Below are 56,544 nucleotides of genomic sequence, written 5' to 3'. Positions count from 1 at the left end.
CTGATGGTGGTGATCACGGACGCCGCGCTGACCGGCGAACAGATCGCCGCCATCGACCGGACCGCCCGCGCGCTGGCCGCCGAGATGTACGCCCAGCGCCTGGCCTCGGACCTCGACGAGGAGGAGAGCCGCCAGCTGGTGTCCCGGCTGGTCGGCCACGACTCCGAGCAGCGCTGCGCTGCCCACCGGCGGCTGGTCGAGGACGGCCTGCTCCCGGAGGGGCCGCACACGGTGGTGACCACCGTGGCCGTCTCCCGGCAGCGTGACGCCCCCGGCCGGGTCGAGGTGGCGCTGTGCGCCGCCCTCGACCCGTTCCGCCGGACCAGGGCGGCGCTCGGGCTGCTCGCCGTCGAAGGCGACCGGGCGGTGCTGGTGCAGGTCTTCGAGCGCGAGCCGACCGAGGACGACCTGGATTTCCAATGCCGCACCGTGGCACGCTCGTTGAAGACCTTCCTGGAACCGGGCACGGCCGTCGTGATCGGCGTCGGCGGCCGTCGCGGCGCGCTCGCCGAGGCGTGGATCTCCCACGACCAGGCCCGGGTGGCGCTCCGCGCGGCCCGCCGGCTGCCCCGGCTGGAAGGCATCGCCGACTGGGAACGGCTCGGCGAGTACACCGTGCTGCTCCAGCTGCCCGAGGACGCGCTGAACAGTTCGCTGCTGCCGAAACCGCTGCGGAAACTCCTGGACGGCGGCGCCAACGCCAAGCTGGAGGAGACGCTGCGCTGCTTCCTGGAGAACGCCGGCTCGGTGCCCCGGACCGCGGAGACCCTGGAGGTCCACCGCACCTCGCTGTACTACCGCCTGCGGCAGATCCAGGAGATCACCGGCCTGGACCTGGACAACGGTGCGCACCGCCTGGTGCTGCACACGGGCCTGCGGCTGCTGGAACTGATCGGCAGCCGGACCGACCCGGCCGCTGCTACAGACCGATGACATGCCGGCCCTACAGAGGGAGAAAGGTTCGGCAGGCAATCCCTACATCGGTCGGTGGTCAGCGCCCTGCCACCCCGACCAGAATCGACATCACGAGCTGCCACCGGGCCCACACCTTCGGACCTGGACGTTTCCCGCATCCACAGCAGACCCGAACGGACCGGACACCGACACCATGAACGAAATGATCACCAAGGACGGAGTGCGCCTGAGCTACCGCGACAGCGGCGGCGACGGCGTCCCGCTGGTCATGCTCCATGGCTGGGGGCAGACCCAGGAGATGTTCCGTCACCAGCTCGCCGGACTGGCCCCGGGCCGGCGGGTGGTGACGGTGGACCTCCGCGGCCACGGCCGCTCGGAGAAGCCCCACCACGGCTACCGGATCGCCCGGCTGGCAAACGACGTCCGCGAACTGGCCGACCACCTCGGCCTGGACGCGTTCGACGCGCTGGGCTGGTCGATGGGCGCCTCGGTGTGGTGGAGCTTCGCCGACCAGTACGGCACCGGGCGGATCCGCCGCCTGGTGCTGGTCGACCAGCCCGCCGCCGTCGCCGCCGTGCCCTGGACGACGCCCGCCGAACAGCGCGAGTCCGGCGCCGTCTTCGACGTGGCCGGGCTGCTGGAACTGTGCGCCGCGCTGGCCGGGCCGGACGGCGCGCAGGTCCGCGAGGGCTTCGTCCGTTCGATGTTCAGCGGCGACACCGACCCCGGTGTGCTGGCCTTCGTCCTGGACGAGATCCGCGCCACCCCCGCCTACGCGGGCGTCCCGCTGCTGTTCGACAACTGCGCCCAGGACTGGCGCGACGTGCTCGGCCGGATCGACGTACCGGCACTGGTGCTCGGCTGCGAGGGCAGCCACGTCGACCCCGCCTCGCAGCGCTACATCGCCGAACGGATCCCCGGAGCGCGGCTGCACGTGTTCCCGAAGTCCGTGGCGAGCTCGCACTTCCCGTTCCTGGAGAACCCCGACGCGTTCAACGCCGTCGTGGAGAAGTTCCTCTCCTAGATCTGGCTCCTGTCCCAAGTAATTCGCACCACCGCCCACAACCGGTCGGAGACTCCCGTGATCCCCTCGGGTTCCTCACCCATGCCCGAAAACGACTGCTCGCTGCTCGACCAGGCGCTCTACGCCGGCGTCATCGACGTCCTCTCGCCGCCGCCCGGCGCCGATCCCCTGGACTGCCTGTACGTCGCCCTGCACGTGCAGGGCGCGGCCTCGCTGCGGCAGGGCGAACACTGCACCGTGCTCGCCCCCGGCGACCTGCTGATCGGCGCCACCCCGCACCCGGTGGGCCTGCTGCGCGACGCCGAGTGCCGGATGCTGCGGTTCCGCGTGCCGTGCTTCTACCTGGGCGTCCGGCAGGCCGACGTGCGGCGCACCGGCGGACTGCTGGCGCGCGGCGACGCGGGCGTCGGCGCGCTCGCCTCGCAGTTCCTGCACACCCTGGCCGGCCAGTCCCAGGCCCACCGGGCCCGGCCCGGCAACCACCTGGCGCGCAGCGTGTCCGACATCGTCGCCATCCTGGTGACCGAGCTGCTGGAGCGCGAGAGCGCCGAACAGGCGTCCGGCGCGGGCGAGATGCTCGCGCGGCTGCGCGAGCACATCGAGGAGAACCTCGCCGACCCGGACCTCTCGCCCGAGTCGATCGCCCGCTCGCAGCACATATCGGTGCGCTACCTGCACAAGCTCTTCCAGCAGGACGGCACGACGGTCGGCCAGTGGGTGCGGCACCGGCGCCTGGACGCCTGCCGCCGCGAACTGGAGCGCCCCGCGCGCCGCCAGACCAGCGTCTCCGCCGTCGCGCACCGCTGGGGCTTCGTCAGCCACTCGCACTTCTCCCGCGCGTTCCGCGAGACCTACGGCGTCTCGCCCCGCCAGTGGCAGGCCTACGCCGCCGCCCGCGCCGACGGCGTCCACCCCGCCTGACCGACCCACCCCCCGCGCCCGCAGTCCCGCCCGGCTGCGGGCAGCCTCCCGAAAGGCCGTTATGTCCGCCACCCGGCCCACCGTCGTGCTCGTCCACGACGGCTGCTCCGACGCCGCCACCTGGGTCGGCGTCGTCGCCGAACTCCACCGCCGCGGCCTGACCGTGTTCGCCGTCGCCAACCCGCTGCGCGGACTCGCCCACGACGCCGCCTACTTGGGCTCGCTGCTCGCGGGCGTCGACGGCCCCGTGGTGCTGGTCGGCCACGCCTACGGCGGGGCGGTGATCACCGAGGCCGGGGCGGCGCCCAATGTGGCCGCGCTGGTCTACATCGCCGCGTACCTGCCCGACGTGGGGGAGAGCTACGACGGCCTGGTGGCCCGCCACGCCCCCGGGCAGGGCCGGGCCCACCTGCTGCGCACCGCCGTCCACACGCCCGGCGCGGGGCCGGCCACCGAACTGACCGTGCCCCGGGAGTGCTACCGGTCGCTGGTCGCCGCCGACCTCGACCCGGAGCTGGCGCAGGCTCTCGCCGCGCTCCAACGCCCGGTCGCCGAGCGGGTGTTCAGCGACGCGCCGACCGTCGCGGCGTGGCGCGAGCTGCCCTCGTGGGCGCTGGTGACGGGCGCCGACCAGGCGCTGCCGCCGGAGGTGCAGCGCTTCACCGCCGAACGCGCCGGCGCCCGGGTGACGGAACTCGCCGAGGCCTCGCACGCCGTGGCCGTCTCCAGGCCGAGCGCGGTCGCCGAGCTCATCCACGAAGCGGCGCGCGGGATTTGACGCCGCGCCGGAAATGGTTCGCGCCCGGCATCCGCGGAGAGCGGATGCCGGGCGCGAGGCTGTCACGTCCGGTGCGGACTTACTTGGCCAGGAAGGCCAGCAGCGCGGAGTTGACCTCGGCGGCGTGGGTCCAGAGCAGGCCGTGCGGCGCGCCCTCGATCTCCACGTAGTCGGCGGTGGGCACCGCGCGGTGGAACGGGCGGGCGGTGTTCTCGATCGGCAGGATGCGGTCGCCGGTGCCGTGCAGGATCAGCGTCGGGACGTCGATCTTCGGCAGGTCGGCGCGGAAGTCGGTGTACCAGGTGGCCGGCGCGGCCGAGGCCGCGAACGCGCCACCGGAGGCGGCGGCGTTCCAGCTGTTGCGGACGGCCTCCTCGCTGATCCGGGAGCCGAGGTTCTCGTCCAGGTTGTAGAAGTTCTCGAAGAAGTCGGTGTAGTAGGCGTAGCGGTCGGCCTTCACCGCGGCGATGATGCCGTCGAAGAACTCCTTCGGGGCCGCGCCCTCCGGGTTGTCCTCGGTCAGCAGCAGGCACGGCTCGAGCGAGGCCAGGAAGGCGACCTTGGCGATCCGCTCGGTGCCGTAGGTCGACACGTAGCGGGCGACCTCGCCGGTGCCCATCGAGAAGCCGACCAGGACGGCGTCGCGCACGTCCAGGGTCTCCAGGACGGTGTTCAGGTCGGCCGCGAAGGTGTCGTAGTCGAAGCCGGTGGTGGTCTGCGAGGACTGGCCGAAGCCGCGGCGGTCGTAGGTGATGACCCGGTAGCCGGCGTCGAGCAGCGCGGCCTCCTGGAGCTCCCAGGAGTGGCCGTTGAGCGGGAAGCCGTGGATCAGGACGACCGTCTGGCCGGTGCCGTGGTCCTCGTAGTAGACCTCGATCGGGGTGGTGTTCTCCTGGCCAACGGTGATGAACGGCATGGCACTTCACTTTCGTTACGGGGCGGTCGGCCCGGCTGGCGGGCTGTTGACGAGTCACACGGTAGGAGCGGTGGGAGGCGGTCGATCGTCTGGGAGAGCACACGCGGTCGTCCCAGAGCGCCTTCCTGCTGACCCGCCGTCAACTGGTACCGCCCGTGCGCTCACCGGCTGCGGATCGTGCGCGGTCAGGACAGGACGGGGGTCCGGCTGTTCCTACGCTGGTGCCGCCCGACCCCGAGATCACCAGGAGCACCATGTCCAGCCAGCCCCGCCTGCACCAGAGCGGCCCCGCCGTCCAGGAGTTCGGCACCGTCACGCAGCTGCCGATCGCGCTGTCGCACGACGCCCGCCTGTACTCGGCGCAGCGCCTCAACCGCATCCTCGCGGACAGCCAGTTCCTGTACGGGCTGTACAAGAAGTACCACTGGGGCATGCGTGGCCCGACGGCCTACCAGCTGCACCTGCTGTTCGACAAGCACGCCCAGGAGCAGCTGGAGCTGATCGACGCGCTCGCCGAGCGGGTGCAGACCCTCGGTGGCGTCGCGGTCGGCGACCTGCGGCACGCCGCCGAGTTCACCAGCGTGCCCCGCCCGCCGGACGGCCTCGAGGACGTCCGCTCGATGCTCTCGCGGCTGCTGGACGCCCACGAGCGCGTCATCACCGACGCCCGGGACGCCGCCAACCGCACCGCCGAGCTCGGCGACGACGGCACCCAGGACCTGCTGGTGTCGCAGATCATCCGCGGCGGCGAGACCCAGGTGTGGTTCCTCGCGGAGCACCTGGTCGCCACGCCGGAGCTGTAGGCCCGGAGCTGTAGGCCGGAGCTGTAGGCACACACCAAAAGGGGCCGTCCTCGGACGGCCCCCTTTTTTTGGTGGCCTGTGCGTTCGGTGAGCAAGAGGGGCCGTCCGAGGACGGCCCCTCTTTGTTGCCCGTGCGGTCGGTCAGAGCGTGCGGCGGATGCCGGCCTGGCGCTCCAAGCCGTGCAGCTGATCGGCGAGTTCGGCGGTCATGGCGTGCTTGACGGGGCCGCTGCGGCCGATCGGCAGGACGTCGCGGCCGCGCAGTTCCTCCACCATCAGGGCGTACGCGGCGTACACCGCGACCAGCGCGAGCAGGACGCCGAGCACGCCGGCGATGTGGGTCAGCCACTCGAAGCCGGTGACGCCGCCCAGGCCGGCCACGAAGTAGCGCGGGGTGGCGACCAGCAGGACCGCCCACAGGGCCTTCTTCGGCCGGGCCACCGAGGCCATCAGGGCGGCGAACACGGTGAACGTCAGGTTCAGCACGCCCATCACGTGCCGGGCGCCGGGCGCGTCGAACGCGGTGACCAGGCCGAAGGACAGCCAGGCCCCGGCGAAGACGCCCATCAGGGTCGCCGCGATCACGTCCCGGGCGCCGAACGCCAGGATGGCGACCACCAGTTGGAGCAGGAAGGCGGAGAACACGGTGAGCGCCACGGCCTGCCGGTACGCGCCGTCGATCAGGCCGAGCTGCAGGCTGCTGGTGACCGCCGAGGCGATCGCCACGGCGAAGAATCCGAGCGGCATCGGCGAGGCGATCGGCCGCAGGTGGATCCGGGTCATGGTGTGCAGCTCCGGCCGGGGCGCGGTGTCCGCCTGCCGGTGCTCTTCCATCGTCGCTGCCGTCATCTGTTCTGTTCCTTGCCTTGGGGATGTGAGGAGTTGATGGTGTGCAGAAGGGCTCGGGCCCCTGGAGCGAGTGCGTCCAGGGGCCCGAGCCCTTCTGCGGTGCTGCCCTACTTGCGGTGCAGGACGAACCGGGTGACCAGACCGCCACCGACACCGGCGACCAGCGCCGGCGCGAGGCACCACAGGGGCCAGTCGGCCAGGCCGAGCGCGCCGTCCACCGACCACTGGCCGGGGCCGGTGGCGGTGAGTGCGGCGGCCGTGACGATCAGTACGAGCGGGAACTCGTACCCGTCGTGCTGGACCCACAGGCCGTGCGGCCACTTGACCGTCAGGGCGACGGTCATGACGCCCATGACGCCCGCGCCCGCGAGCGGAGTGAGAAGACCGACCGCGAGCATCAGCCCGGCGCCGATCTGGGTACCGCCGGCAGCCAGGGCGGTGAGCATCCCGCCCCGGAAGCCATCACCCCGGAATTCGGCGGTACCGCCCGCCAGTCCGCTGCCGCCCAGGTGGTAGCTGACCTTCTGGACGCCGTGCCCGGCGATCAGCAGGCCGACGACCAGGCGGAGCAGGAGGAGACCGGTGTTCATGGCGGTCAGCCCGCGGCGTGCGGGTTGATCATCGACTGGGCGTAGAAGACGCCGAGGCCGTAGGTGCCGCCGTGCTCCTTGACCAGGTCGGTGACGGCGACGTAGGTCTCCGAGCGGGCCCAGTCGCGCTGGAGCTCGAGCAGGACCTGCACCCAGGTGACGGGCACGGCGCCGGCGGCGGTCATCCGCTGCAGGGCGTGCTCGTGGGCCAGCGGGCTGACGCCACCGGAGGCGTCCGCCACGACGTAGACCTCGTAGCCCTGGCCCAGCGCGGAGAGCGCCGGCAGGACCAGGCAGACCTCGGTCCACAGACCCGACAGGATGATCTTCTTACGGCCGGTGGCCTTGACGGCCTCGACCAGGGCCTCGTCCTCCCACGCGTTCATCGTGGTGCGGTCGATGACTTCCTGGTCCGGGAAGACCGCCTTGAGCTGCGGCAGGATCGGGCCGGAGAAGGACTCGGCGGCGACGGTCGACAGGACCACCGGCACGTCGAAGATCTTCGCGGCCTTGGCCAGACCCACGGTCGAGTTGATGATCGAGGTGCGGTCGCCGGAACCGGTGCCGAAGAACATCTGCGGCTGGTGGTCGACGAACAGCATCATCGAGTTCTCGGGGGTGAGCAGGTCCGGGCTGGGGGCAGCCTTGACGTTGGCGAAGTCGACCATGATGGTTCCTTCTTCTTTGAAAATCGAGAGAATTGACGGAGCGTCAGACGCTCAGCCGGCACTCAACCGGTTTTGCCGGGGTGCCACGTCAACCAAGCTAATCCCCGGTCGGCGCCGGGTTCTGCCCGCTGCGCGCCCGGCGCTGTTCCGACAACGCACACCGTTCGTGGGCTGCAACTTCAGTGCACTTTGGGGCAATTGGTCATGCGCTGGAAAGGCGATCGGCCGCCCGTTCGGTGCCTACGGTCGAGGCGCGGCCCGATCCGGCCGTGCACAGCTTGTGAAAGGCGGTACCACCCCGTGCAGTTCGGGATATTCAGCGTCGGCGATGTGACGGTCGATCCGACCAACGGGCGGATGCCCACCGAAGGGGAGCGGATCAAGGCGATCCTGGCGATCGCGCTCAAGGCCGAAGAGGTCGGCCTCGACGTCTTCGCCACCGGCGAGCACCACAACCCGCCGTTCGTGCCGTCCTCGCCGACCACCATGCTCGGCTGGATCGCCGCGAAGACCGAGAAGCTGATCCTCTCCACCGCGACCACGCTGATCACCACCAACGACCCGGTGAAGATCGCCGAGGACTACGCGATGCTCCAGCACGTCGCGGACGGCCGCGTCGACCTGATGCTCGGCCGCGGCAACACCGGCCCGGTCTACCCGTGGTTCGGCCAGGACATCCGCCAGGGCATCGCGCTCGCCACCGAGAACTACGCGCTGCTGCGCCGCCTCTGGCGCGAGGACGTGGTCGACTGGGAGGGCCGCTTCCGCACCCCGCTGCAGGGCTTCACCGCCACCCCGCGCCCGCTCGACGGCACCGCGCCGTTCGTCTGGCACGGCTCGATCCGCAGCCCCGAGATTGCCGAGCAGGCGGCCTACTACGGCGACGGCTTCTTCCACAACAACATCTTCTGGCCGCAGGAACACACCCGCCGGATGATCCAGCTGTACCGCACCCGCTTCGCCCACCACGGCCACGGCACCCCCGAGCAGGCCATCGTCGGCCTCGGCGGCCAGGTCTTCATGCGGAAGAACTCGCAGGACGCGGTGCGCGAGTTCCGCCCCTACTTCGACAACGCCCCCGTCTACGGCCACGGCCCGTCGCTGGAGGAGTTCACCGAGGCCACCCCGCTGACCGTCGGCAGCCCGCAGCAGGTCATCGAGCGCACCCTCTCCTTCCGCGACGCGGTCGGCGACTACCAGCGCCAGCTGTTCCTGATGGACCACGCCGGCCTGCCGCTGAAGACCGTCCTCGAGCAGCTCGACATCCTCGGCGAAGAGGTCGTCCCCGTGCTGCGCAAGGAGTTCGCGAAGAACCGCCCCGCCGGCGTGCCGGACGCCCCCACCCACGCCTCGCTGGTCGCGGCCGGACAGCAGACCGAGGCCGCCAAGTGAGCACCGTGAACCTGGCCGTGGTCTCCGGCGGACTCAGCGTCCCCTCCTCCACCCGCCTGCTCGCCGACCGCCTCGCCGAGGCCACCACCGCCGCGCTCGCCGCGAGCGGACGCGAAGTCAACGTCCAGCTGCACGAGCTGCGACCGCTGGCCGGCCCGATCTCCAACCACCTGGTCACCGGCTGGCCGGCGCCCGCGCTCGGCACCGCGCTGGAGGAGGTGAGCAACGCCGACGCGCTGATCGCCGTCTCGCCGGTCTTCTCGGCGTCCTTCAGCGGCCTGTTCAAGTCCTTCTTCGACCTGCTCGACCCCGGCGCGCTGGCCGGAAAGCCGGTCCTGGTCGGCGCGACCGGCGGCACCGCCCGGCACTCGCTGGCCCTCGACCACGCGCTGCGCCCGCTGTTCGCCTACCAGCGCGCCCTGGTCGCCCCGACCGCCGTCTTCGCGGCCTCCGAGGACTGGGGCGGCACCGGCGACTCGCACACCGACACCCTGCCCAGCCGGATCGACCGCGCCGGGCAGGAACTCGCCGCACTGGTGACTCTCGGCGGCATTCGCCCCGCCGACGGCTCGAGCCCGACCGCCCCCGTCCTCGGCTTCCACTGACCGTCACCCGCGCCACCACGCGCACCGCCCCCCGCACCGCCCGGAAGGGACCCGCCATGTCCACCATGCCCGTCGCCGGAATACGCCCCGGCACCCCCGCCCCCGAACAGCCCGCCGACCTGGTCGTCCGCAACGCCAAGGTGTTCACCAACGACCCGCGCCGCCCGCAGGCCACCGCGGTCGCGATCCGCGACGGCGTGATCCGGGCGGTCGGCGAGGACGCCGACATCGTCCCGCTGGTCGGCCCCGGCACCCGGGTGGTCGACGCGCTCGGCCGCCGGGTCGTCCCCGGCCTCAACGACGCGCACCTGCACGTCATCCGCGGCGGCCTCAACTACGTGATGGAACTGCGCTGGGACGGCGTCCGCTCGCTCCGCCAGGCCCTCGCCATGCTGCGCGAGCAGGCCGAGCGCACCCCCGCCGGCCAGTGGGTGCGGGTGGTCGGCGGCTGGTCCGCCGACCAGTTCGTCGAGCGCCGGCTGCCCACCCTGGCGGAGCTGAACGCCGCAGCCCCCGACACCCCCGTCTTCGTGCTGCACCTCTACCAGTCGGCGCTGCTCAACAAGGCCGCGCTGCGCGCCGCCGGCTTCACCCGGGACACCCCCGACCCGGCCGGCGGCCAGATCGTCCGCGGCCACGACGGCGAGCCCACCGGCCTGCTGATCGCCGCGCCCGGCGCCCTGCTGCTCTACTCCACCCTCGCCAAGGCGCCGATGCTCGACGAGGCCGACAAGCTCGACTCCACCAAGCACTTCCTGCGCGAGCTCAACCGCTTCGGCCTGACCTCCGCGATCGACGCCGCCGGCGGCTTCCAGGCGTTCCCCGAGAACTACGGCACCGTCATGGAACTCGCCCGCCGCGGCGAGCTCACCCTGCGCATCGCCTACCACCTGTTCCCGCAGACCGCCGGACAGGAACTCGACGACCTCAAGCGCTGGATCGACACCGTCCGCCCCGGCGAGGGCGACGAGTGGCTGCGCCTCAACGGCGCCGGCGAGAACCTCACCTGGGCCGCCGCCGACTTCGAGAACTTCACCGAACCGCGACCGCAACTCGGCGCGTACGAGAGCGAGTTCGAGAAGGCCGTCCGGATGCTGATGGAGAACGGCTGGGGCTTCCGGCTGCACGCCACCTACGACGAGACGATCCGCCGCGACCTCGCCGTCTTCGAGAAGCTCGCCGCCGAAGGCCTGTTCCCGCAGGGCAACCGCTGGCTGTTCGACCACGCCGAAACCGTCAGCGGCGAGAGCCTGGACCGGATCGCCAAGCTCGGCGGCTCGATCTCCGTGCAGAACCGGCTGTCCTTCCAGGGCGAGGCCTTCGTCAACCGCTACGGCGCCGCCAAGGCCGCCGAGGCCCCGCCGCTGCGCGCCATCCTGGACCGCGGCCTGACCGTGGCCGGCGGCACCGACGCCACCCGGGTCTCCTCCTACAACCCGTGGGTCGCGCTGCACTGGCTGGTCTCCGGCCGCGCCCTCTCCGGCCGCCGCCTCGCCGCCGAGCACAACCGCCTCGACCGCGCCCAGGCCCTGGAGCTGTTCACCCTCGGCGGCGCCCGCCTCACCGGCGAGCAGGACGTCAAGGGCCGCCTCGCCGTCGGCAGCTACGCCGACCTGGCGGTGCTCAGCGCCGACTACTTCACGGTCGAAGAGGCCGACATCGCGCACATCGAGTCCGTGCTCACCGTCGTCGGCGGCAAGATCGTGCACGCCGTCGCCGAGCACGAGGGCCTGATCGCCGAGCTGCCCGCCATCAGCCCCGAGTGGAGCCCCGTCGCCCGCTTCGGCGGCTACCAGGCCAGCCCCGCGCCCGGCCTGGCCGGCGCCCAGCAGGCCGACCGGGTGCTGGAGGCCGCCGCGTCCTCCGACGAGCAGTACGCCTGGCGGGTGGCCCGCGGCCGCGCCCTCCCTGCCTCCGGGCAGCCGGTGCTGCCGCAGGACCCCTGCTTCTTCTGACGCCCACTTCCCTCCGGGGGCATCGCCGCGCATGCTGCGGCGGTGCCCCCGCCCGCATCCCGCCCGCGTCCCGCCCGCATCCCGCCTGCATCCCGCCCGCATCCCGCCCCAGGAGGCGCCGCCGTGTCCACCCCCACACCGTCCGCACCGTCCGCACCGTCCGCACTGTCCGCACCGCCCACACCGCAGATCACCGACCGCCACCCGCTGGCGCTGGCCCTGTTCGGGCTCACCATGGCCAGCGGACTGATCGACGCCGTCAGCTACCTCGGCCTCGGCCACGTCTTCACCGCCAACATGACCGGCAACGTGGTCGTCATCGCGTTCGCCCTTGCCGGCGCACCCGGCTTCTCCGTCGCCGCCTCGGTGACCTCGCTCGGCGCGTTCCTGCTCGGCGCCGTCCTGGCCGGCCGGTTCACCACCGGCCGGCGCACCGGACGGCTGCGCACCGCACTGGCCCTGGAGGTCGCGCTGCACGGGGTGGCCGCCGCCGTGGCGTTCGCCTGGACCGTCGAGGGCTCCGTCGCCCGGTACGCGGTGATCACGCTCGGCGCGGTGGCGATGGGCATCCGCAACGGCACCGTCCGCGCCCTCGGCGTGCCCGACCTCACCACCACCGTGCTCACCCTCACCCTGACCGGCCTGGCCGCCGACTCCCGCCTCGCCGGCGGCACCGCCCCGCGCCAGCGCCGCCGCATCCTGTCCGTCGCCACCATGCTGGCCGGCGCGATCCCCGGCGCCGTCCTGGTCCTGCACGGCCAGCTCGCCTGGGCCCTGGTGGCCGGCGCGGCCCTGGCGGGCGTCACCGCGCTGCTCTACCGGGAGTGAGCCGCATCAGGGGTGATCGCCGCAGGTCAGGGGTGCCGTTCCGAGGCCGGGAGGGGTGGGGATAGCCTGGGGCGCGGGGCGACTGGCGATGGAATGAGGAACGGTGGACGGCGGGCGGCTTCCCGGCCTGATCGGCCGGCAGCGGGAGACCGAACTGCTGACGGCGGCACTGGTCCAGGCCGAGGACGGCGGGAGCGGCTCCACCGTGCTGCTGCGCGGCGTCGCCGGGGTCGGCAAGAGCACCCTGCTGGCCTGGGTGGAGCGCAAGGCCCGCGAACGCGGCTTCACCGTGCTGCGCGCCGTCGGCACCGAGGCCGAGACCGACTACGCGTTCGGCGCCCTGCACCAGGTGTTCTGGTCGCTGCTCCAGGACTCGGAGGCCCTCACCGGCCACCAGCGGGAATCCCTGGAGAGCGCGTTCGGCGTCCGCTCCGGCACCCCGAGCGGCTTCGCCGTCGGCGCCGCCGCCCTGACCCTGCTGGACGAGGCGGCCCGCACCGCCCCCGTGCTGCTGGTCCTCGACGACCTGCACTGGCTCGACTCCTCCAGTGCCGCCGTCTTCGCCTTCCTGCAGCGCCGCGCCGCCCGGCTGCCGGTGGTGATCGCGACCGGCAGCCGCCCCGGCGGCCGCTCCACGCGGATCTGGTCCGCCGAGGCCGTCGACCTCGGCGCGCTCCCGCCCGCCGACGCCGCCGCACTGCTGGACAGCTGCCGGCCCGAACTCGCCACCACCACCCGCGAGCGGGTGCTCGCCGAGGCGGCCGGCAACCCGCTCGCCCTGGTCGAGCTGCCCGCGCAGCTGGCCGCCGCCCAGCAGCGCGGCGTCGCCCCGCTGCCCGAGCTGCTGCCGCTCGGCGGCAGACTGGAACGGATCTTCGCCGAACGGCTCGGCGAACTGCCGCCCGAGGCCACCCGCCTGCTGCTGCTCGCGGCGCTCGCCAGCGGCCCCGGATCCGGCCCTCTCGTCCGCGGCGGCTGGCTGCGGGCCGACGACGGCCGGACCCTCGACGAGGCGCTGGCCCGGCTCGACGCGGCCGGCATCGCCCGGCTCGCCGAGAGCGGGGAGCTGGTGTTCCGGCACCCACTGGCCCGCACCGCCGTGGTCTCCGCCGCCTCCGACGCCGCCCGCCGCCAGGCCCACCGCGACCTCGCCGAGGCGCTCGCCCCCGACGACCCGCGCCGCCTCGCCCACGAGTCCGCCGCCGCACTGCTGCCCGACGACGCCCTCGCACGCCGCCTGGAGACGGCCGGTCACGACCTCGCCGCGCGCGGCGGCGACGCGGAGGGCGCGCTGCTGCTGGAACGCGCCGCCGTGCTCAGCACCGACTCCCACGACCGCGCCCGCCGCACCGGCTGGGCCGCCGTGATGGCCGCCCGCGGCGGGCAGCTGCGGCACACCGCCGCGCTGGTACGGGAGTTGACCGTCAGCACGGTGCCCGCCGACATCGCCCCGCTGCTCGCGTACGCGGTGGTCTACGCCGACCAGAGCCACCACGTCGACTTCGAGTCCTCCGCCGCGCTGCTGCCCGCCGCCCTCGACGCGCTGACCGCGCCCGGCGCCGACACCTTCGGCGGCCTGCTCGAACAGATCTGGTTCAAGCTGCTGCTGGCCGCCGCCTACACCGACGACCCGTGGGCCTGGCGGGCACTGCGACGGCACCGCGCACAGGTCTCCGAGGCTGGCCGGCTCTGCCTGAAGGCCTGGACCGACCCCGGCCCGGGCACCGCCGACTCCCTGCTCGCGTTGGCCCGCGACCTGCCCGCCGAGAGGGAGGCCGGCGTCGCCTGGCTGCTGCTGTGGACGGCCTGCGCGCTCGACTCCGCCGAGGGCGAGGTGTGGCAGCGCTTCGCCGGGCAGCACGGGTACGCCACCCACGGCTCGGTCGCCAAGGCCAAGGCCCACCAGGACTTCCTGCTCGGCCGCTGGGACCAGGCATCGCTGTGCCGGCGCGAGGCCGAGATCGCCGACGAACTCGGCTACCACACCAACGCGTTGATGTTCCGCCAGTTCCTCGCGCACTTCCTGGCCGGACGCGGCGACGAGGCCGGCCTGCGGGAGATCGACGACGCGATCCGGCCGATCGCCACCCGGGCCCGGATGCGGTACGTGCTGGACCGGCTGACCCACCTGCGGGCCCTGGTCGCGTTCGCCCACCGCCGCCCCCACGAGGCGTACCTGCACCTGCGCGAACTCGCCCCGCCCGGGCAGCCGGTCGCCGGGCCGCCCTGGCGGCACGCGCTGGTCTTCGACCTGGTCGCCGCCGCGGTGCTCACCGGCCGCCGCGACGAGGCGCTGGCGCACCTCGCGGCGGCGCGCGCGGCCGGCACCGCGGCGATCTCCGACCGGCACGCCCTGCTGTTCGCCGCCGCCACCGCGCTGGCCGCCGACGACGAGCAGGCCGAGGACGCCTACCGGGCGGCGTTCGCCGTCCCCGGCGCCGAGCAGTGGGTGTTCGACCTGGCCCGGCTGCGGCTCGCGCACGGCGCGTGGCTGCGCCGCCGCCACCGGCCCGGCGCCCGGGAGGCGCTGCGCGCCGCGCACCTCGACTTCGGCCGCCTGCGGGCGCTGCCCTGGGCCCGCTGGTGCGAGGACGAACTGCGGGCCGCGGGCGACCCGGTGGCGGTGCCCGCCGGCGCGCCGCCCGGGGACGCGACCGAGCTGACCTGGCAGGAGCTGCGGATCGCCCGGCTGGCCGCGACCGGCCTGACCAACAAGGCGATCGGTTGCCAGCTGCAACTGTCGCCGCGCACCGTCGGGACGCACCTGTACAAGGTCTTCCCGAAGCTCGGCATCACCTCACGGGCCGCGCTGGCCCACGCGCTCGACCAGCGCTGACTGTTCTCTCCGTGCACAGAGAGCGGACTCACAGCGCACAGGCACACTCGGTCAGTCAGATGACTTAAGCCGTCGCTCGGGTCGCGGAGCAGGCTCGCAGCAGGACCTCGGTGGAAGGAGGCAGTCGGATGACAGGGTGGATGGCGAACGGGTGCGTGCCCGGCGCGACGTGGCCGTGGCCGCCGGCCGCGACCGACCCGGCGTTCGCGGGGGCGTCGCCGGGCGAGCGGGCGATGCTGTCCCGGCTCGGCTACCTGCGGGTCGCGACGCTGGAGACGGCCGTGGCGCTGCCGCCCCGCCTCGCGGGCCGGTACGCCTGGGGCGGGCAGGAGCCGATGGTCGGCATCGGGCTGCAACTGGCCGGCGAGTGCATGATCACCCAGGACGGGCAGCGGACGGTGCTGGGCCAGGGCGAGTTCGTCCTGTACGACACCGCGCGGGCGTACGTCATCGAGTACCCGAAGCCGTCCCGCGCCCACCTGTTCCACCTGCCGCGCCGGCTGCTCGGCGTCCCCGAGAGCGAACTGCGCCAGGTGACGGGCACCCCGGTGACCGCCGACGACGGGTTCGGGTCGGTGCTGCTGCCGTTCCTGCGGACGCTGGGCGACTCCGCGCCCTCCTACACCACGCCGGTCGCCGACCGGCTGGCCGGCAGCGTCGCCGACCTGGTGGGCACGATGGTCGCCCAACTGTCCGCGACGCGGGCCACCGACGACGCCCGCTCCTCCAACGGGCAGCTGGTCCGGCGGATCCGGGAACACATCGCGCGCAACCTCGGCGACCCCGGCCTGTCGCCGGAGACGATCGCCCGGGCCCACCACATCTCGCTGCGCTACCTGCACCGACTCTTCGAGGGCGAGGGAGTGACGGTGAGCCGGCTCATCCTGCGGTCCCGGCTGGACGCCTCCGCCCGGGAACTCTCCCGTCCCGGCCCGCCGGTGGCGGCGGTCGCGCAGCGCTGGGGGTTCGTCAGCCCCGCGCACTTCAGCCGCGCCTTCCGGACGGCCTTCGGCGTCTCGCCCCGGGAGTGGCGCGCCCAGCGCACCGGGGGCTGACCGGCCGGGGCGACATTAATCGGTTCGGCGCCGAACTCGGCTGCGGGTACGGTGAGTTGCGGCCGTTGTTTCCGGCCGGGACCACGCAGCTCCGGAGAGGACGCGTTCCCCGCATGACACCCGACCAACTCGCCATCCAGCTCGCCGACCCGATCCAGCGCCGGGTGTTCGCGGCGGTCGCCCTGGGCGCGACGACCTCCACCGAGATCCTCACGACCTCGGCCCTCACCGCCCCCGACGCCGCCCCGGCCATCGGCCGACTCGTCCGGGCCGGCCTGCTCGTCCAGGGCCGCGGCACCGTCGCCCTCAACGAGGACGCCCTCACCACCGCCGCCGACACCGCCACCCGCCGCCTCGCCGACGAGGCGGCCAGTGACCAGCCCGACCCGAGGCTGCGCGGCCACATCCGCGGCGGCACCCTGGTCGACCTCCCCGAGGAGGACCCCGACGCCCGCCGCGCCGTCCTCGGACACCTCGCCGCGACCACCTTCGCGCCCGGCGACGAGTACGACGAGCGAACGGTCACCAACCGCCTCCACCCCTGGTGCGAGGACGGCCCCTTGGACGCCGTCTCGCTGCGGCGCGCCCTCGTCGACGCCGGCCTGCTGACCCGCGAGTCCGGCCGCTACCGGCTGACCGCCGGCTGAGGGCACACGTCCCGCCCGGGGCTGCTCGGTTCGGCTCGGATCAGCCGGTTCTGGGCTTCCCCAGCGAAGCGTGGGGTGCCTTCGTGGCCGCCGCAGCCGCTGGGCGCTTCGGCGAAGTCCGAGCCCGTACCGACCGGCCCGGAGACCCCACTGCCCAGCCGGGCGGCGGGGTCTCGGCATGCTGCGGTCTATGCCTCCGTGCGACGGCGGTGGGCCAGCCAGGCCCCCAGCACCGCCAGGGTGGTTGCGGGCCAGGTCGTGATGCTCAGGGGGCCGGCGAGCAGGGGGTCGACGAGGCGGGCCGAGATCTCGTGGGTCAGGGGGAGGGCGAACTCGTTGAGGGAGATGTGCGTGGCGACGGCCGCCCAGACCGAGCCGGTGGCGAGGCGGACGGTGGCGATCACGGTGCCGAGCAGCATGGCGGTCACTACGGCGGCGGGTATGCCGAGCAGGACGGAGTGGCCGGGGTAGCTGCCGCCGAGGGCGGTCATCGGGACGTGCCAGGCGCCCCAGATCGCGCCGCCGATCAGCAGGCCGCGCGTTCGGCCGTAACGGAGCAGGCGGGGCAACAGGTAGCCCTGCCAGCCGAGTTCCTCGCCGAAGTACAGGGGGACGGACACCAGTGCGCTCAGCGCGAGCGGGGTGAGGGTGGCGGGGCCGGGCAGGTGGGCGGGGGAGTACCAGCCCGCGAGGGTCGACAGGGTCAGGCCGGCGGCGGTGAGGCCGAGGGGGATCGTCAACGCGACTGCTACGGAGCGGAGTTCGTGGCGCCAGGGGGTGGCGCGAGTGAGTCCGAGGAGCCGGGCGGCCGCGCGCGGGCCGTGGCGGCGGGCGGTGAGGCCGAAGGCGGTCAGGGCCGGGACCAGCATCATGAGGATCATGCACAGTGCCGCGAGCGGTGGCGTGCCCTGTGCGGCGCTGGTCCGGCGGAGGCCGTCGAGCCAGAGCGGGACCATGGCGAGCCATGCCCCGGCGAAGCTGATGGCGAGAAAGGGAAGGAGGCCGGAGGGCGGGGTCGGTTTCATGGCAGGGACGCTATGAACCGGGTGGTGGCCGGGGCGATCGTGCAGGCTCGTCGATCGATGGTGTAGCAGGCACCACTGTGCCGGGAGGGCCGGACGGGAAGACTGGCCGCCGTGAACACGTTGTCGAAAACGCTTGCGGTGGCCGGTCGTTCGGCGCGGGCCGCCGGGTACTGCGCGGCCAGCTTCGGCTGCGGGCTGGCGCTGATCGTGCTGGTGCCCGTGCTGGTCTACTCGTCCGTGCTGTGCCTGGTCGGGCTGGGTCTGCTGGTCCTGCCGTACGAGTTGCGGCTGCTGCGCCGGCTGGCCGACGTCGAGCGCGACCGGCTGGGGCGGTGGGTGGCGCCGGTGGCGAGGGCCGGGGTGCACGGGCGGCGGCGGCTGATGGTGATGCTGTCGGATCCGGCGACCGGCCGGGATCTGCGCTGGGCACCCGGGACGATGGTGGCCGGGACGGTGCTCGGGCTGCTCGGGGTGGCGCTGTTCCTGTTTCCGGTGGCGGTGTTGGTGCTGGCCGGGCTGTGGTGGCTGTTCCCGGCGGGGGAGCCGATCAGGCTGATTCTGGATGCTCCGATCGACAGTTGGGGATCCGCGATCTGTGTCGGCGTGCCGCAGCTCCTGCTGGCCGTGCTGCTGGCGCTGTTCGGCCCGCCGCTGGTGGCGGGGGCGACGGCGTCCGTGAGCCGGTGGCTGCTCGCCCCCTCGGCGGCCGAGGCTCTCGCGGAACGGGTGGCGACGCTGGACCGGACGCGTACCGGCGCGATCGACGCGCACGGCAGCGAGCTGCGCCGGATCGAGCGCGACCTGCACGACGGCACCCAGGCCCGGCTGGTGAACCTGGCCATGCAACTCGGGCTGGCGGAAAGGACGTTCGGCATCGACCCGGCGGCGGTGGGCCCGCTGCTGACCAGGGCGCGGGAGGGTGCGGAGGAGGCGATGGCCGAACTGCGCGACGTGCTGCGCTCCGTCTACCCGCCGATCCTCGCCGACCGGGGCCTGGCCGGCGCGGTCGCGGCGGTGGTCGCCCGTTGCGCCGTCCCGGCCACCCTCGACGTGGGCGAACTGGGCGACGTACCGGCGCGGATCGAGGTCGCCGTGTACTTCGCCGTCACCGAGGCGCTCACCAACGCGGCCAAGCACAGCCGGGCCGAGTCCGTGTCGGTCACCCTGACCAGAACGCGCGCGGCCGTCCGCGCGGAGGTCGTCGACGACGGCCGGGGCGGGGCCGCCGAGGGTGGCGGCACCGGGCTGCGCGGGATGCGGCAGCGGGTGGAGGCGGTGGACGGCGCGCTGCGGGTGCAGAGCCCGCCCGGCGGGCCGACCGTGATCACCGTGGAGTGCCCGTGCGCATCCTGATCGCCGAGGACAACGCGCTGCTCGCGCAAGGCCTTTCCGCGCTGCTGGGTGCCCTCGGCAACGAGGTGATCGGCACGGTCGGGGACGGCGATTCCTTCGTCGCGGCCGCCGTCGCCCACCGGCCGGACGTGGCCGTGGTGGACGTCCGCCTCCCGCCGAGCTTCACCGACGAGGGCATCCGGGCTGCTCTGCAGGCCAGGGAACAGGTGCCCGGTCTGCCGATCCTGGTGCTCTCCCAGTACGTCGAGGACACCTACGCCCGGGAGTTGCTCGCCGACGGCACCGGTGTCGGCTACCTGCTCAAGGACCGGGTCGCCCGGGTGGACGACTTCCTGGAGGCCCTGCACCGGGTGGCCGCGGGCGGCACCGCGCTGGACCCGGACGTCGTCCGGCAACTGTTCGCGACACACGGCAACCCGCTGTCCCGGCTCACCGAACGCGAACACGAGGTGCTCGCGATGATGGCCCAGGGGTACGGGAACTCCGAGATCGCCGACCGCCTGGTGGTCACCGAGCGGGCCGTGCACAAGCACGTCGGGAACGTCTTCGGGAAGCTGGACCTCCCGCCGGAGGACAGCGGAGACCGCCGCGTCCTCGCCGTCCTCACCTACCTCGGCGCCCCCCGGCGGCCGGGGTAGGGCGTGGGTGGGCCGGACGGCGTGCGCTGGCGGAACAAGCGCGGCGGGCGCGGATTCCTAACCTGGGCCCTTCCCCTACGGGGGACGTCAACTGCCCACCGATTCCTAGGACTTCGTCATGACCGAGAACACCACCCCTACCGTCGTGCTGGTGCACGGCGCCTTCGCGGACGCCTCCAGCTTCGCCCGGCTGATCCCCGAACTGCTCGCCGACGGCCTGAACGTGGTGGCACCCGCCGGGCCCAACCGCAGCCTGACCGGGGACGCCGCCTACCTGGCGTCCGTGGTGCGGCAGATCCCGGGGCCGGTGGTGCTGGTCGGGCACTCCTACGGTGGCGCGGTGATCACCGTCGCGGGGGCCGAGGAGAACGTCAAGGCGCTGGTGTACCTCGCGGGTTACGCGCTGGAGGAGGGCGAGAGCCTGGGTGAGCTGCAGGGCCGTTTCCCGGCCTCCGAGCTGGCCGAGGCGCTGGTGTACACGCCGTTCCCGCTGGACGGCGGCGGCGAGGGCACCGATGTCTCGGTGCAGGTGGACCGGCTGCCGGAGATCTTCGCCGCGGACGTGGACCCGGCGCTGGCCCGGGTGCTCGCCGTCTCCCAACGGCCGCTGGCCGCCGCCGCGTTCGGCGAGAGTGCGCCGAACGCGGCGTGGCGGACCAAGCCGTCCTGGGGGATCGTCGCCGCCGCCGACCGGACCATCAACCCGGAGGTCGAACGGTTCGGCTACCGGCGGGCCGGGATGACCACCGTCGAGCTCGACACCTCGCACCTGATGATGCTCTCGCAGCCCGCGCAGGTCGCCGAGGTGATCCGCGAGGCCGTCCGGTCCGTCACCGGCTGACCGTGCGTCACAGCGCCGCCCGGGCGGTGATGGCGTGGGTCACCACCGGCTCGCCCGTCACCAGCGCCCGGGCGGTGCGTTCGAAGGCGTGGTCGACGCCGGTCCAGCGTTCGTGGTGCTGCGCGCAGTGCTCCGCCCAGGAGGCCACCGTGAACACCTCGACGAACTTGGTGGGTTCGGCCCCGTCCTGGTACAGGCCCCAGCTGACCGCACCCGTTCGCCGCCGGGACGCCTCGACCTCGTCCATCGCCCGGACGAACGCCTCCGCGCCGCCGTCCGCCACCCGGTACTCGACCGAGACCAGCACCGGCCCGTCGGCCGCGGCGGGCTCGACCGTCAGCCGCGGCTCCGGCCAGCTGTCGGACAGCGACGGGTCCACCTCGGCGTCCAGCAGCGGGAGTTGACGCAGGGAGAGGGCGCCCAGGGCCAACAGCGCGGCCGGGACGGTCAGCGCGACCAACAGGCCCGCGTGCTGGGCGAGTTGGCCCCACACCAGGGCGCCCAGCGCGTTGCCGCCCTGGAAGACCAGCAGGTAGAAGGCGACCGCGCGGGCCCGCACCCAGTTCGGCAACTCCAGTTGCAGGGCGGCGCTCAGGGTGGACAGACCCCAGATCCAGGCCGCGCCCGCCCACACCAGCGCCAGGCTCACCAGCACGGCGTTCCCGGCCAGCGCCACCACCAGCAGCGCACCCGCCGTCAGCAGCCCCGACAGCGCCAGCACACCGTTGCCGCGCAGCCGGGCACTCAGCTGCGGCAGCACACCCGCACCCGCCACCGCACCCACCCCGACGGCCGCCAGCAGCAGGCCGTACCCGGACGAGCCGAGGCCGAGGCGCTGCACCGCCACCACCGGCAGCAGCGCCCACAGCGCCGCCGCGCCGGGCACGAACAGCGCGCAGCGCAGCAGGATCCGCCGCACCCCCGGCGCCCGCCGGACGTACCGCCCGCCGGCCCGCAGCGCCGCCAGCGCCTGCTCGCGCTGCCGCTCGCGGACGGGCGCCTGCTCGTCCGGGAAGCGCCGCAGCAGGACCACCAGAATGCCCAGGAACGACAGCGCGTTGAGAGCGAACGTCCAGCCCACGCCGGCCGCCGCGACCAGCAGGCCGCCCAGCGCGGGGCCGACCGCGCGGGCCACGTTCATGTTCACCGCGCCCAGCGCCGACGCCTGCCGCAACTGCTCACGCGGCACCAGACTGGGCTGCACCGCCTGCCAGGCCGGGCCGTTCAGCGCGGAGAGGCAGCCGAGCAGGAAGGTCAGCAGCAGCAACTGCCACGGCCCGAGCACCCCCAGCAGCGCCAACACCGCCAGGACGGTGGCGACCGCCGCCATCGCCGCCTGGCCCACCAGCAGCAGCCGGCGGCGGTCCACCAGGTCCGCGAGGGCGCCGGCCGGCAGCGCGAGCAGCAGCACCGGCAGGCCCGACGCGACCTGCACCAGCGACACCAACCCCGCGCCGTGCCCGACCAGCAGCCACTGCGCGCCGACGGTCTGCATCCAGCCGCCCACGTTCGAGACGAACTGGGCGATCCAGAGGGCGCGGAAAACCTTCTCCCCGAACGGCGCCCAGGCGGACTCCTCGCTCGTACTGCGTCTCATCTGCACCAGGCCCTCGGCTCGTCGGGTGGCGGGCGCGCCCGGCTCGGGGCGGCCCATGGAGCCGCCGAGGCTAGTTCGGGTGCTCGCGTCCGGCTGTCCGCTGCGTGCCCCGGCGGTGGTCCGAGACCGCACAGCCGCTGTTCAGCGCACAGCCGCTGTGTGGTCCCCCGGTCGCCCTCCACCAGCACCCGGTTCGGGGCCGGCGACCAGAGCAACTATGGCCCTCCGGACGCACACCCCGCCGGAGTGGTCGCTTCAGGCGCGACGGCGGGTCAACGCGGTGACGGCCAGGGTGGCGACGGCGGCCAGGCAGAGCCAGGCGAAGGTGTCGCCGATCCGGGCGTACACGGTGGTCGCGCCGTGGACCGGGAGCTGGGCGACCACCGTCTGCTGATCGGAGCTGAACCAGTCGGCCGTGGCCAGGACGCGGCCCCGGCTGTCGAACGCGGTCGAGACGCCCGACTCGTCCTGGCGGACCAGGGCATAGCCGTTCTCGACCGCCCGCAGCGCGGCCTTCTTCGTGTGTGCGCCGCCGTACTCCCGCCAGTCGTGCGAGGGCACCAGCATCAGATCCGCGCGGACCCGCATCAGCGCCGGATAGTCGGCGTCGTAGCAGATCACATCGGCGATCCGCCCGTACGGGGTGTCGGCGACCGGCACCCGGCCGTCACCCGGCGCGAACCGCTCGGAGCCCGGGATGGGGTGCGCCTTCTGATACGTCCACAGCACCGCGCCGGACGGGTCGATCAGCAGCGCCTCGTCCCGGTCGTGGGCGGAGCCGGCCGTGCTGTCCACCCGCAGCCCGAACTCCAGGTAGACGCCCGACTGCCGGGCCGCGTCCTGCGCGGCGGCGATCACCGCGTCCGCGTGCGCCTCCTGCGTCCGGACGGCCTCCTCGGGCCAGACCACGATCTTCGCGCCCGCGGCGGCCTCCCGGCGGGTCGAGGCCAGCAGGTCGTTCTCGACGGCGTCCGTGATCGGCGCTGTCGTGGCAGCGGGCGCTTCCCTGAACTGGACGTTCTCGCCCGCGAGTTGCTCGAACGCGGCCCGCTTGGCCTCCGTCACCGCCCGGCTCGGACTCACCCCCGCCACCCGCACCGTCGCCCCGCCCCCCGGGTCGGTCGCCAGCCGCGCGCCACCGGCCAGCAGCACCGCCACCAGCGCCGACCCGCACACCACACCGCTGCGCCACGACGGCCACCGACGGACTCGCAGGACGGTGGACGCGAACCACCCGACCAGGAAACCGACCCCGTACGGGCCGGTCACCGAAACCACCTGCAACAACGGCAAGTTGTCGTACTGCGTGACCGCCAGCGAACCGTACGCCGTGCCGAACGGCGACAACACCGTGATCAGGAACTCGCCCGCCGCCAACCCGGCCGGAAACACCAACGCCGCCTTCCACGGCCGCAACCGCCCGACCAGCAGCCGGTCCGCCACGAACGGCACCGTCTGAATCGCCGCCAACCCCGCCGCCCCCGCCACCACCACCGGATTGAACCCGATCGCCGACTCCCACACCCAGAACACCGCCGCCCCGACATGCGCCAGCCACATCCACAACGCCCCCCACCACACCCCGGACCGCCGCGAGAACGCCAGCAACAACACCGGAAACACCCAGGCCAGCGCGGCAACGTCCCACCGCCCACCGACCGCGAACAGCATCGCCGCAGTACCGGACAGAAGAAGCGCGGGGCGGCTGCGCCACCACGAACGAACGGATATTTCAGAGGAGTTGGAGGTCATGGAAACGACGCTAGGCACCCGACCCACCCCGCCGCCTCGGCCGCGACGCCGAGACTGCGGGCCACCGCGCAACTATCGATGCCCGCCTGCCGGAGGACCCCCAAATTGGGGGGGCAGGGTGGGGCGGGGTCCGTATCGACAGCCCCGATCTCGACTGGCGCCACCGGCAAGACCTGATGACGTGCACGCCGGTCGAGATCCCCGAACCAGTTGCACGTTCGATCGCCGCTTACCTCGGCGAACTTCGTTTGATCTACGGCGCGTTCGACTTCGCTGTGACCGACGATGGCTCCTGGTACTTCCTTGAGTGCAACGCAAACGGGCAATGGGCATGGCAGCCGGCGGAGACCACCGCAGGAATCGCCAGAGCCATCGCCGACCAGCTGGAGAAGGGCCCCGACACGTGAGCACATCGGCCGAACTGCATGCCGCCCTGGTGGAACAGCTCACCCAGGACGGAACACTCACCGAACCCGAGTGGCGTGCCGCCGCCGAGGGCGTACCCCGGGAACTGTTCGTCGGGTCGTTCTTCCTGCCGGTCCCCGGAAGCAACCCGACCGCCTGCCGGCCCGTACACAGGGGCGAGCCGGGGTGGCTCGAACGGGTCTACTCGAACGAAACGCTTGTCACCCAACTCGACGGTCATATCCGGCCCGAGGACGTGACCGAGGGCACCGTGACCGGTTCCCCGTCCTCATCGTCCACCCTGCCGTCACTGGTGCTGACCATGTGGCAGCAACTCGGCGCCGAGACCGGGCACCGCGTGCTGGAGATCGGCACCGGAACCGGACTCTCCACCGCCTACGGCGCGAACCGCCTCGGGGACGCCAATCTCACCAGCATCGAATACGACCCGGCGGTGGGCGCGAGGGCCGCCGCTTCGCTCAAGGCGGCCGGGTACGCGCCTCGGCTGATCATTGGTGACGGGCTGCTCGGTGACCCGGAGGGGGGCGAGTACGACCGGCTGATTGCCACCTGTTCAGTCCGCCACATCCCCCAACCGTGGCTCTACCAGGTGAAGCCCGGCGGTCGAATCCTGGTCACCCTCTCCGGCTGGTCATTCGCGTTCGGCCTCGCCCTGCTGACCGTGACCGGCCCCGGTGAGGCCACGGGCCGGTTTCTGCCCGGATACGTCAGCTTCATGATTGCCCGACCGCATGACCGGCCACCCCGACAGAGTCTCGAGCTACTGCCTGGGGACGAACGACCGACCCGGATCAACCCCGAGATCATCAGCACGTGGACCGGCGGTTGGGTCGCCCAACTCGCGGCTCCCTCGGCCGAACGCATGGGGGCTGGTGAGCAACAGATCCTCTCGGACGTGGCCACCGGATCGCAGGCCCGGACCATGCCCAACCCTGACGGGGGGTGGACCGTGGTTCAGCGCGGGCCGCTCCGATTGTGGGATCAGGTGGAGAGTGCCGTCGAAGCCTGGCAGGCCGCCAACTCGCCCCACCAGGAACGGTTCGGAATCACGGTTTCGGCCGCCGGTCAGCGCGTGTGGCTCGGCGCCGAGGACGGCCCCGGGTGGGACCTGCCGATCTGACGCACGCGGGCGGTGTGGGCCGGTTCGCGTGCGTCGTGCCGTTCCGCACGCGTTCGTTGAGCGTGGGTGTCCGGACGGATGGGCTGCCGGTCCCAGGCGCGCGGGGCCGACTGTCCCCCAACTGTTCACAGCTCTCCCGCTATATCAGGGAGTTGGGCCTCTCGCCGAGTGCGCGAGTGGCCATTGCCCCGCCGGAGTCAGCAGACGACTCCGATATCTGGGACTGATCGGTCCCGCCCACATGAACGCCCCCGTCCCTTCCTCCCTCATCGGGTGGTTGGGGCGGGGGCCTTGTTGCGTTCCTGATCGCCACCCTGCCTTCACTCGCCCCTTCCCACGTGCTCGGTCCGAACCGGTGTTGGCCCGGCAGCGCTGGTCCTACTCTTACCCCATGGCTATGGCTGTTGATCCGGCGCTGTCTGTTGGCCAGCGCATCAAGCTTTTCAGGGAGCGCGCGGGCAAGTCCCGTGCCGTGCTGGCCGGGTTGGTAGGCCGTTCAGAGGGATGGTTGAAGGCTGTTGAGAACGGCCGGCTCCTGCCGCCGAGACTGCCCATGCTGGTGAAGATCGCAGAGCACTTGGGCATCGAAGACCTGTCGGCCCTGACGGGGGACGTGTCGATGCCCCGAGCGCTGTTCTCCGGGGCGGAGCATCCGGCGCTATCGGTGGTCCGGCAGGCCGTTGACTCGGCGCCTCTGGGCCTGGCGGACGGCCTGGTCCCGAGCGTCGATCACGTTGCGGCTCAGGTGGCTGCGGCTTGGCAAGCTCGGGACTCCCGGGGCGACCACCGTACGGCTCTTGGGGACCTGCTTCCGGCGCTGGTATCAGCTGCCTCGGTCGCCGCATCGCACCCTGACTGCCCGGATCGTCGGCGCGCTGAGGCGCTGTATGCCTCGGCTCTGAATCTCGTTCAGATGTTCGCTGCCTACCAGGGGGATGGAAACCTGGTCTGGCGTGTGGCTGAGCGTTCCTTGGCAACCGCCCGAGCGTCCGGTGATGCCGTCGCAGTTGCGCAGGCTTGTTGGTTCCTGGTGGAGGCGTTCCGGAAGTCTGGGCAGTGGGACAGTGCCCAGACGCTCACTGAGGAGGCCCTGCGGCTGCTCGGGCCTGTCAGGGGCGATTCCCCGTCGCTTGCTGCGGCATGGGCAGACATGGCGTTCCACGCGGCTATTACGCACGCTCGCGCGGGAGAGTCGGGCGAGGCTTGGGGCTGGTTCGACCGAGCCGAGGAGGTCGCCAGGACCCTGCCGTCTGATTTCTGGCACTCGCCGACCTCCGCATCTGCACGGGTAGTGCCGGTGCACGCTGTGACAGTCGCTGTCGAGCTGCGACAGGTCGGCACCGCCTTGCGGTGGGCTGACCGGCTGGCACCGGCGGAACTTCCCGCACGGCCGAGGCGGGCACGGCACTTGATCGAGGTCGCACGGGCATATGCGCTGCGGGGCGAACCGGATTGGGTGGCATCGCTGCTCACCGACGCAGTGGAGACAGCGCCCGACACCGCCCGGTGGAACCATGAGACTCATGACTTGGTCAGGGGCCTGCTGGACGGCCCGCCATCTGTTCGAACTGCCGCCCGTGACCTTGCAACCGCTACCGGGCTTGCTGCCTGACTGATAGTCAGGGGCACAAACTGTGCCTCTCGGCCGCGCTGAATGCCCGTACCGTCCATGGAATGTGACGGGGATTCAGCATTTTGGAGGCCGAATGGGCAGCATGCCGACCAGGGAACTCCCGTCGGTGCTGACGCACACGGACTGCCAGGAGACGAACCGGATAGTTACTCGGTTCGGGGACTGGAAGTTGCGCCCGGATGGCCCTCGGATCGTTCCGGCGCGCTACGTCCTGTCCTGCGTGTCCGAGGACGAAGACGGCACCATGTGCGGCGAGACGTCCCAGCCGAGTGCGGACGTGGGGGCCGTGGCGGAGTGGGCGCGCACGCACGCGTGGCTCAACCAGGACCACCGGTCGTACAGCCTGGACGCGGCCTCGGCCCCGATGGTGCTGGTGCCCGACGAGGAACCGGCGTGAATCGCAAGGCTCTTGCTGCCTGTGCCTTGGGTGTGGCGGTCGCTCTCGGGCCCGCCGCTGTGGTGCTCGCGCTCGCCATGCTCGACCCGCAGTCCGTGCGTCGTTGGGGCTGGTGGTTCTTCGCCCTGGCGGTCGCCATGCTCGGCGTCGTCTACGGCGGAGACTTGGAAACCTGGTGGCGCCGAAGACGGACCGCTCGGCGGCCCCGTCTGCGGATCACCGTTCACCGCGTACGCACCGGAGACCCGCCGTGACCCTTGCTGCCGAGGTGCTGCCCACGCTGGCCGAGATCGGCGCGGGACGGCTGCCGGAGCCGCCCGAGGAGGGCGACGGGAACGCGTGGGCGGCCGGGGACTGCTGGCTCTACTGCGGGCGCACTTCGGTCCGCGTGCTCTGGCTCGGACCGGTGACCGCAGCCGGCGGAGTCATGGCGGAACTGCTCGCCTGCGCCGACTGCATAGCGACCCTGCACGGCAAGGCAGTTGCCGCGATGGCCAAGCGGGACGGTCCGGCAACCGAACGCGCCCACCGCGCTCGGCACGCCCGGCCCCGTTCGAGGTGGGGCACGCGGCTTCGGCCGTAACCCGCCCGTTCGACTCCCGGCGGTGCCTGCGCTGCGCCGGGCTGCACAACCCCCGCCCTGGTGACGGGAAATGGACGGCCCGGACGACCAGGGCGGGGCACAGACGATTCACGGTATGGAGCGGAGATGGACGAGTGTCCCGAGGGCGCCGGACGCGAGGTCGAGACGGCCACGGAACCCGGTGCCTTACAGAGCGGTCCGGGCGGGCCGGTCTGGCGGTGCCTGACGTGCGGCCGGTGGGGCGGTGTCATGACCGCCGAGTAAGCCGCGCTGTTCCCCGGTGAACCCGTGCTGTTCCCCCTCGGGTGGACGGCGCCCGGCAAGTCGGTTCCGCTTCGCAAGGCGCGCCCCCTCGGGCGCAGGTAGCCGCGCCCCAAGAACTCCCGTTCTGGCGGACGGAAAGGGAATCAACCGCCAGAAGGGGCCCAACTACCGCTCCGGGCACATCAACCCCCATGCCCGGAGCGGGGCAAGACCGCCGCGACCGGTTCGGCCCTGGACAGGGCGACTCGGCCGGGGTGGGATAGGCAACTCGGCTTCACAGTCGAGGTGTTGAACTTTCGACGTTCACAGGAAACGGAGGTACAGCACAGATGACGCAGACGCCCGCACCGTGGGGCACCCAGCGAATGGGGCCGTACGCGGCCACCACCACGGTTCCGCAGTACACGCCCGTGATCGATCCCGAAACGCAGATCGCGGTGATCGTGGACGAGCACGGCCGGACGGTCGAGCTGGGCAGCCACGGCACCAGCACGAGCGGCCTGACGCCCACCACGACCACCCCGGGTGACGGGTCCGGCCCCGGTGGTGCGACCGACGCGGACAGCACCGAGTCGTACGACCAGGACCAGAGTTCTGGCTGATGCGTAACAGCAGGTCGGTACTGGTGCTGACCAACCCCTACGACGTGACAGCGGACGTGGTGCTGCGGCTTCTCGCCGATCGCCGGGTTCCCGTGGTCCGTCTCGACCCCGGCACCGACCTGCACGCGGGTGCCTCGCTGACCGCCACGTACCGCACAGGCGACCAGCGGGGCACCCTGCGCACGGCAAGTCGGGAGATCGACACCACGCGGATTCGGTCCGTGTGGGTACGCAGGCCCTCGCCCTACGAGGGGCCGCCGGAGTTGAGCGGCCAAGACCGCCGGTTCGCCGCCGAGCAGGCCCTGTGGGGCGCAGGGGGCATCCTCGCGTCACTGCCTGACGCGCACTACGTGAATCACCCCTGGAACAACCGATCCGCCGAGTTCAAGCCCGCGCAGCTCTCGACCGCGCAGCGCTGCGGGTTCCTGGTGCCCAGCACGGTGATCACCGACGACCCGCACGAGGCGCGGACGTTCGCCACCCAGCAGTCCGGCGCAGTGGTCTACAAGCCCGTGTGGAACACGCCCTACCGCGTGGACGATCAGCCGCACAGTGTGTGGGTCCGGGAGGTGCACGCGGCCGAGATCACCGATGCCGTGTCCGTCTGCCCCCACATGTTCCAAGCCAAGGTGGACAAGGCGTTCGACGTGCGGGTGACTGCCGTGGGCGGCCGACTGTTCGGTGTCCGGATCGACAGCCCCGATCTCGACTGGCGCTACCGTCAAGACCTGATGACGTGCACCCCGATCGAGGTGCCCGCGTCGGTCGCTCGTTCAGTCGCGGCCTATCTCACCGAACTCCGTTTGCATTATGGCGCGTTCGACTTCGCCGTGACCACCGCAGGTGACTGGTACTTCCTTGAGTGCAACCCGAACGGCCAATGGGCGTGGCAGCCGGCGCAGACCACCACCGCTATCGCCCAAGCTCTTACCGATCAACTGGAGAAAGGCCCCGACACGTGAGCACATCGGCTCAGCTTCGCAGCGCCCTGGCGGACAGGCTCGTCGAGGACGGCGCCCTCACCGAACCCGAGTGGCGCAGCGCGGCCACCACGGTTCCCCGCGAGCTGTTCACGGGGTCCTACTTCCTACCGGTAGCGGGCAGTGTCCCCACCAGCTACCGGCCCGTCCGCGAGGGCGACCCCGGGTGGCTGGAGGGCGTGTACTCCGACGAGACGCTGATCACCCAACTGGACGGCCGGACCAGGCCCGACGACGTGACCGAGGACGCCGTGACCGGCTCCCCGTCGTCGTCATCCACCCTGCCGTCACTGGTGCTGCGGATGTGGCAGCAACTTGGCGCGGAGGCCGGCCAGCGGGTGCTGGAGATCGGCACTGGAACCGGGTACTCGACCGCCCTCGGTGCACACCGCCTCGGGGACGCCAACCTGACCAGCATCGAGTACGACCCGGTGGTCGGCGGGGCTGCCGCTACGGCGCTCAAGGCGGCCGGGTTCGCGCCCCGGCTGATCATCGGTGACGGACTGCGCGGCGACCCGCAGGGCGGGCAGTATGACCGGCTCATCGCCACCTGCTCGGTCCGGTACATCCCTCTGCCGTGGCTGCACCAGGTGAAGCCCGGCGGGAAGATCCTGGCCACCCTCTCCGGGTGGAGCTACGCCAACGCCCTGGCGCTGCTCGACGTGACCGGCCCCGGGGAGGCTACGGGTCGGTTCCTCCCCGGCTACACCAGCTTCATGATCGCTCGGCCGCACGACCGGCCGCCCCGCCCGACGCTGGCCCTGCTGCCCGGGGACGAGCGTCCGAGCCAGATCGACCCCGCGAAGCTCGACAACTGGACCGGCGGGTGGGTTGCGCAACTCGCGGCCCCTTCGGCCGAACGCATGGGGGCGGGGGCGGAACAGATCCTCTGGGACGTGTCCACCGGTTCGCAGGCCCGGACGGCTCCCAACCCTGACGGCGGGTGGACCGTTGTCCAGCGTGGTCCCGTTCGTCTGTGGGATCGGGTGGAACGGGCCGTGGAGCGCTGGCAAGCCGCCAACGAGCCTCACCAGGAGAAGTTCGGGATCACGGTCTCGGCCGCCGGTCAGCGCGTGTGGCTGGGCACCGAGGACGGCCCCGGGTGGGACCTGCCGATCTGACACGCGGGCCCGGCGGTCAACACCACGCACCGCCCTGGCGGGTGGTCAGACAGCAAAACGCCCCGCTCGGCCAATCGCCGGGCGGGGCTCTGTCGTTGGCGATGACCTGCGGCTATGCTGCACAGAACTGGTAGTCACGTGTGTTGGGGTCGGCCATGACCGTCCAGGGGACGTCGCCCTGACCGACGTCGGCGAGCGTCGCGCCGAGAGCCTTCAGGCGCTCGACCAGCTCCGCCTGGTGGGCGGCCGAGGTGGTGGCCAGATCGATGTGCACCCGGTTCTTCACCGTCTTGGGTTCCGGGCGGGCGACGATGTCGATGCAGACGGCCGCGGGGTCGGGGTAAGCGAATCCCACGGGTTCGAGGTTGGTGACGCCTGGTCCCTCGCTGTCGACACCCCAGCCGAGTGCCTCCGCCCAGAACCGGCCGAGTGCGGCGTCGTCCCGGGCCTTCATGTTGATCTGCACGAGTCGTGTTGCCATGCGGCGGATCCTAGGAGCCAGCACCGGCCCTGGCCAGCGCGGTTTTGCAGGCGCGCGCGTCGCGGGTCTTTCGCTGCTCCGTGAGCGCACCACTGAACCTGGAAGTGCAATGCCGGTGGCGCGGCGCAGCTGGCGGCGGGGCAATCATGCCCCCTCCGGGAACCGTTGTTGACCGTTCGAATTCCGGCGGTACATGATCATTTCATGACCTCATTGGCAGCTCAGGCGGGCTCCGGCGGTGGCGTGTTCCTGCTCATCTGGAGCGTCGCGGCCATGGCCATGGGCGGAGCCCTGGCCACCAAGAAGTGGTCGACCCGCTTCAAGGACCACATGGTGCAGGGGCTTGCGCCGCGCCCGCTGTCGCAACAACGAGCCGCCCGGCAACCCGTGGGCGTGCTGAGGTTCGTCGGAGGCGCTCTCGCGGTCTCGGGAGCGGTCGCCCTGCCGATCGCCGTGGTCATCATCAGCCGGGGCTGACACCGGGACACCGGCGGCGCCACGGACCGGGGGAGGCCGACAGTCGGGCCGGGCGGGCGCCCCGGCATCCGCCCGACTGTCGGCCGATCGGGGCCGGCACGGTCCGAAACTCACTTGCCGTACCTGCTTGGAGTGCGGACATGCCGACTTCGCTGCGCCTGCAAGAGATCACCCCTGACAACTTCGAGCGCGCCATCGGCCTGCGGGTCCGCCGCGATCAGGAACACCTGGTGGACCCCGTGGTGAAGTCGCTCGCCGAGGCGTACCTGCACCCGGGCGTCGCATGGCCCCGGCTCATCTGCGACGACGGCGAGGCCGTCGGGTTCCTGATGGCCTTCTTCGACATCGACTGGACCGGCACGGGCACCGACTTCCGTTCCGGACTCTGGCGTCTCAACATTGCGGCCGGTGAGCAGGGACGAGGCGTGGGGCGTTTCGCGGTGCGGGCCGTCGCCGACGAGATCCGGCGCCGGGGAGGCACCCGCCTGACGACGACCTGGCATCCCGGAGCGGACGGCCCGATGGGCTTCTACCTGGCACTCGGGTTCCGCCCGACCGGAGAGACCAGCGGAGGTCAGACGGTGGGCGTGCTGGAACTGAGCTGAACCCATGCGCGGATCGGGGTGTGCCGCCGGCTGTGCCTGCGGCGCGTGCCGCCGGCCGTGCCCGCGCAACTATCGATGCGCACCCGGGGGAGGATCCGCACCGCGCCGGTGCTCGTCTAGCCTGGCGGACCGATGGCTACCTGGACGACGACGGCCCTGCGCGCCGCACCCCGATGGATCGCCGACCGGCCGCGACTGACGGATGTCGCGCTCGGCGGTGGGCTGACCCTGTTCGACGCGGTCACCGTGCTGAACCACACGCCTGCGCCCGGTGGTTGGGGTGTGGCGCTGTGGGCCGCGCAGACCGTTCCGCTGGTGTGGCGGCGGCGGTGGCCGCACGCCGTGCTCGCGGCGATGACCGCCCTGTACCTGCTGTTCCAAGTACTCGACCCGATACCGGGGAAGATCCCCGGCCCGTACCTGCTGATGCTCGGCGTGTACGCCGTGGCCCGCTACGGCCCGCGCCGGGCCGCCCTGCTCGCAACTGGCCTGTGCCTGGGGGCCGTTACGGTGGGGGACGCGCTGACCGGGCACTGGCAGGTGCCGCAGCCCGGGTCGTTGGAGCCGATCAGCACCACCACGTTCGTGTTCTTCTTCGCGCTCGCCTGGATCCTCGGCTCCGGTCGGCGCCGGATCGGTGCCGACGCGGACCGGCTGCGTGAACTCAACCGGCGGCTGCGGGCCGAGCAGGAGCTCAACGCCCGGCAGGCGGTGGCCGGTGAGCGGGCCCGGATCGCCCGTGACCTGCACGATGTGGTCGCGCATCATGTCAGCGCGATCGCGGTTCAGGCCCGGGCCGCCGAGGACGTGCTGACGGACGATCCGGTGCTCGCCGTCCAAGGCGTCGGCCTGATCGGCCGGACCGCCGACACCGCGCTGATCGAGATGCGGCGCATCCTCGGCCTGCTGTCCACCCGCGAGCGCGACCTCGCCCCGGAGCCGTCCCTCGCCCACCTCGACCGGCTCGCCGACGCCGCCCGCGCGGCCGGCTGCCGGGTCGCCGTCACCGTGCAACTCCCGGAAACCGGCGTGCAGTTCGCGGGGCTCGAGGTCTCCGGGTACCGGATCGTCCAGGAGGCGCTGACCAACGTGCTCAAGCACGCCGGCCCGGTGGACGTCCGGGTCGCCGTCCGCGCCGACGCCGGGCAGCTGCTGATCGAGGTCGAGAACGACCCGCCCGCCCCTGACCACCGGCCCGCCCCCGACCACCGGCCCGCCCCCGACCATCTGCCCGCCCGCGGCCACCGGCCGGTCCCCGGCAGCGGGCGAGGGCTGATCGGCATGCGGGAACGGGCGGCGGCCTTCGACGGCACCCTGGACGCCGGGCCGCGGGCCGACGGCGGGTGGCGGCTGCGCGCCACACTGGATGCGCGGGTGGTGGAGGCGTGAGCGTACGGGTGCTGGTCGTCGACGACCAGGAAATCGTCCGGACGGCGCTGCGGCTGGTCATCGACCGACGCGAGGGGCTGACGGTGGTCGGCGAAGCCGCCGACGGGGGGCGGGCGTTCGCGCTCGCCGTCGAACTGCGGCCCGACGTCGTGCTGATGGACATCCGGATGCCCGGCACCACCGGCATCGAGGCCACCCGCCGGATCACCACCGGGTGGCCCGGCCCGGAGCCGGCGCCGCGGGTCCTGCTGCTCACCACCTTCGACCTGGACGAGTACGTGCACGAGGCGCTGCGGGCCGGCGCGCACGGCTTCCTGCTGAAGAACAGCGCCCCCGAACAGCTGGCCCGGGCGATCCGGGCCACCGCCGCCGGCGAGTCCGTGCTCGCGCCGAGCGTCACCCGCCGCCTGATCGACACCCTCACCGCGCTGCCGCCCGCCCTATTGCCAACACTTGACGATGCGTTGGTAAAAACTCCGTCCGTCGAGCTGCTCACCGAACGGGAGCTCCAGGTGCTGGTGCTGGTCGCCCGCGGCCTGTCCAACGCCCGGATCGGTGACGCGCTCGGCCTGAGCGAGGCGAACGTGAAGAGCCGCGTCAACCGGATCCTCAGCCGCCTCGGACTGGAGAACCGCGTTCAGGCCGCGCTCTTCGCCCACAAGGCCGGACTGGGCTGACGAGGCATCAGCGCAGCAGCCCAGGTGAGGATTCGGTGTGCGCGGCTGCCGCACCCAGCCCGCAGACCGTATGGTTCGTCCCGCGCACCCGACGGGGGAAGGGAAGGGCAGGTGCAGCCACTCGACGGGATGGATCCGCGGCAGGTCGGGCCGTACACGCTGGTGGGCCGGCTCGGGGCCGGCGGCATGGGTGCGGTGTACCTGGGGCGGTCGGCCGGCGGGCGGGCCGTCGCCGTCAAGGTGGTTCGGCCGGAGCTCGCCGAGGACACCGAGTTCCGGCAGCGCTTCCGGCAGGAGGTGGCCGCCGCGCGGCGGGTCTCCGGCGCGTTCACCGCGGCCGTGGTGGACGCCGACACCGAGGCCGCGCTGCCGTGGATGGCCACCGCCTTCGTCCCCGGACTGTCGCTGCGGCAGGTCGTCGAACGGCACGGCCCGCTGCCCGTCGCCACCGTCCGCACACTGGCCGCCGGGCTCGCCGAGGCGCTCGGCGAGGTGCACCGCGCCGGGCTGATCCACCGCGACCTGAAGCCCGGCAACGTGCTGCTCGCCCTCGACGGGCCGCACGTCATCGACTTCGGCATCTCCCGGGCCGCCGACGCCGGCGGGCTGACCACCACCGGCTCCGTCATCGGCTCCGCGCCGTACATGTCCCCCGAACAGGCCCTCGGCGAGCCGCTCGCGCCCGCCGGCGACGTGTTCTCGCTCGGCTCCACCCTGGCGTACGCGGCCCTCGGCCGGAACCTGTTCGGCGAGGGCGCGGGCGCGGCCGTGCTGTTCCGGATCGTCAACACCGAACCCGACCTCGGCGAACTCCCCGCCGAACTGCGCCCATTGGTCACCGCCTGCCTCGCCAAGACCCCCGCGCACCGGCCGACGCCCCGCCAACTCGTCGCCCACGTCGCCCAGTCCGGGCACCCGACCGACCCGGACGGCTGGCTGCCACCCGCCGTCGCCACCGAGGTGCGCGCCGTCCGCGCCGTGCTCACCGCGCCGCCCGCACCACCGCCGATGCCCCCGCCCGCCCCCTCGGACGCACCCATCGACCAGCCACCACCGGCCCGCCGGATCGGCCGCCGCACGCTGCTCGGCCTCGGCGGCGCCGTCCTCGCCGCCGGCGGGGCCGGAACCGCGTTCGCGCTGATCAACCGCGACCGCGGCGTCTCGTCCGACAAGCACGCCGCCCCGCCGGTCCGGCCGAGCGCGGACGTCCCGGAGGCCGTCCCGCTCTGGCAGAACCGCGAGGTCACCCTGCCGTGCGTCCAACTGCTGTCACTGGACGGGGCGGTGGTCGGCATCACGCCCAGGAAGATCTGGGCGGTCGGCGGCGACGGCAAGCCGAAGTGGACCCTGGACGACACCACGGTCGCCGTCACCTTCGCCATCGACGCGGCCCAGCCGCAACCCGTCGCCGCCTTCGACGGCCACCGCATCCAACTGGCCGGTACGGGCGGCATGGCCGGCATGGGTGGCACAGGCGTCGGCAGCCGCATCACGGCCGTCCTGCTCGCCATCGACCCGGCCGACGGCAAGTCCGACGGGAAGGTGGCGCTCGACCAGCCGGAGGCGGTCTCGGCGAACCGCCTCGCCGGGATCCGCGGCGGCACCGCGTACGTGCTCGGGCTGGGCCAGGGCCGGCACCAAGGGGGCAGCAACGTGTGGGCGATCGACCTGGCCGGGCGGCGCACCGCCTGGTTCCACGGCGAGGAATCCCTGCTGCTGGAAGGCGTCCTGCTGGCCGGGGGCGACCAGGTGTTGGTCTCCTCCGCCGACCGCCTCAAGGCACTCGACGGCTCGGGGAACGTCGCCTGGCAGGCCGGCCTCCAGTCCTTCGGCATCGCCGCGGGCGGCGGCTGGTTCCTCACCCCCGACAACAAAGGCGCCGTCACCGCCCTCGACCCCGCCACCGGCAAGCCCGCCTGGTCAGCCCCCGGCATCGCCACCCCCCGCCTGCACGGCAGCGCCTTCGCGCACGGCCCCGACGACAACCTGCTGCACTGCCTGTGGACCGACACCGACGGCGGCTTCTCCGTCGGCGCCCTCGACCTGAAGAGCGGCACCCCGCGCTGGAAGACCCCGCTCCCGCCCGACGGCCCCGGCACCGGCACCGGCAGGTTCGGCGCCGACCTGCTCTACGCCGACGACACCCTCTACCGGATCGGCCCCGACGCGGTGATCTGGGCCCTCGACCCCGACACCGGCAAGGCCCGCTGGAAGTACTCCGGATACCAGGGCACCGACGCCGCGACCCTGACCTGGACGGCCGGCGCGGGACGGCTGTGCGTCGCCGCCGGGAGCCCGTCGATCCTCACCGCCCTTCCCGCGAAGATGAGTTGACGACCACGCAGCCGGACCTCGGCCGGTCCGGGCGCCGGTGTCTGGCCGCCGCGAGCCCCTCCTTCCTCACCGCCCTTCCCGTGAAAGCGAGTTGACGATGCACCCGCTGTCCCCGACCGACCCCGCACAGGTCGGCCCCTACCTGCTGCTCGGCCGGCTCGGCGCGGGCGGCATGGGCGCCGTCTACCTCGGCCGGTCGGCCGGCGGCCGCACCGTCGCGATCAAGCTGATCCGGCCCGAACTCGCCGACGACCAGCGGTTCCGGGCCCGCTTCCGGCGCGAGGTCTCGGCCGCCCGCACCGCGTCCTCCGCGTTCACCGCCCCCGTCGTGGACGCCGACCCGGACGCGCCGCTGCCCTGGCTCGCCACCGCGTACATCCCCGGCATCCCGCTCGACGAGGCGGTCCGGCTGGTCGGGCCGTTCCCCGAACCGGTGCTGCGCATCCTCGCCGCCGGCATCGCCGAGGAACTCGCCGCGATCCACGCCGCCGGACTCGTCCACCGCGACATCAAGCCCAGCAACGTGCTGCTCGCCCTCGACGGCCCGCACGTCATCGACTTCGGCATCGCCCGCGCCGCCGACGACAGCGTGCTCACCGCCGAGGGCGCCATCCTCGGCACCCCCTCCTACCTGTCGCCCGAACAGGCCCTCGCCCGGCCGATCGGCCCCGCCGCCGACGTCTTCTCGCTCGGCTCGACCCTGGTGCACGCCGCCACCGGCGCGGGCCCGTTCGGCGGGGGCCAGCCCATCGAGGTGGTCCGCCGGGTCGCCGCCGAGGAGCCCGACCTCAGCGGCGTCCCCACCGGGCTGCGCCTGCTGGTCGCCGCCTGCCTCGCCAAGGACCCGGCCGACCGGCCCACACCCCGCCAACTCGTCGACTCCCAGCGGCTCGAACCCCAGCCCCCCGGCACCTGGCTGCACCCCGCGCTGGTCGCCGCCGTCGAACGCTCGGCGGCCGTCCTCACGCCGACGCTGCCCCCACCGCTCCTTCCTACGATGGAACTGCCGCCCCCCGGGCCCGAGTTGAAGCGACCCGCGCGGCGGACCCTGCTGTACGGGCTGGCCGGCGGAGCGATCGCGCTTGCGGGTGGCGGGACTGCGGCGTACCTGACGTTCGGTTCCGACAAGTCACCTGCCACGCCCGGCAGTTCGGCACCGGCGCGCAAGCTCACCGACCCGGACCGCCCGCTCGACACCACCACCATCGCCACCGCGCTGTGGACGGTGCCCGTGTCCGACCCGATCGCCCAGGTCGTCGGGGACGGCGACAGCATCCTCACCGTCGACGCCAAGGCCATCCGCGGCTTCGACCGTGACGGCAAACCCCGCTGGGAGCCGAAGGCCGCCGCCAACAGCATCATGCCGACCCCGGTGATCGGCCAGGTCGCCGCCGCCAACGGCAAGGGCTACTACCTCACTTGGGAGCCGAAATCCGCCGGTACCTTCGGCCTCCGCACCTCCCTCAGGGCGATCGACCTGGCCACCGGCGAAGTCTCCTGGACATTCACCAATGCGTCGGTGACCGCCACCGTCGGCGCGGTCTGCGGCGTGCTGGACGGCGCCGTCTACGTCCAGGTCACCGGATCCGCCACCGGAAGCCCCGGCCAGCAGATGTTCCTGTGGGCCGTGGACACCGCCACCCACGACACCCGCTGGGAGCAGCGGTTCCCGAACGTCGGCCTCAGCACCGGCCGCCTCGCCGTCCCCACCACCGGCACCCGCCTGCTGTGGGAGATGAACGACATGGCCAGCGGCAAGTTCACCCTGCAGGGCCTCGACACGCAGGACGCCGGCAACTCCGTCTGGCACCAGCCCACGCCCGGTACCACCCCGGACTCGGGAGCCCTCCTCCAGCCGTTCACCGACGGCCCGCACAGCTCCGCCGGCGGCCACCTGCTCTACCTCGCCGACCGGGTCTACGCCATCAACCCGGCCGACGGGACGGTGGCCTGGAAGAGCGACGCCACCATGACCTACCAGGCGGTGGTGGCGAACGCCGACGGCTCGACCGTCTTCGCCGCAGGCATCGACTACAAGACCCTCAGCGTCCGGGTCCAGGCCCTGAACGCGACCGACGGCACCGTCCGCTGGGCCGGCACCCTCCCCGCCGGCCCCATGATCACCAACCTCGGCGCCCAGTTCGCCGACGACACCCTCTACCTCTGGCTCCACGGCAAGGTCTGGGCCCTCGACCCCACCACCGGCACCGCCCGCTGGACCTACACCTTCCAAGCCTCCAACCTCGCCCTCACCGTCCCCCTCTGGGCCGGAGGCGGCCGCGTCTACGGCCCCACCGAACAGGGCCTCACGGCGGTCGCGGCCACCGGCAAGGCCTGACGGCTCCTTCGGCTTCCGGCTGGTCAGGGGCAGGATCGGGCGGGTGTGTGGCCCGGTAGCCTGGGCGGGTGGATGCGATTTTGGTGAGTGCTTGTCTGCGTGGGGTGCCGTGTCGGTTCGACGGGCGGGACAAGGCGTCGGAGGCGCTCGCGGAGGCGTTGGACGGGCGGCGGGCAGTGGCGTTCTGCCCGGAGGTGGCGGGCGGGCTGGAGACGCCGCGGCGGCCGGCGGAGCTGGTCGGGGGTGACGGGCACGACGTGCTGGACGGGACGGCGCGGGTGGTGGACGACGGCGGGCGGGACGTGACGGCGGAGTTCGTGGCGGGGGCCGAGCTGGCGCTGGTCGCGGCGCAGCGGGCGGGGTGCACGGAGGCGGTGCTGATGCCGCGGAGCCCGTCGTGCGGCCGGGGCAAGGTCTACGACGGCTCGTTCGCGGGCGCGCTGGTGCCGGGCGACGGCGTGACGGCGGCGCTGCTGGAGCGCAACGGGATCACCGTCCGGCCGGCGCCCGGGGTCTGAGTCGGGCGCTCTGCCCGTGGCGAATCTGCGGCGGGCAGAGAAGCGTCTGCGAGGGGTCGTTCGGGGTGAACAGTGGAGTGGAAGACGCGCTCCGGCCCCGAGGAGGAAACCCCGATGAGTCCGTTCCCATCCCGTGCGGAGGACGGCGACACGCCGCCCAGTCGCTTCGACGACCACCTCGCGGCGCAGCTCCTCGCGCAGCGGATCGTCCTGCTCGGCACCCAGGTCGACGAGGTGTCGGCGAACCGGGTGTGCGCGCAGCTGCTGCTGCTCTCCGCGGAGGACCCGCGCACCGACATCAGCCTGTACATCAACAGCCCGGGCGGGTCGGTGACGGCGGGCCTGGCGATCTACGACACCATGCGGCTGATCCCGAACGACGTCTCGACGCTGGCGATGGGTTTCGCCGCCAGCATGGGGCAGTTCCTGCTGACGGTGGGCGCCGCCGGCAAGCGGTTCGCGCTGCCGAACGCGCGGATCATGATGCACCAGCCGTCGGCGGGCATCGGCGGCACCGCCTCGGACATCGAGATCCAGGCGGAGAACCTCGAGTACACCAAGAAGGCGATCGAGCGGATCACCGCCGCGCACACCGGCCAGAGCGAGGACACCATCGCCCGGGACGGCGACCGCGACCGCTGGTTCACGGCCGAACAGGCCCGGGAGTACGGGATGGTGGACCAGGTGGTGGAGTCGCTGGCGGACATCCGTCCGGCCGCGAACCGTCGACGGATGGGGTTGTGACATGGGCTCGTACACGGTTCCCTACGTCATCGAGAAGACGGCTCAGGGCGAGCGGTCCTACGACGTGTTCAGCCGGCTGCTGAACGAGCGGATCATCTTCCTCGGCACCGAGATCGACGACGGCGTCGCCAACGTGGTGATCGCGCAGCTGCTGCACCTGGAGTCGGCGAGCCCGGGGGAGGAGATCGCGATCTACCTCAACTCGCCCGGCGGATCGTTCACTTCACTGATGGCGATCTACGACACCATGACCTTCGTGCAGTCGCCGATCTCGACGTTCTGCGTCGGCCAGGCGGCGTCCACGGCGGCCGTCCTGCTGGCGGGCGGCGACCCCGGGCGGCGGTTCGTGCTCCAGCACTCGCGGGTGCTGCTCGGCCAGCCGGCCAGCGGCGGCCGGCAGGGGACGGTCTCGGACCTGAGCCTGGCGGCGAAGGAGCTGCTGCGGATCCGCTCGCAGGTCGAGGAGGTACTCGCCCGGCACACCCACCACGACCCGGCGACGCTGCGCGCGGACATGGATCGCGACAAGGTGTTCACCGCCGAGGAGGCCGTCGCCTACGGCCTGGCCGACGAGGTGCTGAACCGGCGCCTGGTCCTGGCCTGAGACGCCGAGAACCGGCCGGTGCGGCGGCCAACTGCCGCCGTGCCGGCCGGCGTTGCTCGGGCGGCCAACTGCCGCCGTGCCGACCGGCGTTGCGAAGGCGGCCAACCGCCGCCGTGCCGGCCGGCGTTGCTCGGGCGGCCAACTTCCGCTGTGTCGGCCGACGTTGCGAAGGCGGCCAACTGTCGCCGTGCCGACCGGCGTTGCTCAGGCGGCCAACCGCCGTCGCAACGGCCGTTGTTCAGGCGGCCAGGCAGAGCCCGTTGTACGGCGCGGCGGGCGCGGCGCGGCGGATCTGCGAGTAGCGGACCAGGTCGTCCTGGGCGAGCGACAGCAGATCGCCGAGCCCCAGCCCGAGAGCGCGCGCGGCGGCCGCGAGCACCTCCGAGGAGGCCTCCTTGCGGCCGCGCTCCAGCTCCGACAGGTACGGCATGGAGATCCGCGCCGCCTCCGAGACGTCCTTCAACGTCCGCTGCTGGGCGAGCCGTTCACGCCGCAGCACACCACCGACCACATCACGCCACAGCGGCTCCTTCACCGCCGGCGGCTGCTTGACCGCCGCCGGCTGCTTGGCCGCCCCGCCCTGCGGGCGCAGCGGGATGACGCGGGCTTCGTTCTGGCCTTGAGTGCTCACCCCATCAGCGTAGACATCCCGCGCGCGAGCGGAAGGGAGCGGCGTTCTGCTGTGGGTGAAGTGCGGCAGTGGAACGGCAGTTGACGGATATTCAGTGCGGTTCGCCCAGGAGGTGGCTGACGTAGTGCAGGACGGTGAACCAGCAGGACCCGGGATTCTCCATCGCGAGGGGATCGACCCGGCGCATCGTCCGCAGCAGCCTTGCCTCGGCGCCCGCGGGGTCGAGCTCGTCCGTACCGGCGTCGGGGTCGTAGGCCGGCCGTTCCTCCTCCAGGGCGTGCAGGAAGAAGGCGAGGGCGTCGACCGTGCTGTTGAGCAGGTGCGGAGTGCCACCCTCCGGGATGCAGTAGACGATGCCGGTGGCCACGTCGACCATCACGTCGTCCAGCCGGATACTGCCGAGGGTCAGCCAGACCGACATGTCGAACGGGCAGCTCGGGTACCGGCCGGCGACGCGCTGCCAGGCCTCGCCGCCGATCCGCAGGTCGCCGTCGACCATCAGCTGGTCGGTCTCGAACCAGCCCATCCGGTCCGGCAGTCCGATCTCGCCCAGGAACTCCCGGGTCGCCCGGTGCGTGATGCCGTCGAGCAGGTGGTCGGCCGGAGTGACCAGTTCCTCGGCGCCGAAGACCGACTCCATCGTCTTCCGGTCGATCAAGGGGCTCATGGAACTCCGCACTTCCGCCGGGGTATCGGGTTGGCCAAATGGTCCGACGGGCAGTTTAGTTGGCGTTGTATGCAGGTCGGACTGCGGAGCGGACGGACGAGCACCCATGGTTGATCTATATGAGCCGATGCACCCCTACGACACCGGTTTCCTGGACACCGGAGACGGCAACCGCATCTACTACGAGCAGCTCGGCAACCCCGAGGGCAAGCCCGCCCTGTACGTGCACGGCGGGCCCGGGGCGGGGTTCCCGAAGCGGCCGACCCGGGCGTGGGACCCGGAGTCCTACCGGGTGATCCGGTACGACCAACGCAACTGCGGGCTCAGTACGCCGCACGCCAGTGATCCGGCGGCGGACATGGCGCTGAACACCACCCAGCACCTGATCGACGACATGGAGCGGCTGCGCGAACACCTCGGTATCGAGCGGTGGTTGCTGGACGGCGCGTCCTGGGGGTCGACGCTGATCCTGGCGTACGCGCAGCAGCACCCGGAGCGGGTCAGTGAGATCGTCATCCAGGCGGTCACCACCACCCGCCGGGCCGAGACCGACTGGCTGTACCGGGGCGTCGGCGGGTTCCGGCCCGAGGCCTGGGACCGGTTCCAGGACGGCGTCCCGGAGGGCGAACGGGGCGGCGACGTCTACCAGTTGCTGGCGGCGTACGCGCGGCTGATGGAGCACCCGGACCGGGCGGTGCGGGAGAAGGCCGCCAACGAGTGGCTGGCGTGGGAGGACGCGGTCATCGAGGGCGAGCCGAACGGCATCCCCGGGATGTACAGCAACCGCGAGATGGACGACCGGATCGCCTTCGTCCGGATCTGCTCGCACTTCTTCAGCAACGGCGCCTGGCTGGAGGAGGACCAACTGCTGCGGGACGCCCACAAGTTGGCGGGCATACCGGGCGTGCTGGTGCACGGCCGGTACGACATGGGCTGCCCGGTGCAGACGGCGTGGGAGCTGGCGAAGGCCTGGCCGGACGCGAAGCTGCACATCTTCGACGACTCCGGGCACGTGGGGAGCCAGGACATGGCCGACACCGTCCGGCAGGCGCTGGAGGACTTCAAGCACCGCAGGTAGCAGGCGCGTTGACGCCCCGCCATGCAGGGCATGGCGGGGCATCGGCGGTGTTACTTCTGCCAGCCGACCGAGGTGATCACGGTGTCGGCGAGGCTGCCGGCGCCGTAGTTGGCCAGGCCCTTGCGGACGGCGACGATGCTGGGGCGCTGGTAGAGCTCGACGGTGTGGGCGAGCTCCCAGATCTTGACGTCGGCCTGGTTGTAGAGCTCGTCGGCCTTCGCGGGGTCGAGGGTGGCGGCGGCGGTGCGCAGCAGGTTGTCGATCTCGGGGGTGCTCAGCTTGGAGTAGTTGCCGAACACGTTGTCGCCCTGCGGGGCACGGTAGATCGGCACCGTCTTGGAGAGCGGGAAGGAGCCCGTGTTGCGCCAGCTGGCCAGGTCGAACTTGCCCTGGTCGATGTACTTGGAGAAGTACTCCTTGCTGGGCACCTTGTCGACGGTGACCTTGACGCCGACCTGCTGGAGCATGTTCTGGGTGGCGGCCGCCAGGTCGATCTGGGCCTGGTTGGAGGCGTCGTTCAGCACGTAGTGGAGCTCCAACGGCTGTCCGTCCTTGCTGCGGGTGCCGCCGGAGTCCTTCCAACCCGCCTCGTCCAGCCACTTCTTGGCGACGGTCGGGTCGTACGTCACCCAGTCGCCGGCGTTGGCCTTGTACCCGTTCTGGTTGGTCATGAACAGGTGGTTGTCGAGCGGCTTGAACTCCACCGGGACGCCCTTGTTGGCGACCTTGATCAGCGCGGTGCGGTCCAGTGCCTTGCCGAGCGCCTGACGGACCTTCTGGTCGGCGAGCACACCGTTGCCGCCGAAGGAGATGTGCACCTCGTCCCACGGGGTGCCGGTCCGGATCACCGAGTCCTTGGCGTCCTTGAGCTGGCCGTAGGAGGCGGCGGCGCCCGCGGACGCGAAGTCGATCTCGTTGTTGAGGTAGGCCTGGGTGATCGCGGCGGCGTCGAGGACCCGGAAGGTGATCCGGTCGAGCTTCGGCTTGGGGCCCCACCAGCGGGGGTTGGGCGTCAGCGTGATGGTCTGCGCGGTCTTGTCGGCGTTGGCGAGCACGAACGGGCCGCCGAAGACCGGGACCTTCTCGATCCAGCCCTCGTTGAAGGCCTGCGGGGTGGAGAGCCCGGAGGCGGGCAGCAGCGGGCTGAACAGGCTCTGCCAGTCGGCGTACGGCTGCGAGAATGTCACCTTGACCTCGCTCGCGTCGGCACCCTGCTCGACGCCGGAGATCTGCTCGTAGCCCGAGGAGTCGGCCAGGTTGTACGCCTGGTCCTTGCCGTTGGAGGCCTTCCAGACCGCCTCGAAGTCCTTGTAGCTCAGAGCCGTTCCGTCGGACCAGACCGCCTTCGGGTTGAGCTTGTAGGTCACCACCTGCGGCGAGGTGGAGGTGACCTGCGCGGAGACCAGGTACTCGGGGACGGGGTGGTAGACGCCCTTGGCGTCGGAGCGGAAGAGCTTGGCCTCCACGTAGCCCATGATCTCCACCGCGTCGCCGTAGTTGCCGTCGACCTGGTACGGATTCCACTGGGTGATCCACTGCTGAAGAGGTTCGCGCAGCTCGCCGCCGTCTCTGACGTTCTCCAGCGGCTGCGGGTTGTTGTCCTCGGCGTCCACGGTCGGTGCCACGGTCTTGGCGACGTCGCCCCCCGAGCCGCTCTGGCTGCTGCAGGCGCTCGCGGCCAGGAGCGCGGCGAGGGCGGCGGCGACGGCGCGGCCGATTCGGCGGGTGGCGGGCGATGTGTCCATCGGCGGAGTCCTCGGGGTCTCGGAGGCGTGCGGAGGCGTGCGGAGGGTTGTGGCGAGTCTTCGGGCGTCGTCAGGTGTGGCGATGCTTGATCGTGGGCAGCCAACTCGATGCCGGCGGGCCGAACGTAACAGCCCATCAGCCGCCCCCACCAGGGTGATGCGCGGAACTGATCGAAACGAAACGGAGTGAAACACCGCCGCAACACCCCGTCCGTACCCGTCTGATCAGCTGTGACCAGCGGGTTCGCCGGAACGGGCGAACCGCCGACACGATCGACCCTGGACGGGCCGGTCGCGCGTGGCGTACAACTGCTGCGCGAATGTGCGCCAAAGTCCGTACTAGCGAAGGCAAATGACCATGTTCAGCAGGTGTGCGAACCAGGCCGGAGGTGCGCCGTGACGGGCTACCTGGCCAGGCGGCTCGGCTACTACGTCGTCCTGCTGACCGCCGCGGTGTTCCTGGCCTACGCGCTGACCGGCACCGCGCTCGGCCCGCGCGCCTACTTCGAGGCCAAGCAACCGCGCCCCTCCGCCGCCTCCGTCGACCGGCAGCTGACCGCGCTCAACCTCAACGACCACACCCCCGTGGTCGAACGCTTCGCCACCTGGGCGGACGGCGTCCTGCTGCACGCCGACCTCGGCCGCACCATCCACGACACCTCCGTCAACGACGAGTTCGGCCGCCGGATCTGGGTCTCACTGCGTCTGCTGCTCGTCGGCAGCGTCCTCGGCATGCTGCTCGGCGTGGCCGCCGGCGCATGGAGCGCGGTCCGGCAGTACCGGCTCTCCGACCGGGCACTCACCGTGCTGTCCTTCGTGCTGCTCTCCACCCCGGTGTTCCTGCTCGCCCTGCTGCTCAAGAACGGCGCCATCGCCGCCAAGAACGCGGCCGGCCACGACGTCATCCCGTTCACCGGCTACGAGACACCCAACCTCTCCGGCGGCCTCGGCACCCACCTCGCCGACTGGGGCCTGCACCTGCTGCTGCCCACCCTCTCGCTCGCCCTCGGCGGCCTCGCCACCTACAGCCGCTACCAGCGCTCCACCATGCTCGACGTCCTCGGCGCCGACTACCTGCGCACCGCCGAAGCCAAGGGACTCACCCGCACCCGCGCCCTGCTCAAGCACGGCCTGCGCACCGCGATCATCCCGATGACCACGATGTTCGCCTACGCCTTCCTCGGCCTGTTCACCGGCGCCGCCTTCACCGAAACCATCTTCGGCTGGCACGGCATGGGCGAGTGGTTCATCCAGGCCGTCAACGAACAGGACGTCAACTCCGTCGTCGCCGTCAACCTCTTCGCCGCCGTCGTCGTCCTCGCCGCCGGCTTCCTCGCCGACGCGCTGCACGCTGCGCTCGACCCCCGAGTGAGGACGGCATGAGAGCCCAGGGGCGCTGGGGGTACCCCCAGCGAAGCGAGGGGGCGGAACTGCGCGAAGCGGAAGGAACCCGTCGGCAAGATCGCGACGCCGGTGAACGGCATGCACGTGATCGCGACGCGGGCCGGTGGCTCACCCATGGCCACACGACGCAGAAGGCTGCGCCCTGCGGGCGTGTCCGAGGGAGGGCCGCATGAGCGCCGAGCTGGTGGAACAGACTGTCGCGGCGCAGACCGACCAGCGGGTGCCCGCAGGCCGCCTCCGGCTTGCCGCCCGGCGACTGACAGGCTCCCGCGGAGCGGTTCTCGGCCTGGTGGTCATGGTGCTGCTGTTCCTGCTGGCGTTCCTCGGGCCATACCTCACCCCCTGGGACTACGCCACCCCCGACTACACCGCGCTGCGCCAACCCCCGTCCCCGCAGCACTGGTTCGGCACCAACGGTCTCGGTCAGGACGTGTTCGCGCAGACCGTCCGCGGGCTCCAGAAGTCGCTGGTGATCGGCCTGCTGGTGGCTGTGCTCTCCACCGGCCTGGCCTCGCTCGTCGGCGCCTGCGCGGGGTACTTCGGCGGCTGGACGGACCGGCTGCTGACGTTCCTGGTCGATCTGATGCTGATCTTCCCGGCGTTCCTGGTGATCGCGGTGATCTCGCCCCGACTGCGCGGCAGCGGCTGGATCGCGTTCGTGCTGCTGCTCGCGGTCTTCAACTGGATGATCACCGCCCGGGTGATCCGTTCGATGACGCGGTCCCTGCGGGAGCGCGAATTCGTGGTCGCCGCCCGGTTCATGGGCGTCGGGCCGTTCCGGATCATCTGGCGGCACATCCTGCCGAACGTCTCCTCGTTCCTGATCATCGACGCCACGATCACCGTCGGCGGCGCCGTGATGAGCGAGGCCGCGCTCTCCTACTTCGGGTTCGGCGTGCGTCCGCCCGACGTCTCGCTCGGCACCCTGCTGGCGGCCGGCGCCGCTGACGCCCCCGTCTTCCCCTGGCTGTTCTACTTCGCGGCCGGCCTGCTGGTGCTGTTCGTGCTCGCCGTCAACCTGGTCGGCGACGGCCTGCGCGACGCCCTCGATCCCACCGCCGCGGCCGGACGCAGGCCCTCCCGCCGTGCACAGGGCCGAAAGAACCGAAAGACCGCCACCCCCTCGCGCCGGAGCACCCCTTGACCACCCCGCTGCTCGCCGTCCGCAACCTCACCGTCGACTTCGGGGACCACCCGGCGGTCCGCGGCGTCGATCTCGACCTGCGTCGCGGGGAGACTCTCGGCCTGGTCGGCGAGTCCGGCTCCGGCAAGTCCGTCACCGCGCTCGCCGTGCTCGGCCTGCTGCCGGGCACCGCCCGGATCGGCGGATCGGTCCAGCTCGACGGCCGCGAACTGGTCGGCCTGCCCGCCCGGCAGCTGGCGGAGATCCGCGGCCGGCGGATCGCCATGGTCTTCCAGGACCCGCTGTCCGCGTTCACCCCGGTCTACCGGATCGGCGACCAGATCGCCGAGGCGGTCAGGGTGCACCAGGCCGTCGGCAAGGCCGCCGCCCGCAAGCGCGCCGCCGACCTGCTCGACCTGGTCGGCATCCCCGACCCGGCCCGCGCCCTGGACGCCTTCCCACACGAGTTCTCCGGCGGCATGCGGCAGCGCGCGATGATCGCCATGGCGGTCGCCAACGACCCGGACATCCTGCTCGCCGACGAACCCACCACCGCCCTCGACGTCACCATCCAGGCCCAGGTGCTGGACGTGCTGCGCACCGCTCAGCGGGAGACCGGCGCCGCCCTCGTCCTGGTCAGCCACGACCTGGGCGTGATCGCGGGCAGCGCCGACCGGGTCGCCGTCATGTACGCCGGACGGATCGTCGAAACCGCCCCCGTGGACGAGCTGTTCACCGCACCACGCCACCCCTACACGCTCGGCCTGATCGGCGCCGTCCCCCGCCTCGACGGTCGCGGCGGACCACTGGTGCCGATCCCGGGCCGCCCGCCCGCCGCCGGTGAACTGCGCGGCGCCGGCTGCCCGTTCGCCGACCGCTGCCCGCTGGTCGAGGACCGCTGCCGCACCGCCGAACCGCAACTCGTCGACGACACAGGCCACTTGGCCGGCGGACGTCCGGGCGGTGGCAGCGCGCACCCGGCTGCCGAGACGCAAGCTGCCGGTGCCGATGGCCGTGAGGCCGCCGAACCGGCACCGGCCGTCGAACCGGCACCGGCCGACGACGGCCGGGTGGCATCCGAGCCGCAACCCGCCGACTTCGGCGCGCACTTGGCCGCGTGCGTGCGCGCAGCGCACCTAGCCGCCACCCGGCCCGCCCCCGCCGAGGTCTACCCCGTCCCCGCGGTGCCCGCCGCCGAGGCCCGGCCGCGCGAGGAACGCGAGAGCGTGCTGGCCGTCACCGGCCTCACCCGCAGCTTCCCCCGCTACCGCGGCAGCCTGCTGCGCCGCCGGATCGGCGAGACCTTCGCCGTGGACGGCGTCGACCTCGACATCCGGCGCGGCGAAACCCTCGGCCTGGTCGGCGAGTCCGGCTCCGGCAAGTCCACCACCCTGTACGAGGTCCTCAAGCTGGCCGCCCCGCAGGGCGGGCGGATCGAGCTGCTCGGCCAGGACACCGCCCAGCTCGACCGGGCCGCCGCGCACCGGCTGCGCTCCCGTGTCCAGATCGTCTTCCAGGACCCGGCGGCCTCCCTCGACCCGCGGATGCCGGTCGGCGACGTGATCGCCGAACCGCTGCTCGCCCAGCGCACCCCCGCCGCGGACGCTCGCCGCCGGATCCCCGAACTGCTGCGCCAGGTCGGCCTGGACCCGGCACACGCCGACCGCTACCCGCACGAGTTCTCCGGCGGCCAGCGCCAGCGGATCTCCATCGCCCGCGCCCTCGCCGTCCGCCCCGACCTGCTGGTCCTCGACGAGCCGGTCTCCGCGCTCGACGTCTCCGTGCAGGCCGGAGTGCTCAACCTGCTCCAGCAGCTGAAGGCCGAACTCGGCCTCGCCTACCTGTTCGTCTCCCACGACCTGTCCGTGGTACGGCACTTGGCCGACCGGGTCAGCGTCATGTACCTCGGCCGCACGGTGGAGACCGGCACCGTGGAGCGGGTCTTCGCTGCGCCCCGCCACCCCTACACCCGCGCCCTGCTCGCCGCCGTCCCGCTGCCCGACCCGGCGGCCGAACGCGCCCGCCCCCGGCTGCTGCTGGCCGGCGACCCGCCGTCGCCCGCCGAACGCCACCTCGGCTGCCCGTTCCGCGCCCGCTGCCCCGTCCACGCCGCGCTCGCCCCCGAGCAGCGCACCCGCTGCGCCACCGAGCAGCCGGTCGCCGTCCGCGCCGCCCCCGGCGTGGACCACGCGGCCGCCTGCCACTTCCCGGACGGCGCCCGACAGGACGGCGCCTGACAGGACGGGGCCTGACAGGACGGCGCCTGACGGGCCGGGGCCTGACAGCTCGGCGGTCGGTGAATTCCGCCGGGTCGAATTGGCGGATTCGGCTTTCGAGAATGCTTGCGGCACTCGGGGCCCGGATCATAGGCTGTTCGACACCGACGCCATTTCGTTGAAAAGGGGTGTTCCCGTGTCCGACCGGCACGAGCTCTTCCAGTTCCTCACGGCCGACAGCAAGGTGAACGGGGTTCCGGCGACGAACTACCTCTCGACCACCTATTTCCTGGCGAAACTCGCCTCCGAGTGCGACCCGTCGGACGTGGAGCACGACATTTCGCACAAGGTGCCGGGCGTCCGGGTGGTGGACACCCGCAGTGCCGAGTCCTACCGGGAGGCGCACATCCCGGGCGCGCTGAACCTGCCGCACCGGGACCTCGGGCCGGAGCACGTGACCGGCCTGGACCGCGAAGTCACCTACGTGACCTACGGGTTCGGGCCGGACTGCAACGCCGGGACGAAGGGCGCGGCGAAGCTCGCGGTGCTCGGGTTCAAGGTCAAGGAGATGATCGGCGGCTTCGAGTACTGGAAGCGCGACGGGTTCCCGGTGGAGTCCGGGAACCCGTCGGACAGCTGAACCGCAATTAATTCTGGAGCCTCGTTCACCGGGAAGGTGTGCGGGGCTCCACGCCTTCCAGGAAATCGGCCCGGAATTTCGCCGCCCGGGAAATGTCCTCGGTAAGGAAATAGGCGCGCAGCCGGCGGTCGTCGGCGGGCAGTTCGGGCGGATATCCGAGAATCAGGCCGGGGTCGTTCAGGGCGGAGAAATTCAGTACCAGGTCGGCCTCGTCGCAGCCGGTCGGGTCGCCGAAGTCCTGCGAGGGCACCGCCCGGAAGCCCATCTTCACCTTGAAGGCGAACAGCCCGACCTGGGTGAGGTGCCCGTACAGGTTGGGCTCGTCGCCGAGGGTGGCGTAACGGAGGCCCTTGGCCCGGGCGGTGCGCATCGCGGTGAAGTAGAGGGCGCGCGACAGGCTCGCCTCCCGGCGCCAGTACTCGGTGACGGCGGAGAACCGGACCCGGATCGCCGAGACGTCCGGGCACTCGGCGACCAAGCAGCCGCCGACCAGTTCCTCGCCCTCGAAGGCGAACACCCCGAAGTACTTCTGCGGGCCGTGCAGCACGGCCTCCCGGTGGCGCTTGGCGTACGGCACGCCGAACTGCATCTGGGAGACCCGCTGCTCGTAGAGGGCGAGGAAGCGGTCCAGGGTGTCGGCGTCGACCTGGTCCTGGACCTCCTCGCGCAGGACGGCGGCGCGGCGGCGGGCGCGCAGGATGTCGCGGCGGGGGTTGGCCTCCAGCCGGGCCAGGAAGTGGTCCTCGTCGGGGCCGAGTTCGGCGAGCCAGGTCAGCATCTCGGGCTTGACCACGAAGCCGGCCGCCCGCAGGGCGTCGATCCGGTCGGCGGGCGGCCGGAGCATCCGGACCACGTCGATGTGGCGATCGCTCGATGTCCAGGGCCGGGCGTCGAGTTCGTCGGGGTCGATCAGGGCGACGGACAGTCCGTGCTCGTCAATGAGCTTCATGCGGCGTCTTCTTCCACCACTCCTGGCCCTCCGGCGGAAGGCTCGGGATCGGGTCGTAGTAGGGGTGGGCGCGGCCGCCGGCCGCCGGGTCGGCGGCTTCCAGCGGGGTGAGGTAGTTCTTCGTCCAGTAGGAGATGCCGCGTTGGCGGTCGTAGGAGTCGACCTGGTCGACCCAGCGCTTGCCGACGAACGGGACGTCGCAGACGATCCGCGGGGTGGCGAAGCCGGGGAGGTAGCCCATCATGCCGCGCTGGAGTGCCTGCGCCTCCCAGAGGGCGACCCGCCAGTGCTCGCTGTTGGGGATCATGTCGCAGAGGTAGAAGTAGTACGGCATGATGCCGGCGCCGTCGAGCAGCCCGAAGCTGAGGTCGAGCAGCGCCTCCACCGAGTCGTTGACGCCGCGCATCAGCACGCCCTGGTTGCGGACGTCGCGCACCCCGGCCTCGAACAGCGCGGTGGTGGCGCGGGCGACCGAAGTCGTCACCGACTGGGCGGCGTTGGCGTGGGTGTGAACGGCGATCTGCACGCCCTGCCGGCGGGCGCGGGCGCAGACCGTGGCGAGGCCGTCCAGGACCTCCTTCTGCAGCCAGTGCTGGGGGAGGCCGACCAGGCCCTTGGTGGCGAGCCGGATGTCGCGGATGTTGGGGATGTCGAGCAGCGCGGTGAGGAAGGACTCCAGGCGCGGCCAGGGCAGGTTGGCGAGGTCGCCGCCGGAGACCACCACGTCGCGGATGCTGGGGTGGGTGCGCAGGAATTCCAGCATCCGGCCGAGCCGGTCGGCGGGGCGCAGGTCGAAGCGGTGCTTGGTGAACTGCGGGGTCGGGTTGCCGACCAGGTCCATCCGGGTGCAGTGGCCGCAGTACTGCGGACAGGTGGGTACCAGCTCGGCCAGCACCTTGGTGGGGTAGCGGTGCGTCAATCCTTCGACGGCCCACATCTCGCTCTCGTGCAGCGAGTCCCGGGTGGCGCACGGGTGGGAGGGCCAGCGCGGGTCGCGGTCGGAGAACACCGGGATCATGTAGCGCCGCACCGGGTCGGCGTACAGCGCGTCCAGGAAGCCGGCCTCGCCGGGCGCGAGGTGCGGCACCATCGTGTTCAGCAGCTGCGGGGTGACCAGCATCGACATGGTGGCGCGCTGCTGCTGGTCGCGCACCAGGTCGGCGAGAAAGGAATCGCCGATTCCGGGTCCGAGGACGGCGCCCAGTTGGCGCGCGCTTTTGACGCAGTTGGCGCGTTGCCACTGCGCGGAATCCCATTCGTCGGCGGTGACCTGCGACCAGCCGGGGAATCTCCTCCATTCCGGCTCGACCGGCTCGCGGAATCGGTAGGAATACGGCTGGACGGGTGTCGTCGCCGGGTTGTTGGTCGATGGGCCTGCATTGAGATGGATCGTCATACCGCCCCCGCTTTCAGTCGCCCCGGGGCCATGGTCCTGCGACGGAAAAGGTCGCAGGAATACGCCTCCGGCCATGCCGGGTCGAGTGAGGAGAAAAACAGAGAAGACTGCGGAAAGGAGTGTCGGAATGCCTGTGGAGGGTGACCGCGGCGCCGGGCCGGCCGCTCGGTGCCGTCGCCCCGGCACACACCCGCCAACTGTTCTAACCCAGGTCGGGGCGCCGATCAAGGACCTTCGCAGCACTGTTCCGGTATGGGCGGAGCTTTCACTGTTGGGCCGCCTGGGGCGGCTACCGACCGATCGGTCGGGAGTGTCCGTTTTTGCCCGGTAGGGATTCGGTAAAAACCGCAGGTCAGTTTACTGGGCGCAACATCAACGCAACAATATTACCTTTGAACGCTTGACAGTGGACACGCCGAGCGGGGTAGGTTCATGATCGTGGCAGGGGGAGCCATGGCATGAAACCGCTGCCCTCCAGCCACTTCCGCCAAAAGCGCAAGGATTGGGTCCTACGTTGGCAGTTAAGTGGGCAGACCAGCACGACTTCCAGGCGCTTCTCAAGCGCTCCGAGATCGAGGACAAGCCGGTCCTCCTGGACCTCCACTCACCCGACTGTTCCGGCTGCGGAAATCATGACCGCAGCATTTACTCCGACCCGGAAATCGCCCGGGACATCATGGAGTACACGCTCCCCGTCCGGGTGGTCACCACCGACCCGGACCGGGCCAGCACCGACATCATCAACAACCACATCTTCATCTGGTCGCCGACCGTGCAGCTGCTCGCGCCGGACCAGACCCGCTACCACGAGTGGAACGGCGCCCCGCGCCGCACCCGCCTGTCGGTCGGCTACCAGACGGTGTTCCACGACACCCCGGGACACCTGACCGCCGACAGCTTCAAGGCCCAGCTGCTGGTCGGCCGGGCCAAGGCCGCGCTGCGCAAGCAGAAGTACGGCGAGGCGATCCGGCTGTTCGACGAGGCCACCGCCCGCTTCCCGCAGGACAAGGTCACCGTCGAGGAGGCCGCCCGCTGGCGCAAGGTCGCGCAGAGCGGCGGCACCATCGAGACCTCCTGGTCCCGCCACAGCCAGGTCACCACCTCGCCGCTGGCGGCCGCCGTCGAGCGCTTCGCGCAGACCGTCGCGGTGCTGCCCGACAGCGTCCTGATGAAGGACTGGATCGGCAAGCCCGGCCCCGGCGACTGGCAGTGGTACTCCGACTGCCTGCGCGAGGTCGTCCTGCAGGCCTACCAGGAGCTGTGCGACTTCGCGGTCGTCGCCGAACGCGAACGCGCCAAGAACGGGCCGGAGTTCAACGACACCCACCGGCTGCTCGGCCAGCACCGCTTCGCCTACCGCGAGTTCCAGTCGCTGTTCGTCGGCGTCCCGGACGCGCTGCTCGACACCACCCCGCTGCGCTCCGAGCGCTCCATCCGCGAAAACCTCGCCCACGTGGTGATGGCCGAGTGGTGGGCCTACCGGCCGCAGATCCTGCACGCGCTGGACCGCGGCCGCAACGGCCTGCCGCCGGAGGTGGTGCCGGCCACCGACACCGTCGCCGAGCACGGCGAGCCGCTCGGCAGCCACGAGAGCCTGCACGAGCTGCTCGCGCTCTACGAGCGCCTGCACCTGCGCAACACGCAGGACTACTCGGAGATCACCGAGAAGGAGCTCGGCATCCGCTCCGCCTGGTGGGAGCTCGGCCCGGTCGAGCTGCGGTTCCGCCTCAAGCGGTACATCTGGCACCCGCGTGACCACGCCGTCTCGATCGACAAGATCCTCGACGCGGCCGGCCACCGGCACACCGCCAACCACCGCTTCGCGTCCCGGCTGTTCAGCGGCCTGGGCACCGCCGAGGCCGCGCTGATCGGCGCCGACGGCTTCATGGCCGACCGGGTCGCCACCCTCGCGGCCACCATCAACGAGCGGGCCGACGAAGCGGCGCGCCTGCTCGGCCAGGTCTCCTGACCTCTCGCACCACCCAGGGCCGGTTCCGCGCCCCCGCCGGGCGCGGGGCCGGCCCCCCGACCGTGCCGTCACCGAGGAAGGACCGACAACCGTGACCGTGGCAGACGTTGACGTGGAGATCCTCGGCATCGGGGCCGGCCCGGCCAACCTGGCGCTGGCCGTCGCCCTCGAGGAACTCGCCCCCGACCTCGCCCGCCGCACCCTGCTGGTCGAGCAGAACAGCCACACCGTGTGGCAGAGCGGCCTGCTCATCCCCTGGGCGCAGAGCCAGGTCTCCTTCCTCAAGGACCTCGCCACCCTGCGCAACCCGCGCTCCCGCTACACCTTCGTCAACTACCTGCACCAGAGCGGCCGGCTGGACGACTTCATGAGCCTCGGCTCGTTCACGCCCTACCGCAGCGAGATCTCCGACTACCTGCGCTGGGTCGCCGAGGGCCTGGAGCACGTCGCCGTCCACCACCACCGCCGCGCCGTCCGCATCGACCCCGTCCGCGACCCGCAGGGCGCCCTGCGGCGCTGGGACGTGGCGTTCGCCGACGGCAGCACCGTGCGGGCCCGGCACCTGGTGCTGGCCGGCGGCCGCGACCCGCGGATCCCCGAGGTGTTCCGCGACCTGCCCGCCGAACGCGTGGTGCACAGCAGCGTCTACTCCGAGCGGATCGCCGCCCTGCCGCGCGACGTCCCGCAGCGGATCGCGGTGATCGGCGGCGCGCAGAGCGCCGTCGAAATGGTGCAGGCCGTCCGGGACGACCTGCCGGGCTGCACCCCGGTGCTGGTGGTCCGCGGCCTCGCCCTCACCCCGTACGTCACCTCCAAGTTCACCAGCCGCTTCTACTCGCCCGCCGCGTCCCGCGAGTTCCACGACCTCGACGAGCCGGCCCGCGCCCTGGTGCTCGCCGAGATGACCCGCAGCAACTACGCGGGCGTCACCCCCGAACTGCTCGACAGCCTCTACCACCAGCAGTACCGCGACCGGCTGGAGGGCAAGGACGGACTGCGCATCCTCACCGCCACCGAAGTGGTCGCGGCCACCGCCGACCAGGACGGCGTGGTCCTGACCCTGCACGACCGGCTCACCGGCGAGAACACCGAACTCGTCTGCGACCGCGTCCTGCTGGGCACCGGCTACGAACCAGGCATGCCCGCCGCCGTACGTGGGGTAGGAGAAGCGCTGGGGCTGCCCGAACTCACGGTGCAGCGCCGCTACCGGGTCCGCACGGCGGAGGGCGACCACGCCCGCCTCTACCTGCAGGGTGTCAACGAAGCCACCCACGGGATCGCCGACTCGCTGCTCAGCACCATGGCGAACCGGGCCGGCGACATCGTCGCCGACCTTCAGGACGAAGGGGTCTGACCACCCCCGCCCGAAAGGGAGTTGGCACCATGGACATCACGCACCTGCGGGCACGGACGCCCGGCTGCACCGAAACCGCCTTCTTCGACAA

The 56,544-nt window shown here is 72.0% G+C and carries 53 protein-coding genes and 1 pseudogene (2 of these 54 cut by a window edge); 41 read left to right on the top strand and 13 right to left on the bottom strand.

What is annotated here, in order from left to right:
• From ACGFWJ_RS05195 to ACGFWJ_RS05180, 4 genes are all read left to right on the top strand, one after another.
• Positions 1–933, top strand: partial view of a PucR family transcriptional regulator gene (locus ACGFWJ_RS05195; protein WP_392945389.1) — the 3' portion only. 327 nt of this gene lie to the left of the window's left edge; only the last 933 of its 1,260 coding nucleotides appear in the window; its start codon lies beyond the left edge, outside the window; the stop codon is at positions 931–933.
• Between the two features lie 175 nt (positions 934–1,108).
• A complete protein-coding gene (locus ACGFWJ_RS05190) occupies positions 1,109–1,939 on the top strand; it encodes an alpha/beta fold hydrolase (RefSeq protein WP_392945387.1) in 831 nt (276 codons plus the stop codon).
• An 81-nt stretch (positions 1,940–2,020) separates the two neighbouring features.
• A complete protein-coding gene (locus tag ACGFWJ_RS05185; protein WP_392945384.1) occupies positions 2,021–2,860 on the top strand; it encodes a helix-turn-helix domain-containing protein in 840 nt (279 codons plus the stop codon).
• A gap of 61 nt (positions 2,861–2,921) precedes the next feature.
• Positions 2,922–3,638, top strand: coding sequence for an alpha/beta fold hydrolase (locus ACGFWJ_RS05180; RefSeq protein ID WP_392945382.1), 717 nt, complete (start codon positions 2,922–2,924; stop codon positions 3,636–3,638).
• A 79-nt stretch (positions 3,639–3,717) separates the two neighbouring features.
• On the opposite strand, the gene ACGFWJ_RS05175 is transcribed toward ACGFWJ_RS05180, so the two are convergent.
• Positions 3,718–4,554, bottom strand: coding sequence for an alpha/beta fold hydrolase (locus ACGFWJ_RS05175; RefSeq protein WP_387635963.1), 837 nt, complete (start codon positions 4,552–4,554; stop codon positions 3,718–3,720).
• A gap of 254 nt (positions 4,555–4,808) precedes the next feature.
• Here ACGFWJ_RS05175 and ACGFWJ_RS05170 point away from each other — a divergent pair, with 254 nt between their 5' ends.
• Entirely contained in the window at positions 4,809–5,357 is a 549-nt protein-coding gene (locus ACGFWJ_RS05170; RefSeq protein ID WP_387635960.1) for a Dps family protein, read from the top strand.
• A gap of 141 nt (positions 5,358–5,498) precedes the next feature.
• On the opposite strand, the gene ACGFWJ_RS05165 is transcribed toward ACGFWJ_RS05170, so the two are convergent.
• The 3 genes from ACGFWJ_RS05165 to ACGFWJ_RS05155 all read right to left on the bottom strand — a co-directional run bounded on the left by ACGFWJ_RS05165 (position 5,499) and on the right by ACGFWJ_RS05155 (position 7,464).
• Complete coding sequence (locus tag ACGFWJ_RS05165; RefSeq protein WP_392945379.1) at positions 5,499–6,206, bottom strand: GPR1/FUN34/YaaH family transporter; 708 nt, start codon at positions 6,204–6,206, stop codon at positions 5,499–5,501.
• A 107-nt stretch (positions 6,207–6,313) separates the two neighbouring features.
• The gene (locus ACGFWJ_RS05160) at positions 6,314–6,796 is read right to left on the bottom strand and encodes a DoxX family protein (protein ID WP_387859100.1); all 483 of its coding nucleotides are present in this window, start codon (positions 6,794–6,796) and stop codon (positions 6,314–6,316) included.
• A 5-nt stretch (positions 6,797–6,801) separates the two neighbouring features.
• Entirely contained in the window at positions 6,802–7,464 is a 663-nt protein-coding gene (locus ACGFWJ_RS05155) for a hydrolase (protein ID WP_392945377.1), read from the bottom strand.
• A gap of 300 nt (positions 7,465–7,764) precedes the next feature.
• Here ACGFWJ_RS05155 and ACGFWJ_RS05150 point away from each other — a divergent pair, with 300 nt between their 5' ends.
• From ACGFWJ_RS05150 to ACGFWJ_RS05120, 7 genes are all read left to right on the top strand, one after another.
• Positions 7,765–8,856 (top strand): LLM class flavin-dependent oxidoreductase, encoded by a 1,092-nt coding sequence (locus ACGFWJ_RS05150; protein WP_387635950.1) that lies wholly within the window; start codon positions 7,765–7,767, stop codon positions 8,854–8,856.
• A 5-nt stretch (positions 8,857–8,861) separates the two neighbouring features.
• Positions 8,862–9,461: an FMN reductase gene (locus tag ACGFWJ_RS05145; protein ID WP_392945480.1), complete on the top strand. Its 600-nt coding sequence runs from the start codon at positions 8,862–8,864 to the stop codon at positions 9,459–9,461.
• Between the two features lie 56 nt (positions 9,462–9,517).
• Positions 9,518–11,416, top strand: coding sequence for an amidohydrolase (locus ACGFWJ_RS05140; RefSeq protein ID WP_392945374.1), 1,899 nt, complete (start codon positions 9,518–9,520; stop codon positions 11,414–11,416).
• Between the two features lie 123 nt (positions 11,417–11,539).
• Complete coding sequence (locus ACGFWJ_RS05135; protein WP_392945372.1) at positions 11,540–12,244, top strand: YoaK family protein; 705 nt, start codon at positions 11,540–11,542, stop codon at positions 12,242–12,244.
• A 103-nt stretch (positions 12,245–12,347) separates the two neighbouring features.
• Positions 12,348–15,080 carry an AAA family ATPase gene (locus ACGFWJ_RS05130; protein ID WP_392945370.1) on the top strand — a complete coding sequence of 911 codons (2,733 nt, stop codon included), beginning with the start codon at positions 12,348–12,350 and terminating at the stop codon, positions 15,078–15,080.
• Between the two features lie 128 nt (positions 15,081–15,208).
• Positions 15,209–16,135: a helix-turn-helix domain-containing protein gene (locus tag ACGFWJ_RS05125; RefSeq protein ID WP_392945368.1), complete on the top strand. Its 927-nt coding sequence runs from the start codon at positions 15,209–15,211 to the stop codon at positions 16,133–16,135.
• 113 nt (positions 16,136–16,248) lie between these two features.
• Positions 16,249–16,782: a DUF2087 domain-containing protein gene (locus tag ACGFWJ_RS05120; protein ID WP_392945366.1), complete on the top strand. Its 534-nt coding sequence runs from the start codon at positions 16,249–16,251 to the stop codon at positions 16,780–16,782.
• A 188-nt stretch (positions 16,783–16,970) separates the two neighbouring features.
• Here the strand turns inward: ACGFWJ_RS05120 and ACGFWJ_RS05115 are convergent, their stop codons facing one another.
• Complete coding sequence (locus tag ACGFWJ_RS05115; protein ID WP_392945364.1) at positions 16,971–17,807, bottom strand: CPBP family intramembrane glutamic endopeptidase; 837 nt, start codon at positions 17,805–17,807, stop codon at positions 16,971–16,973.
• A gap of 111 nt (positions 17,808–17,918) precedes the next feature.
• Between ACGFWJ_RS05115 and ACGFWJ_RS05110 the strand changes: the two genes are divergently transcribed.
• The 3 genes from ACGFWJ_RS05110 (at position 17,919) to ACGFWJ_RS05100 (ending at position 20,639) form a co-directional block, all read left to right on the top strand.
• Positions 17,919–19,160: a histidine kinase gene (locus ACGFWJ_RS05110; protein WP_392945362.1), complete on the top strand. Its 1,242-nt coding sequence runs from the start codon at positions 17,919–17,921 to the stop codon at positions 19,158–19,160.
• Positions 19,148–19,798 (top strand): LuxR C-terminal-related transcriptional regulator, encoded by a 651-nt coding sequence (locus ACGFWJ_RS05105; protein ID WP_392945361.1) that lies wholly within the window; start codon positions 19,148–19,150, stop codon positions 19,796–19,798. Before ACGFWJ_RS05110 ends, ACGFWJ_RS05105 begins: the two co-directional genes overlap by 13 nt.
• Positions 19,799–19,916: 118 nt before the next feature.
• Positions 19,917–20,639, top strand: coding sequence for an alpha/beta fold hydrolase (locus tag ACGFWJ_RS05100; RefSeq protein ID WP_387635922.1), 723 nt, complete (start codon positions 19,917–19,919; stop codon positions 20,637–20,639).
• 7 nt (positions 20,640–20,646) lie between these two features.
• Here ACGFWJ_RS05100 and ACGFWJ_RS05095 read toward each other — a convergent pair whose 3' ends face one another.
• Positions 20,647–22,293, bottom strand: coding sequence for an MFS transporter (locus tag ACGFWJ_RS05095; RefSeq protein WP_392945360.1), 1,647 nt, complete (start codon positions 22,291–22,293; stop codon positions 20,647–20,649).
• A 198-nt stretch (positions 22,294–22,491) separates the two neighbouring features.
• The gene (locus tag ACGFWJ_RS05090) at positions 22,492–23,907 is read right to left on the bottom strand and encodes a nitrilase-related carbon-nitrogen hydrolase (RefSeq protein WP_392945358.1); all 1,416 of its coding nucleotides are present in this window, start codon (positions 23,905–23,907) and stop codon (positions 22,492–22,494) included.
• A gap of 257 nt (positions 23,908–24,164) precedes the next feature.
• Here ACGFWJ_RS05090 and ACGFWJ_RS05085 point away from each other — a divergent pair, with 257 nt between their 5' ends.
• The 9 genes from ACGFWJ_RS05085 (at position 24,165) to tgmC (ACGFWJ_RS05045) (ending at position 31,114) form a co-directional block, all read left to right on the top strand.
• Entirely contained in the window at positions 24,165–24,395 is a 231-nt protein-coding gene (locus tag ACGFWJ_RS05085) for a hypothetical protein (protein ID WP_392945357.1), read from the top strand.
• Positions 24,392–25,534, top strand: a complete 1,143-nt coding sequence (gene tgmC, locus ACGFWJ_RS05080; protein ID WP_392945356.1) for an ATP-grasp peptide maturase system methyltransferase — start codon at positions 24,392–24,394, stop codon at positions 25,532–25,534. The genes ACGFWJ_RS05085 and tgmC (ACGFWJ_RS05080) overlap by 4 nt, the downstream gene beginning before the upstream one ends.
• Before the next feature lie 391 nt (positions 25,535–25,925).
• Positions 25,926–27,146 (top strand): helix-turn-helix domain-containing protein, encoded by a 1,221-nt coding sequence (locus ACGFWJ_RS05075; protein WP_392945354.1) that lies wholly within the window; start codon positions 25,926–25,928, stop codon positions 27,144–27,146.
• Positions 27,147–27,240: 94 nt separating this feature from the next.
• Positions 27,241–27,564: a hypothetical protein gene (locus ACGFWJ_RS05070; RefSeq protein WP_392945352.1), complete on the top strand. Its 324-nt coding sequence runs from the start codon at positions 27,241–27,243 to the stop codon at positions 27,562–27,564.
• Entirely contained in the window at positions 27,561–27,818 is a 258-nt protein-coding gene (locus tag ACGFWJ_RS05065; protein ID WP_392945350.1) for a hypothetical protein, read from the top strand. Before ACGFWJ_RS05070 ends, ACGFWJ_RS05065 begins: the two co-directional genes overlap by 4 nt.
• Positions 27,815–28,147 carry a hypothetical protein gene (locus ACGFWJ_RS05060; protein ID WP_392945348.1) on the top strand — a complete coding sequence of 111 codons (333 nt, stop codon included), beginning with the start codon at positions 27,815–27,817 and terminating at the stop codon, positions 28,145–28,147. Before ACGFWJ_RS05065 ends, ACGFWJ_RS05060 begins: the two co-directional genes overlap by 4 nt.
• A 593-nt stretch (positions 28,148–28,740) precedes the next feature.
• The gene (tgmA, locus tag ACGFWJ_RS05055) at positions 28,741–29,013 is read left to right on the top strand and encodes a putative ATP-grasp-modified RiPP (RefSeq protein ID WP_392945346.1); all 273 of its coding nucleotides are present in this window, start codon (positions 28,741–28,743) and stop codon (positions 29,011–29,013) included.
• Entirely contained in the window at positions 29,013–29,975 is a 963-nt protein-coding gene (gene tgmB, locus ACGFWJ_RS05050) for an ATP-grasp ribosomal peptide maturase (protein WP_392945344.1), read from the top strand. The genes tgmA and tgmB overlap by 1 nt, the downstream gene beginning before the upstream one ends.
• Positions 29,972–31,114, top strand: a complete 1,143-nt coding sequence (tgmC, locus tag ACGFWJ_RS05045) for an ATP-grasp peptide maturase system methyltransferase (RefSeq protein ID WP_392945342.1) — start codon at positions 29,972–29,974, stop codon at positions 31,112–31,114. The genes tgmB and tgmC (ACGFWJ_RS05045) overlap by 4 nt, the downstream gene beginning before the upstream one ends.
• A 130-nt stretch (positions 31,115–31,244) precedes the next feature.
• Here the strand turns inward: tgmC (ACGFWJ_RS05045) and ACGFWJ_RS05040 are convergent.
• A pseudogene (locus ACGFWJ_RS05040) lies at positions 31,245–31,595 on the bottom strand (VOC family protein); the annotation flags it as partial.
• A 204-nt stretch (positions 31,596–31,799) separates the two neighbouring features.
• On the opposite strand from ACGFWJ_RS05040, the gene ACGFWJ_RS05035 reads away from it, so the two are divergent.
• The 9 genes from ACGFWJ_RS05035 to ACGFWJ_RS04995 all read left to right on the top strand — a co-directional run bounded on the left by ACGFWJ_RS05035 (position 31,800) and on the right by ACGFWJ_RS04995 (position 41,281).
• A complete protein-coding gene (locus tag ACGFWJ_RS05035) occupies positions 31,800–32,072 on the top strand; it encodes a hypothetical protein (RefSeq protein ID WP_392945340.1) in 273 nt (90 codons plus the stop codon).
• A gap of 140 nt (positions 32,073–32,212) precedes the next feature.
• Positions 32,213–32,677: a GNAT family N-acetyltransferase gene (locus tag ACGFWJ_RS05030; RefSeq protein ID WP_392945338.1), complete on the top strand. Its 465-nt coding sequence runs from the start codon at positions 32,213–32,215 to the stop codon at positions 32,675–32,677.
• Positions 32,678–32,809: 132 nt separating this feature from the next.
• Entirely contained in the window at positions 32,810–34,066 is a 1,257-nt protein-coding gene (locus tag ACGFWJ_RS05025; protein WP_392945336.1) for a sensor histidine kinase, read from the top strand.
• A complete protein-coding gene (locus tag ACGFWJ_RS05020) occupies positions 34,063–34,743 on the top strand; it encodes a response regulator (RefSeq protein ID WP_392945334.1) in 681 nt (226 codons plus the stop codon). Before ACGFWJ_RS05025 ends, ACGFWJ_RS05020 begins: the two co-directional genes overlap by 4 nt.
• Positions 34,744–34,854: 111 nt before the next feature.
• Positions 34,855–37,077, top strand: a complete 2,223-nt coding sequence (locus ACGFWJ_RS05015; RefSeq protein WP_392945332.1) for a protein kinase — start codon at positions 34,855–34,857, stop codon at positions 37,075–37,077.
• 97 nt (positions 37,078–37,174) lie between these two features.
• Positions 37,175–39,415, top strand: coding sequence for a PQQ-binding-like beta-propeller repeat protein (locus tag ACGFWJ_RS05010; RefSeq protein WP_392945330.1), 2,241 nt, complete (start codon positions 37,175–37,177; stop codon positions 39,413–39,415).
• Positions 39,416–39,483: 68 nt separating this feature from the next.
• A complete protein-coding gene (locus tag ACGFWJ_RS05005) occupies positions 39,484–39,933 on the top strand; it encodes a DUF523 domain-containing protein (RefSeq protein ID WP_392945328.1) in 450 nt (149 codons plus the stop codon).
• A gap of 114 nt (positions 39,934–40,047) precedes the next feature.
• Positions 40,048–40,677, top strand: coding sequence for a ClpP family protease (locus tag ACGFWJ_RS05000; RefSeq protein ID WP_392945326.1), 630 nt, complete (start codon positions 40,048–40,050; stop codon positions 40,675–40,677).
• A gap of 1 nt (position 40,678) precedes the next feature.
• The gene (locus tag ACGFWJ_RS04995) at positions 40,679–41,281 is read left to right on the top strand and encodes a ClpP family protease (RefSeq protein WP_392945324.1); all 603 of its coding nucleotides are present in this window, start codon (positions 40,679–40,681) and stop codon (positions 41,279–41,281) included.
• 238 nt (positions 41,282–41,519) lie between these two features.
• On the opposite strand, the gene ACGFWJ_RS04990 is transcribed toward ACGFWJ_RS04995, so the two are convergent.
• The gene (locus ACGFWJ_RS04990; protein ID WP_392945322.1) at positions 41,520–41,912 is read right to left on the bottom strand and encodes a helix-turn-helix domain-containing protein; all 393 of its coding nucleotides are present in this window, start codon (positions 41,910–41,912) and stop codon (positions 41,520–41,522) included.
• A gap of 91 nt (positions 41,913–42,003) precedes the next feature.
• Positions 42,004–42,579, bottom strand: a complete 576-nt coding sequence (locus tag ACGFWJ_RS04985; RefSeq protein WP_392945320.1) for an SUKH-4 family immunity protein — start codon at positions 42,577–42,579, stop codon at positions 42,004–42,006.
• A gap of 106 nt (positions 42,580–42,685) precedes the next feature.
• Between ACGFWJ_RS04985 and pip the strand changes: the two genes are divergently transcribed.
• Positions 42,686–43,657, top strand: a complete 972-nt coding sequence (gene pip, locus ACGFWJ_RS04980) for a prolyl aminopeptidase (RefSeq protein ID WP_392945318.1) — start codon at positions 42,686–42,688, stop codon at positions 43,655–43,657.
• Positions 43,658–43,707: 50 nt separating this feature from the next.
• On the opposite strand, the gene ACGFWJ_RS04975 is transcribed toward pip, so the two are convergent.
• Positions 43,708–45,402, bottom strand: a complete 1,695-nt coding sequence (locus tag ACGFWJ_RS04975) for an ABC transporter family substrate-binding protein (protein ID WP_392945316.1) — start codon at positions 45,400–45,402, stop codon at positions 43,708–43,710.
• Between the two features lie 396 nt (positions 45,403–45,798).
• Between ACGFWJ_RS04975 and ACGFWJ_RS04970 the strand changes: the two genes are divergently transcribed.
• The 4 genes from ACGFWJ_RS04970 to ACGFWJ_RS04955 all read left to right on the top strand — a co-directional run bounded on the left by ACGFWJ_RS04970 (position 45,799) and on the right by ACGFWJ_RS04955 (position 50,785).
• On the top strand, positions 45,799–46,785 hold the full coding sequence (locus tag ACGFWJ_RS04970) for an ABC transporter permease (protein WP_387635877.1): 987 nt from the start codon (positions 45,799–45,801) through the stop codon (positions 46,783–46,785).
• A gap of 190 nt (positions 46,786–46,975) precedes the next feature.
• Positions 46,976–47,950: an ABC transporter permease gene (locus ACGFWJ_RS04965; protein WP_392945314.1), complete on the top strand. Its 975-nt coding sequence runs from the start codon at positions 46,976–46,978 to the stop codon at positions 47,948–47,950.
• A complete protein-coding gene (locus tag ACGFWJ_RS04960; protein WP_392945312.1) occupies positions 47,947–50,166 on the top strand; it encodes a dipeptide ABC transporter ATP-binding protein in 2,220 nt (739 codons plus the stop codon). The genes ACGFWJ_RS04965 and ACGFWJ_RS04960 overlap by 4 nt, the downstream gene beginning before the upstream one ends.
• Positions 50,167–50,341: 175 nt before the next feature.
• On the top strand, positions 50,342–50,785 hold the full coding sequence (locus tag ACGFWJ_RS04955; protein WP_387859147.1) for a rhodanese-like domain-containing protein: 444 nt from the start codon (positions 50,342–50,344) through the stop codon (positions 50,783–50,785).
• Positions 50,786–50,810: 25 nt separating this feature from the next.
• Here the strand turns inward: ACGFWJ_RS04955 and ACGFWJ_RS04950 are convergent, their stop codons facing one another.
• Both ACGFWJ_RS04950 and ACGFWJ_RS04945 read right to left on the bottom strand, forming a co-directional pair.
• On the bottom strand, positions 50,811–51,734 hold the full coding sequence (locus ACGFWJ_RS04950) for a GNAT family N-acetyltransferase (protein ID WP_387635867.1): 924 nt from the start codon (positions 51,732–51,734) through the stop codon (positions 50,811–50,813).
• Positions 51,721–53,130: a KamA family radical SAM protein gene (locus ACGFWJ_RS04945; RefSeq protein WP_392945309.1), complete on the bottom strand. Its 1,410-nt coding sequence runs from the start codon at positions 53,128–53,130 to the stop codon at positions 51,721–51,723. Before ACGFWJ_RS04945 ends, ACGFWJ_RS04950 begins: the two co-directional genes overlap by 14 nt.
• A gap of 514 nt (positions 53,131–53,644) precedes the next feature.
• Here ACGFWJ_RS04945 and ACGFWJ_RS04940 point away from each other — a divergent pair.
• From ACGFWJ_RS04940 to ACGFWJ_RS04930, 3 genes are all read left to right on the top strand, one after another.
• Complete coding sequence (locus tag ACGFWJ_RS04940; RefSeq protein ID WP_387635863.1) at positions 53,645–55,099, top strand: DinB family protein; 1,455 nt, start codon at positions 53,645–53,647, stop codon at positions 55,097–55,099.
• Between the two features lie 91 nt (positions 55,100–55,190).
• Complete coding sequence (locus ACGFWJ_RS04935; RefSeq protein WP_392945307.1) at positions 55,191–56,453, top strand: SidA/IucD/PvdA family monooxygenase; 1,263 nt, start codon at positions 55,191–55,193, stop codon at positions 56,451–56,453.
• Between the two features lie 29 nt (positions 56,454–56,482).
• Positions 56,483–56,544, top strand: the 5' end (the start) of a protein-coding gene (locus ACGFWJ_RS04930) for an aminotransferase class V-fold PLP-dependent enzyme (protein ID WP_392945305.1). 1,108 nt of this gene lie beyond the right edge of the window; 62 of the gene's 1,170 nt are visible here — the first part of the coding sequence; its start codon is at positions 56,483–56,485; the stop codon falls past the right edge of the window.

Source organism: Kitasatospora sp. NPDC048407, from assembly GCF_043200475.1.
In the GTDB taxonomy this organism is placed as follows: Bacteria; Actinomycetota; Actinomycetes; order Streptomycetales; family Streptomycetaceae; genus Kitasatospora.
Note: the sequence above shows the minus strand (reverse complement) of the source record. Positions and strands in the feature narration are given on the sequence as shown.

Excerpts from the sequence above, each read along its gene's own strand:
- ACGFWJ_RS05190 (WP_392945387.1), top strand. The coding sequence starts at position 1,109 with ATGAACGAAATGATCACCAAGGACGGAGTGCGCCTGAGCTACCGCGAC.
- ACGFWJ_RS05185 (WP_392945384.1), top strand. The coding sequence starts at position 2,021 with ATGCCCGAAAACGACTGCTCGCTGCTCGACCAGGCGCTCTACGCCGGC.
- ACGFWJ_RS05180 (WP_392945382.1), top strand. The coding sequence starts at position 2,922 with ATGTCCGCCACCCGGCCCACCGTCGTGCTCGTCCACGACGGCTGCTCC.
- ACGFWJ_RS05175 (WP_387635963.1), bottom strand. The coding sequence starts at position 4,554 with ATGCCGTTCATCACCGTTGGCCAGGAGAACACCACCCCGATCGAGGTC.
- ACGFWJ_RS05170 (WP_387635960.1), top strand. The coding sequence starts at position 4,809 with ATGTCCAGCCAGCCCCGCCTGCACCAGAGCGGCCCCGCCGTCCAGGAG.
- ACGFWJ_RS05165 (WP_392945379.1), bottom strand. The coding sequence starts at position 6,206 with ATGACGGCAGCGACGATGGAAGAGCACCGGCAGGCGGACACCGCGCCC.
- ACGFWJ_RS05160 (WP_387859100.1), bottom strand. The coding sequence starts at position 6,796 with ATGAACACCGGTCTCCTCCTGCTCCGCCTGGTCGTCGGCCTGCTGATC.
- ACGFWJ_RS05155 (WP_392945377.1), bottom strand. The coding sequence starts at position 7,464 with ATGGTCGACTTCGCCAACGTCAAGGCTGCCCCCAGCCCGGACCTGCTC.
- ACGFWJ_RS05140 (WP_392945374.1), top strand. The coding sequence starts at position 9,518 with ATGTCCACCATGCCCGTCGCCGGAATACGCCCCGGCACCCCCGCCCCC.
- ACGFWJ_RS05125 (WP_392945368.1), top strand. The coding sequence starts at position 15,209 with ATGACAGGGTGGATGGCGAACGGGTGCGTGCCCGGCGCGACGTGGCCG.
- ACGFWJ_RS05120 (WP_392945366.1), top strand. The coding sequence starts at position 16,249 with ATGACACCCGACCAACTCGCCATCCAGCTCGCCGACCCGATCCAGCGC.
- ACGFWJ_RS05115 (WP_392945364.1), bottom strand. The coding sequence starts at position 17,807 with ATGAAACCGACCCCGCCCTCCGGCCTCCTTCCCTTTCTCGCCATCAGC.
- ACGFWJ_RS05100 (WP_387635922.1), top strand. The coding sequence starts at position 19,917 with ATGACCGAGAACACCACCCCTACCGTCGTGCTGGTGCACGGCGCCTTC.
- ACGFWJ_RS05095 (WP_392945360.1), bottom strand. The coding sequence starts at position 22,293 with ATGGGCCGCCCCGAGCCGGGCGCGCCCGCCACCCGACGAGCCGAGGGC.
- ACGFWJ_RS05090 (WP_392945358.1), bottom strand. The coding sequence starts at position 23,907 with ATGCTGTTCGCGGTCGGTGGGCGGTGGGACGTTGCCGCGCTGGCCTGG.
- ACGFWJ_RS05085 (WP_392945357.1), top strand. The coding sequence starts at position 24,165 with ATGACGTGCACGCCGGTCGAGATCCCCGAACCAGTTGCACGTTCGATC.
- ACGFWJ_RS05075 (WP_392945354.1), top strand. The coding sequence starts at position 25,926 with ATGGCTATGGCTGTTGATCCGGCGCTGTCTGTTGGCCAGCGCATCAAG.
- ACGFWJ_RS05070 (WP_392945352.1), top strand. The coding sequence starts at position 27,241 with ATGGGCAGCATGCCGACCAGGGAACTCCCGTCGGTGCTGACGCACACG.
- tgmA (WP_392945346.1), top strand. The coding sequence starts at position 28,741 with ATGACGCAGACGCCCGCACCGTGGGGCACCCAGCGAATGGGGCCGTAC.
- tgmB (WP_392945344.1), top strand. The coding sequence starts at position 29,013 with ATGCGTAACAGCAGGTCGGTACTGGTGCTGACCAACCCCTACGACGTG.
- ACGFWJ_RS05035 (WP_392945340.1), top strand. The coding sequence starts at position 31,800 with ATGACCTCATTGGCAGCTCAGGCGGGCTCCGGCGGTGGCGTGTTCCTG.
- ACGFWJ_RS05030 (WP_392945338.1), top strand. The coding sequence starts at position 32,213 with ATGCCGACTTCGCTGCGCCTGCAAGAGATCACCCCTGACAACTTCGAG.
- ACGFWJ_RS05025 (WP_392945336.1), top strand. The coding sequence starts at position 32,810 with ATGGCTACCTGGACGACGACGGCCCTGCGCGCCGCACCCCGATGGATC.
- ACGFWJ_RS05010 (WP_392945330.1), top strand. The coding sequence starts at position 37,175 with ATGCACCCGCTGTCCCCGACCGACCCCGCACAGGTCGGCCCCTACCTG.
- ACGFWJ_RS05000 (WP_392945326.1), top strand. The coding sequence starts at position 40,048 with ATGAGTCCGTTCCCATCCCGTGCGGAGGACGGCGACACGCCGCCCAGT.
- ACGFWJ_RS04995 (WP_392945324.1), top strand. The coding sequence starts at position 40,679 with ATGGGCTCGTACACGGTTCCCTACGTCATCGAGAAGACGGCTCAGGGC.
- ACGFWJ_RS04985 (WP_392945320.1), bottom strand. The coding sequence starts at position 42,579 with ATGAGCCCCTTGATCGACCGGAAGACGATGGAGTCGGTCTTCGGCGCC.
- pip (WP_392945318.1), top strand. The coding sequence starts at position 42,686 with ATGGTTGATCTATATGAGCCGATGCACCCCTACGACACCGGTTTCCTG.
- ACGFWJ_RS04975 (WP_392945316.1), bottom strand. The coding sequence starts at position 45,402 with ATGGACACATCGCCCGCCACCCGCCGAATCGGCCGCGCCGTCGCCGCC.
- ACGFWJ_RS04965 (WP_392945314.1), top strand. The coding sequence starts at position 46,976 with ATGAGCGCCGAGCTGGTGGAACAGACTGTCGCGGCGCAGACCGACCAG.
- ACGFWJ_RS04950 (WP_387635867.1), bottom strand. The coding sequence starts at position 51,734 with ATGAAGCTCATTGACGAGCACGGACTGTCCGTCGCCCTGATCGACCCC.
- ACGFWJ_RS04945 (WP_392945309.1), bottom strand. The coding sequence starts at position 53,130 with ATGACGATCCATCTCAATGCAGGCCCATCGACCAACAACCCGGCGACG.